53 protein-coding genes (2 of these 53 running past the window's edge) are annotated in these 57,671 nt (G+C 33.1%); 28 read left to right on the forward strand and 25 right to left on the reverse strand.

Translation table 11 applies throughout. The features are described from left to right. Nucleotides 1-657: the 5' end (the start) of a hypothetical protein gene (locus QLQ94_RS01115; protein WP_482498882.1), read on the reverse strand. Its footprint begins 1,512 nt before the window's first position; only the first 657 of its 2,169 coding nucleotides appear in the window; its start codon is at nucleotides 655-657; its stop codon lies off the left edge, out of view. A gap of 352 nt (nucleotides 658-1,009) precedes the next feature. Then, nucleotides 1,010-1,399, reverse strand: a complete 390-nt coding sequence (locus QLQ94_RS01120; RefSeq protein WP_271337446.1) for a RidA family protein — start codon at nucleotides 1,397-1,399, stop codon at nucleotides 1,010-1,012. A 153-nt stretch (nucleotides 1,400-1,552) separates the two neighbouring features. Here QLQ94_RS01120 and QLQ94_RS01125 point away from each other — a divergent pair, with 153 nt between their 5' ends. The 7 genes from QLQ94_RS01125 to QLQ94_RS01155 all read left to right on the forward strand — a co-directional run bounded on the left by QLQ94_RS01125 (nucleotide 1,553) and on the right by QLQ94_RS01155 (nucleotide 8,044). Next, on the forward strand, nucleotides 1,553-2,431 hold the full coding sequence (locus QLQ94_RS01125) for a helix-turn-helix domain-containing protein (protein ID WP_271337445.1): 879 nt from the start codon (nucleotides 1,553-1,555) through the stop codon (nucleotides 2,429-2,431). Nucleotides 2,432-2,740: 309 nt separating this feature from the next. Next, the gene (locus tag QLQ94_RS01130) at nucleotides 2,741-3,508 is read left to right on the forward strand and encodes a ParA family protein (RefSeq protein WP_213306802.1); all 768 of its coding nucleotides are present in this window, start codon (nucleotides 2,741-2,743) and stop codon (nucleotides 3,506-3,508) included. A 5-nt stretch (nucleotides 3,509-3,513) separates the two neighbouring features. Next, entirely contained in the window at nucleotides 3,514-4,416 is a 903-nt protein-coding gene (locus QLQ94_RS01135) for a ParB/RepB/Spo0J family partition protein (protein ID WP_271337444.1), read from the forward strand. Further along, the gene (locus QLQ94_RS01140) at nucleotides 4,416-4,976 is read left to right on the forward strand and encodes a DUF5683 domain-containing protein (RefSeq protein ID WP_271337443.1); all 561 of its coding nucleotides are present in this window, start codon (nucleotides 4,416-4,418) and stop codon (nucleotides 4,974-4,976) included. The genes QLQ94_RS01135 and QLQ94_RS01140 overlap by 1 nt, the downstream gene beginning before the upstream one ends. 36 nt (nucleotides 4,977-5,012) lie before the next feature. Then, nucleotides 5,013-5,714 (forward strand): 4-hydroxy-tetrahydrodipicolinate reductase, encoded by a 702-nt coding sequence (gene dapB / locus QLQ94_RS01145; RefSeq protein WP_271337442.1) that lies wholly within the window; start codon nucleotides 5,013-5,015, stop codon nucleotides 5,712-5,714. A gap of 63 nt (nucleotides 5,715-5,777) precedes the next feature. Next, complete coding sequence (lepB, locus tag QLQ94_RS01150; protein ID WP_271337441.1) at nucleotides 5,778-7,334, forward strand: signal peptidase I; 1,557 nt, start codon at nucleotides 5,778-5,780, stop codon at nucleotides 7,332-7,334. 95 nt (nucleotides 7,335-7,429) lie between these two features. After that, complete coding sequence (locus QLQ94_RS01155) at nucleotides 7,430-8,044, forward strand: WbqC family protein (RefSeq protein ID WP_271337440.1); 615 nt, start codon at nucleotides 7,430-7,432, stop codon at nucleotides 8,042-8,044. Between the two features lie 34 nt (nucleotides 8,045-8,078). On the opposite strand, the gene QLQ94_RS01160 is transcribed toward QLQ94_RS01155, so the two are convergent. The 6 genes from QLQ94_RS01160 to QLQ94_RS01185 form a co-directional block, all read right to left on the reverse strand. Next, nucleotides 8,079-9,125: an endonuclease/exonuclease/phosphatase family protein gene (locus QLQ94_RS01160; RefSeq protein ID WP_427402750.1), complete on the reverse strand. Its 1,047-nt coding sequence runs from the start codon at nucleotides 9,123-9,125 to the stop codon at nucleotides 8,079-8,081. Nucleotides 9,126-9,143: 18 nt separating this feature from the next. Then, entirely contained in the window at nucleotides 9,144-10,007 is an 864-nt protein-coding gene (locus tag QLQ94_RS01165; protein ID WP_271337439.1) for a rhomboid family intramembrane serine protease, read from the reverse strand. A 44-nt stretch (nucleotides 10,008-10,051) separates the two neighbouring features. After that, on the reverse strand, nucleotides 10,052-10,801 hold the full coding sequence (locus QLQ94_RS01170) for a rhomboid family intramembrane serine protease (RefSeq protein WP_427402751.1): 750 nt from the start codon (nucleotides 10,799-10,801) through the stop codon (nucleotides 10,052-10,054). Continuing rightward, nucleotides 10,798-12,720: a DNA mismatch repair endonuclease MutL gene (mutL, locus tag QLQ94_RS01175; protein WP_482498887.1), complete on the reverse strand. Its 1,923-nt coding sequence runs from the start codon at nucleotides 12,718-12,720 to the stop codon at nucleotides 10,798-10,800. Before mutL ends, QLQ94_RS01170 begins: the two co-directional genes overlap by 4 nt. A 164-nt stretch (nucleotides 12,721-12,884) precedes the next feature. Beyond that, the gene (gene ribH, locus QLQ94_RS01180) at nucleotides 12,885-13,457 is read right to left on the reverse strand and encodes a 6,7-dimethyl-8-ribityllumazine synthase (RefSeq protein WP_271337436.1); all 573 of its coding nucleotides are present in this window, start codon (nucleotides 13,455-13,457) and stop codon (nucleotides 12,885-12,887) included. A gap of 88 nt (nucleotides 13,458-13,545) precedes the next feature. After that, on the reverse strand, nucleotides 13,546-14,331 hold the full coding sequence (locus QLQ94_RS01185; protein ID WP_271337435.1) for a tetratricopeptide repeat protein: 786 nt from the start codon (nucleotides 14,329-14,331) through the stop codon (nucleotides 13,546-13,548). A 390-nt stretch (nucleotides 14,332-14,721) separates the two neighbouring features. Between QLQ94_RS01185 and recF the strand changes: the two genes are divergently transcribed. From recF to QLQ94_RS01235, 10 genes are all read left to right on the forward strand, one after another. Beyond that, nucleotides 14,722-15,804, forward strand: a complete 1,083-nt coding sequence (gene recF / locus QLQ94_RS01190) for a DNA replication/repair protein RecF (RefSeq protein ID WP_271337434.1) — start codon at nucleotides 14,722-14,724, stop codon at nucleotides 15,802-15,804. A 515-nt stretch (nucleotides 15,805-16,319) separates the two neighbouring features. Next, nucleotides 16,320-17,018 carry a thioredoxin domain-containing protein gene (locus QLQ94_RS01195; RefSeq protein WP_482498890.1) on the forward strand — a complete coding sequence of 233 codons (699 nt, stop codon included), beginning with the start codon at nucleotides 16,320-16,322 and terminating at the stop codon, nucleotides 17,016-17,018. 10 nt (nucleotides 17,019-17,028) lie between these two features. Next, on the forward strand, nucleotides 17,029-17,706 hold the full coding sequence (locus QLQ94_RS01200) for a DUF2461 domain-containing protein (RefSeq protein ID WP_482498892.1): 678 nt from the start codon (nucleotides 17,029-17,031) through the stop codon (nucleotides 17,704-17,706). Between the two features lie 252 nt (nucleotides 17,707-17,958). Beyond that, complete coding sequence (gene murB / locus QLQ94_RS01205; RefSeq protein WP_482498893.1) at nucleotides 17,959-18,972, forward strand: UDP-N-acetylmuramate dehydrogenase; 1,014 nt, start codon at nucleotides 17,959-17,961, stop codon at nucleotides 18,970-18,972. Between the two features lie 146 nt (nucleotides 18,973-19,118). Further along, nucleotides 19,119-19,586 (forward strand): GNAT family N-acetyltransferase, encoded by a 468-nt coding sequence (locus QLQ94_RS01210; protein WP_482498895.1) that lies wholly within the window; start codon nucleotides 19,119-19,121, stop codon nucleotides 19,584-19,586. Between the two features lie 2 nt (nucleotides 19,587-19,588). Then, complete coding sequence (locus QLQ94_RS01215) at nucleotides 19,589-20,203, forward strand: FMN-binding negative transcriptional regulator (protein WP_482498897.1); 615 nt, start codon at nucleotides 19,589-19,591, stop codon at nucleotides 20,201-20,203. Nucleotides 20,204-20,286: 83 nt separating this feature from the next. Then, nucleotides 20,287-21,393, forward strand: coding sequence for a glycosyltransferase (locus tag QLQ94_RS01220; RefSeq protein WP_482498898.1), 1,107 nt, complete (start codon nucleotides 20,287-20,289; stop codon nucleotides 21,391-21,393). Then, a complete protein-coding gene (locus tag QLQ94_RS01225; protein ID WP_271337427.1) occupies nucleotides 21,384-21,935 on the forward strand; it encodes an RNA polymerase sigma factor in 552 nt (183 codons plus the stop codon). Before QLQ94_RS01220 ends, QLQ94_RS01225 begins: the two co-directional genes overlap by 10 nt. Nucleotides 21,936-22,091: 156 nt before the next feature. Then, nucleotides 22,092-22,913 carry an energy transducer TonB gene (locus QLQ94_RS01230; protein ID WP_271337426.1) on the forward strand — a complete coding sequence of 274 codons (822 nt, stop codon included), beginning with the start codon at nucleotides 22,092-22,094 and terminating at the stop codon, nucleotides 22,911-22,913. 298 nt (nucleotides 22,914-23,211) lie between these two features. Further along, nucleotides 23,212-23,592: a PH domain-containing protein gene (locus QLQ94_RS01235; protein WP_271337425.1), complete on the forward strand. Its 381-nt coding sequence runs from the start codon at nucleotides 23,212-23,214 to the stop codon at nucleotides 23,590-23,592. A 67-nt stretch (nucleotides 23,593-23,659) separates the two neighbouring features. On the opposite strand, the gene QLQ94_RS01240 is transcribed toward QLQ94_RS01235, so the two are convergent. Together QLQ94_RS01240 and QLQ94_RS01245 are read right to left on the reverse strand one after the other, a co-directional pair. After that, nucleotides 23,660-24,541: a M48 family metalloprotease gene (locus QLQ94_RS01240; protein WP_271337424.1), complete on the reverse strand. Its 882-nt coding sequence runs from the start codon at nucleotides 24,539-24,541 to the stop codon at nucleotides 23,660-23,662. Nucleotides 24,542-24,750: 209 nt separating this feature from the next. After that, entirely contained in the window at nucleotides 24,751-25,620 is an 870-nt protein-coding gene (locus QLQ94_RS01245; RefSeq protein ID WP_427402755.1) for a M48 family metalloprotease, read from the reverse strand. 268 nt (nucleotides 25,621-25,888) lie between these two features. Between QLQ94_RS01245 and lipA the strand changes: the two genes are divergently transcribed. The 3 genes from lipA to QLQ94_RS01260 all read left to right on the forward strand — a co-directional run bounded on the left by lipA (nucleotide 25,889) and on the right by QLQ94_RS01260 (nucleotide 30,045). Continuing rightward, on the forward strand, nucleotides 25,889-26,755 hold the full coding sequence (gene lipA, locus QLQ94_RS01250) for a lipoyl synthase (protein ID WP_271337422.1): 867 nt from the start codon (nucleotides 25,889-25,891) through the stop codon (nucleotides 26,753-26,755). Nucleotides 26,756-26,846: 91 nt separating this feature from the next. After that, entirely contained in the window at nucleotides 26,847-27,845 is a 999-nt protein-coding gene (gene gap, locus QLQ94_RS01255; protein ID WP_271337421.1) for a type I glyceraldehyde-3-phosphate dehydrogenase, read from the forward strand. A 28-nt stretch (nucleotides 27,846-27,873) separates the two neighbouring features. Next, nucleotides 27,874-30,045: a tetratricopeptide repeat-containing hybrid sensor histidine kinase/response regulator gene (locus tag QLQ94_RS01260; protein ID WP_271337420.1), complete on the forward strand. Its 2,172-nt coding sequence runs from the start codon at nucleotides 27,874-27,876 to the stop codon at nucleotides 30,043-30,045. Between the two features lie 3 nt (nucleotides 30,046-30,048). On the opposite strand, the gene lpxK is transcribed toward QLQ94_RS01260, so the two are convergent. After that, complete coding sequence (lpxK, locus tag QLQ94_RS01265; RefSeq protein ID WP_271337419.1) at nucleotides 30,049-31,074, reverse strand: tetraacyldisaccharide 4'-kinase; 1,026 nt, start codon at nucleotides 31,072-31,074, stop codon at nucleotides 30,049-30,051. Nucleotides 31,075-31,118: 44 nt separating this feature from the next. Next, entirely contained in the window at nucleotides 31,119-31,943 is an 825-nt protein-coding gene (locus QLQ94_RS01270) for a KilA-N domain-containing protein (protein ID WP_349769756.1), read from the reverse strand. A gap of 168 nt (nucleotides 31,944-32,111) precedes the next feature. Between QLQ94_RS01270 and QLQ94_RS01275 the strand changes: the two genes are divergently transcribed. The 3 genes from QLQ94_RS01275 to QLQ94_RS01285 all read left to right on the forward strand — a co-directional run bounded on the left by QLQ94_RS01275 (nucleotide 32,112) and on the right by QLQ94_RS01285 (nucleotide 35,240). Beyond that, nucleotides 32,112-33,206 (forward strand): Nif3-like dinuclear metal center hexameric protein, encoded by a 1,095-nt coding sequence (locus QLQ94_RS01275; protein WP_271337418.1) that lies wholly within the window; start codon nucleotides 32,112-32,114, stop codon nucleotides 33,204-33,206. A gap of 3 nt (nucleotides 33,207-33,209) precedes the next feature. Then, nucleotides 33,210-33,989: a zinc ribbon domain-containing protein gene (locus QLQ94_RS01280; RefSeq protein ID WP_271337417.1), complete on the forward strand. Its 780-nt coding sequence runs from the start codon at nucleotides 33,210-33,212 to the stop codon at nucleotides 33,987-33,989. A 378-nt stretch (nucleotides 33,990-34,367) separates the two neighbouring features. After that, a complete protein-coding gene (locus QLQ94_RS01285; protein WP_271337416.1) occupies nucleotides 34,368-35,240 on the forward strand; it encodes an alpha/beta fold hydrolase in 873 nt (290 codons plus the stop codon). A gap of 156 nt (nucleotides 35,241-35,396) precedes the next feature. On the opposite strand, the gene QLQ94_RS01290 is transcribed toward QLQ94_RS01285, so the two are convergent. Next, a complete protein-coding gene (locus QLQ94_RS01290) occupies nucleotides 35,397-36,077 on the reverse strand; it encodes an ArsR/SmtB family transcription factor (RefSeq protein ID WP_271337415.1) in 681 nt (226 codons plus the stop codon). Between the two features lie 74 nt (nucleotides 36,078-36,151). On the opposite strand from QLQ94_RS01290, the gene QLQ94_RS01295 reads away from it, so the two are divergent. The 3 genes from QLQ94_RS01295 (at nucleotide 36,152) to rluF (ending at nucleotide 38,672) form a co-directional block, all read left to right on the forward strand. After that, nucleotides 36,152-37,300 carry a cytochrome P450 gene (locus QLQ94_RS01295; protein ID WP_271337414.1) on the forward strand — a complete coding sequence of 383 codons (1,149 nt, stop codon included), beginning with the start codon at nucleotides 36,152-36,154 and terminating at the stop codon, nucleotides 37,298-37,300. Between the two features lie 10 nt (nucleotides 37,301-37,310). Continuing rightward, nucleotides 37,311-37,655 (forward strand): antibiotic biosynthesis monooxygenase family protein, encoded by a 345-nt coding sequence (locus tag QLQ94_RS01300; protein WP_271337413.1) that lies wholly within the window; start codon nucleotides 37,311-37,313, stop codon nucleotides 37,653-37,655. A gap of 165 nt (nucleotides 37,656-37,820) precedes the next feature. Beyond that, nucleotides 37,821-38,672: a 23S rRNA pseudouridine(2604) synthase RluF gene (rluF, locus tag QLQ94_RS01305; RefSeq protein WP_271337412.1), complete on the forward strand. Its 852-nt coding sequence runs from the start codon at nucleotides 37,821-37,823 to the stop codon at nucleotides 38,670-38,672. 240 nt (nucleotides 38,673-38,912) lie between these two features. Here rluF and QLQ94_RS01310 read toward each other — a convergent pair whose 3' ends face one another. The 11 genes from QLQ94_RS01310 to QLQ94_RS01360 form a co-directional block, all read right to left on the reverse strand. Beyond that, entirely contained in the window at nucleotides 38,913-39,839 is a 927-nt protein-coding gene (locus tag QLQ94_RS01310; RefSeq protein ID WP_271337411.1) for a magnesium transporter CorA family protein, read from the reverse strand. A gap of 211 nt (nucleotides 39,840-40,050) precedes the next feature. Continuing rightward, nucleotides 40,051-41,436: a DUF4153 domain-containing protein gene (locus tag QLQ94_RS01315; protein WP_271337410.1), complete on the reverse strand. Its 1,386-nt coding sequence runs from the start codon at nucleotides 41,434-41,436 to the stop codon at nucleotides 40,051-40,053. Nucleotides 41,437-41,495: 59 nt separating this feature from the next. Then, entirely contained in the window at nucleotides 41,496-41,786 is a 291-nt protein-coding gene (locus tag QLQ94_RS01320) for a winged helix-turn-helix domain-containing protein (RefSeq protein ID WP_055093284.1), read from the reverse strand. Nucleotides 41,787-41,795: 9 nt separating this feature from the next. Continuing rightward, complete coding sequence (locus QLQ94_RS01325) at nucleotides 41,796-42,410, reverse strand: hypothetical protein (RefSeq protein WP_271337409.1); 615 nt, start codon at nucleotides 42,408-42,410, stop codon at nucleotides 41,796-41,798. A 1,088-nt stretch (nucleotides 42,411-43,498) separates the two neighbouring features. Beyond that, nucleotides 43,499-44,383 (reverse strand): bifunctional 5,10-methylenetetrahydrofolate dehydrogenase/5,10-methenyltetrahydrofolate cyclohydrolase, encoded by an 885-nt coding sequence (locus QLQ94_RS01330; protein ID WP_271337408.1) that lies wholly within the window; start codon nucleotides 44,381-44,383, stop codon nucleotides 43,499-43,501. A gap of 145 nt (nucleotides 44,384-44,528) precedes the next feature. Next, nucleotides 44,529-45,881 carry a signal recognition particle protein gene (gene ffh / locus QLQ94_RS01335; protein ID WP_271337407.1) on the reverse strand — a complete coding sequence of 451 codons (1,353 nt, stop codon included), beginning with the start codon at nucleotides 45,879-45,881 and terminating at the stop codon, nucleotides 44,529-44,531. 187 nt (nucleotides 45,882-46,068) lie between these two features. Next, nucleotides 46,069-47,754 carry an MBOAT family O-acyltransferase gene (locus tag QLQ94_RS01340; RefSeq protein WP_271337406.1) on the reverse strand — a complete coding sequence of 562 codons (1,686 nt, stop codon included), beginning with the start codon at nucleotides 47,752-47,754 and terminating at the stop codon, nucleotides 46,069-46,071. A gap of 1 nt (nucleotide 47,755) precedes the next feature. Further along, on the reverse strand, nucleotides 47,756-49,177 hold the full coding sequence (locus QLQ94_RS01345) for a GDSL-type esterase/lipase family protein (RefSeq protein WP_271337405.1): 1,422 nt from the start codon (nucleotides 49,175-49,177) through the stop codon (nucleotides 47,756-47,758). Then, nucleotides 49,170-50,654 (reverse strand): SGNH/GDSL hydrolase family protein, encoded by a 1,485-nt coding sequence (locus QLQ94_RS01350; protein ID WP_482498907.1) that lies wholly within the window; start codon nucleotides 50,652-50,654, stop codon nucleotides 49,170-49,172. The genes QLQ94_RS01345 and QLQ94_RS01350 overlap by 8 nt, the downstream gene beginning before the upstream one ends. A gap of 277 nt (nucleotides 50,655-50,931) precedes the next feature. Then, nucleotides 50,932-52,023: an HmuY family protein gene (locus tag QLQ94_RS01355; RefSeq protein WP_482498909.1), complete on the reverse strand. Its 1,092-nt coding sequence runs from the start codon at nucleotides 52,021-52,023 to the stop codon at nucleotides 50,932-50,934. Nucleotides 52,024-52,040: 17 nt separating this feature from the next. Further along, nucleotides 52,041-54,152: a TonB-dependent receptor plug domain-containing protein gene (locus QLQ94_RS01360; protein WP_482498911.1), complete on the reverse strand. Its 2,112-nt coding sequence runs from the start codon at nucleotides 54,150-54,152 to the stop codon at nucleotides 52,041-52,043. A 104-nt stretch (nucleotides 54,153-54,256) separates the two neighbouring features. Between QLQ94_RS01360 and QLQ94_RS01365 the strand changes: the two genes are divergently transcribed. Next, a complete protein-coding gene (locus QLQ94_RS01365; protein WP_427402761.1) occupies nucleotides 54,257-55,159 on the forward strand; it encodes a DUF6607 family protein in 903 nt (300 codons plus the stop codon). 155 nt (nucleotides 55,160-55,314) lie between these two features. After that, a complete protein-coding gene (locus tag QLQ94_RS01370) occupies nucleotides 55,315-56,763 on the forward strand; it encodes an IS1182 family transposase (RefSeq protein ID WP_482498913.1) in 1,449 nt (482 codons plus the stop codon). A 284-nt stretch (nucleotides 56,764-57,047) separates the two neighbouring features. Here the strand turns inward: QLQ94_RS01370 and QLQ94_RS01375 are convergent, their stop codons facing one another. Then, nucleotides 57,048-57,671 carry the 3' portion of a hypothetical protein gene (locus QLQ94_RS01375; protein WP_271334686.1) on the reverse strand. The gene runs 87 nt beyond the window's last position, so the window shows 624 of its 711 coding nt (coding positions 88-711); its start codon lies off the right edge, out of view; its stop codon occupies nucleotides 57,048-57,050.

Here is a 57,671-nt window from a genome sequence, read left to right on the forward strand (position 1 = left end):
CGAAAGGTGAGGCCTTGTAAATATAGAACCCAACTTTACATCTGATGGCACTTTGCCTAAACCTCCAATATGAGAATAGAATCCTAATTCTATTGAATTAGCAGTCGCCGATGATGCGGAACCCGATCCACCAGAATCATACGTTTGACCTTTAATATTAGCTTTAAAATAATAGGCCTGACGTTTTGTAGTAAACTCACCATTTGATCCGCCGAGACCAATAGCACCAAACTGCGAATTAATTTCGTTTCGGGCAGTTTCTGCTTTTTCATATTTTCTATCGTAGAAATACATATTGTCACCAAAAATTTGATTCTCCAACGAAATTATTAAGGCTATATCATTGCGGGTAACTTTATAATAGTTCTCATATTTATCTGCGTTTGGCTTATTGTCTGTAAATGTCAATTTTGAAGTCGAGCCAAGAGCAATAAAATCTGATGCCAAACGACTGCCTGCTTTTGTAATTACATAATTTCCTGAAGTACCAAATGCCGGCCATGATAATACTACGTTATGTTTCTTCTTGTTGTAAACAATCTTGCCTTGTATCTTATTGTCTTGTTTTTTTTCATCTGATAAATTTGATGTTATAAAACTGCATAGAATCAACATAAACGCAAATGCTGTAAATATTGAGATTAACTTTTTAATCATAAATAATCTTTTTGGGTTTGATAATAGTATCGTTTTAAGAATCCCAAAATAGCAATAATCTTTGACCTATCTGTCCGTTTTTATTCTCAATTTTCTCATCAAAAACTATACAAAGCCTCAATTTATCTTGTAATAGCAATGCTAAAAGTTAAAAACGAAATGATAAGAGATTTGTAATTGTAAAAATTACAGACGGAGACTTTTATTAAAGAAGAGAAATTGATTTAAGAAAAGAGCATTTCATTCAGATCAATTAACATTCAAAGAAATACCATTGCACTTAAACAAGAAGAGCCGCAGGTAAAAATCCTGCGGCTCAACAATATTATTTTGAAAAGACTTTTTGTTAATTTCACAACATTGCAACAGCTTCTATTTCAACAAAAACATCGTTTCTAAACAATCCTTTAACCTCTACAAGTGTACTTGTTGGCGGCATATCAAGATTAATAAACTGGTCTCTTGCCTCTCTGTATCCTGCGATTTGCGAAATATCGGTTATAAAAATTCCCAGTTTTACAATATCATTGAGAGTAGCTCCGCATGTTTCTAAAATGCTTTTGATATTTTCAAAAATTTGAATTGATTGTGTCGCTACATCATTACCAACTAATTCGCCTTGCTTGTTAAGTGGAATTTGCCCGGAAAGGATAATCATTTTCTGGTTTTCAAATGGAATTACAACTGCCTGAGATAATCCTTTAATCTCAAATACTTTTTCTGAATTTTTAAATTTTGACATTTTTTATAAATTAGTTTTTACAAAGATCTATTACATTCTTTATTTCGATTTTTCTTAAAACGCCTTACTACATGACTATTCGTGTCAATCTAAGTTATTTGTATTTACAAAAATTAATAGTAAGAATATTTATACATTCACAAAAAAAATATTATGAACGTTATAAAACAAACAGGAGACCAAGATTCATATCCGGGAACACATATTATTATAACATCAGATAAAATTGGTAAAACAGAAATTTGTCGACAACAGCATAAGACACCATTTCATAAACAGAATTTATTGAAAGATCATTTTTTGTTATTTGCAATAGAAGGATCAAATGAATTGCAGATTGGCAATCAACTTTATTCAGTGAAAAAAGGTGAAATGTTACTAATAAAAAAGGCCACTTATGTTGAAATTCTAAAAACTGGAGATGCATTAAATGATTTCATGTACGAAAGTGTGTCTTTTTCCTTAAAGAAAGATATCATTATTGATTTTATTAAATTGATAGAAATGGATCATTATTCAGAATTAGAAAATTATGACAAAGCAATAATTCATCCGTATGGAGAACGTTTAAAATCATTCCTGACTTCATTGAAACCCTATTTTGATGACAACGAAACTATAAAAACAGGATTGTTTAAACTAAAAATTTTAGAATTACTTTATGATCTTTCACAAGCTAATCCAACGTTTTTAAATCAGTTAATAAATATCGATCGCAATGAAACCAGAGATTTGTTAAAAACGATAGAACAACATTATCTACAGCCTTATTCTCTACAGGAACTGGCCTACATATCCGGAAGAAGCTTATCAACTTTTCGTCGGGAATTTGAGTCTTTGTTTCATATAACTCCTGCAAAATGGATTCAGGAAAAACGATTACATAAAGCAAAGGAACTATTTCTTACTACGCAATTGACAATTGCAGATGTATGTTACGAAGTGGGTTACGAGAACGTTTCTCATTTTTCTCGTTTGTATAAAAGTCATTTTGGATATAATCCTAGTGAAACTAAAAAACAGAGAAGTTAAAAAACATTTCAAAAAATAATAGATTGAAAACTAGACAATTTCGCAAAAATCCAAAAAATCAATAAGTAAATCAAAATTTAACACCAAAAAATTTATTTTTTGAACCTAAACGTCATATCAACCCTTTTAAATGAAAAACAATAATAAAACAGAAAGAAATTTCGGCACTAATTTTCGTAACAAGAAGAAATAAAATTCAACAAAACACGTACCATACCACGATTAATCGAAGTTTCTTAAATGTTAACAAAATAGATTTTCAGAAACCATAAATAATTGTATTTTTACGGTTCAAAATTCAGAAAATAAATGGGCAAAATCATTGCGATTGCTAATCAAAAAGGAGGCGTTGGAAAAACTACTACATCAGTAAATCTTGCGGCCTCATTGGGTGTTTTAGAAAAAAAAGTATTATTGATTGATGCTGATCCTCAAGCCAATGCTACATCTGGCCTTGGGATTGATGTAGAATCTGTTGAGATTGGTACCTACCAGATACTTGAACACAGCAACACCCCAAAAGAAACCATTATAAAATGTTCAGCTGTAAATGTTGATGTGATCCCGGCTCACATTGATCTTGTTGCCATCGAAATCGAATTGGTTGACAAAGAAAACAGAGAATATATGCTTAAAAAAGCGTTAGAAAGTGTAAAAGACGAATATGATTATATCATTATCGACTGTGCACCTTCATTGGGTTTACTAACTTTGAATGCCTTAACAGCAGCTGACTCAGTAGTAATTCCAATTCAATGTGAATATTTTGCACTTGAAGGATTAGGAAAATTATTGAATACCATAAAAAGTATTCAAAAAATACACAACCCGGACCTTGATATCGAAGGATTGTTACTAACCATGTACGATTCAAGATTACGTTTATCAAATCAGGTTGTAGAAGAGGTTCAAAAACACTTCAACGATATGGTTTTTGATACCGTTATCCAGCGAAATGTAAAATTAAGCGAGGCTCCAAGTTTTGGCGAAAGCATCATAAACTATGACGCAACAAGCAAAGGAGCGGTTAATTATATTAATTTAGCGCAAGAAATTATAAAGAAAAACAGCAAATAGTTTTTATGACAAAAGCAATTAAAAAACAAGCCTTAGGACGAGGATTATCAGCATTATTAAAAGATCCGGAAAACGACATTACATCAGTAGAAGACAAAAATGCTGACAAAGTTGTTGGAAACATCATTGAGCTTGAAATAAGTGCTATCGAAATAAATCCTTTTCAGCCAAGAAGTAATTTTAATGAAGAGTCGTTACGAGAATTAGCGACTTCTATTAAAGAACTTGGTGTGATTCAACCTATTACTGTTCGAAAATTAGACTTCAACAAATACCAATTAATTTCTGGAGAGCGTCGTTTACGCGCTTCAACATTAGTAGGCCTGACTCATGTTCCTGCATATATTCGTATTGCAAATGACAACGAATCATTAGTTATGGCTTTGGTTGAAAATATTCAGCGCCATGACTTAGACCCAATTGAGATCGCACTTTCGTACCAACGTTTGATTGATGAAATTCAATTAACACAGGAACAAATGAGCGAGCGTGTTGGAAAAAAACGTTCTACAATTGCCAATTATTTACGTCTTTTAAAACTTGACCCAATTATTCAAACGGGTATTCGTGATGGTTTTATCAGCATGGGACACGGTAGAGCAATTATCAACATTGAAGATTTAGACATTCAGACTGATATCTATCAAAAAATAGTCAGCCAAAACTTATCTGTTCGTGAAACAGAAAGTCTGGTAAAAAATTATCATGAAAGCCTGAAACCAAAACCGGAAGGAAAAGCCAGGGCAGAATCGACTTTTGAAATTCTCGAAGAGAAAAAAAGTGTCTTTAATGATTATTTTGGTGCGAAAGTTGATGTAAAAGTTGCCGGCAACGGAAAAGGAAAAATTACAATTCCTTTTAATTCTGAAGCCGACTTTAATAGAATTATAAAATTAATAAACGGATAGTGAATAAGATTGTCCCCATAAGTCTATTGTTCTTTTTCATAGGAACCGTTTCTCTTTTTGCCCAGGTAAAAAAAGAAACGGTTTTAGCTGTTAAAGACACTAGCAAGTTACAAGAAATAGACCCGCTTACACCGGCAAAAGCAGCCTTTTACTCGGCTATATTACCCGGTTTAGGTCAGGCGTACAACAAAAAATACTGGAAAATTCCTTTAGTTTACGGAGCAATTGGTACCAGTTTATATTTTTATCTTGATAACAATAAAAAATACCACGATTATCGCGATGCCTACAAACGAAGATTAGAAGGTTATAACGACGATAACTATCAGTTTCTGGATGAAAGCAGGCTTGTTGCAGGTCAAAAATTCTATCAGCGAAACAGAGACTTATCAGCTTTATTTGTTGTAGCTTTTTATGCCTTAAACATTATAGATGCCAATGTTGATGCTGCTCTGATTCAGTTCAACGTAAGCGAGCGACTATCAATGACTCCGGAGGTATACCCCAACGATATAACTTTCAGACCAAACGTTGGATTAACTTTTAATTACCACTTTTAAATAGCTTGTGTTATTTAAACTCAAAAAATATATAAAATGAAAATTGCGCTTTTAGGATACGGAAAAATGGGTAAAGTAATCGAACGAATTGCTTTAGAAAGAGGTCATGAAATTGTTTTAAAGAAAGATGAATTCAACACATACGACGGACTTTCTTTGGCTGACGTTGCAATCGACTTTAGTGTTCCAACTGCTGCAGTAAGCAACATCTCAAGCTGTTTTAACAACAATGTACCTGTGGTTTCAGGAACGACAGGGTGGTTAGAGCATTTTGACGAAATGACTGCACTTTGCAATGAAAAACAAGGTGGTTTTATATCAAGTTCAAATTTTAGTTTAGGAGTTAATATTTTCTTTGAACTAAATGAATATCTGGCTAAAATCATGTCACAATTTGATTCTTATAAAGTGACTATGGAAGAAATTCATCATACTCAAAAATTAGATGCCCCAAGCGGAACAGCTATTTCTTTGGCAAAAGGTGTTATCGAAAATAGTAACTATGCAAATTGGACTTTAGACCAGGCTCAAGCAAATGAAATTCATATCGAAGCTAAAAGAATTGGTGATGTTCCGGGAACTCACACCGTAACTTATGACTCAATTGTAGACAGCATCGAATTAAAACATACTGCACATAACCGCGAAGGTTTTGCTCTGGGCGCTGTAATTGCCGCTGAATGGCTTGCCGGTAAAAAAGGTATCTACAGCATGAAAGATGTATTAAACTTAAAATAACAGATTGAAATTTTAAGGCCGAAACTAAAAAGCCTTAAAACTCGAAACTTTAAACAAAATATTATGACTCTATATCTTTGGTTTGTATTTTTCTTAGCTGTACAGGTAATTCACTTTCTGGGAACCTGGAAATTATATCAGGCAGCCGGAAGAAAAAGTTGGGAAGCTGCGATTCCGGTTTACAACTCCATAATTTTAATGAAAATAATCAGTCGACCAACCTGGTGGACTATATTACTTTTTATTCCTATTATTAACTTGATTATGTTTCCTGTAATTTGGGTAGAAACATTAAGAACCTTTGGCAAAAAATCTACGTTAGATACATTATTAGGAATTTTTACTTTTGGTTTTTATATCTATTATGTCAATTATACCCAAAAATTAGAGTATAATGCCAATAGAGAATTAAGACCTCAAAACAAAACTGCAGATACTATAAGTTCATTACTTTTTGCTATTATCGTAGCAACATTAGTACACACGTATGTAGTACAACCTTATACAATTCCGACTTCATCATTAGAAAAATCATTATTAGTTGGTGACTTTTTGTTTGTAAGCAAAGTCAATTATGGTCCTCGTGTACCTATGACTACCGTAGCATTACCTATGGTTCACGACACAATACCATTCTTAAAAAGAAAATCATACTTAAGCTGGCCACAATTACCTTATTTCAGATTACCTGCGATAGAAAAGATAAAAAGATCAGACATTGTTGTTTTTAACTGGCCAGTTGATACCGTTCATTATTTTTATGAGCCAAAGGGAAGACCGGGAATTATAAAACCTATTGATAAAAAATCAAATTACGTAAAAAGATGTGTTGGTATTCCTGGTGACAGTTTATCAATTGTAGACGGTTTTGTTTTTATCAACGGAAAAAAATTAGTTTTACCGGAACGTGCTAAACCTCAATACTCTTATATTGTTGCATTTGACGGAAAAACACCTGTTGACTTACAATCTCTAGTAAAAGAATTAGACATCACTGATGGAGGTTATTTTAAAAATGAGCAAACAAGAGATACAATTTACTTCACGGCTTTAACAGAAGCAAGTGCAGAACGCTTTAAAAACACTCCTGGTGTGAGCGGCGTAATTAGACAAATTGACAGAGGAAATGATAATGCGATATTCCCTCATATCAACAAATGGAGCCAGGATAATTTTGGACCAATTTACATCCCTCAAGCTGGAAAAACAGTTGCATTAACAAATGAATCTTTGCCATTTTACAAAGAGATCATTACAAAATACGAAGGAAACACTTTGCAGTTAGACGGTTCACATTTTTTAATAAACGGAAAACAGGCTACTACATACACCTTTAAACAAGATTATTACTGGATGATGGGAGACAACCGTCATAACTCTGAAGACAGCCGTTATTGGGGATATGTTCCTGCAGATCATATTGTAGGGAAACCAGTTTTTATCTGGATGAGCTGGGACACGAACGGAAAAGGAATAAACAAAGTTCGCTGGGACAGGGTTTTTACCACTGTTGACGGCGAAGGACAACCACAATCTTACTTTAAATACTTCCTTATTATTCTTGCCGCTTATTTTATTGGTGACTATTTCTGGAGAAAAAGAAAAGAAAACAAAGCATAAAAAAAATAGTTATTTTTGTTTCAGGTTTCAAGTTTCAGGTTCTTTGCGAACATGAAACTTGAAACCTGAAACTTTTAAAGCAAAATTAGAAAAAAATGAACTCCTTATTACTTCCTACCTATTTTCCGTCAATTAGCCACTTTGCAGTTATGGCTCAATCTGAAAATGTCACTTTTGAGATGGAAGATAATTTTCAGAAACAAACCAACAGAAACCGAACTTATATCTACAGTCCAAACGGAATTCAGCTACTGAATATCCCCGTTAAGCATTCAAAAACATTACATCAAAAAACAAAAGATGTTTTGATTGAGAATGAATTCGACTGGCAGAAACAACATTTTAAATCATTAGAAGCCGGCTATAGAAGTTCTCCATTTTTTGAGTTTTTTGAGGATGACATTCGTCCAATTTTCGAAAAACAACATAATTTTCTAATGGATTTAAATATGGAAGTTTTAGATGTCGTAACCAAATGTTTACGAATGAAACTAGAATTTTCGAAATCGACAGAATATTTTCATGAAGCGGAAAACATAACTGATTTCAGATTTTTAGCAAACGGAAAAAAAGACCCTAATACATTCGAGAAATACACTCAGGTTTTTGATGACAAACACGGATTTATTAATAACTTAAGCGTTCTGGACTTGCTTTTTAATGAAGGTAAATTTGCGATGGATTATTTAAAGACGCAAAAAATATTATAAACTAACTTTTGGAATTTGGATTTTTAAAAAAACTTTATTCCATAGAAAGCCTTGCCATTATAGGATAATGATCTGAATTTTCGAAATCCGGAAAACTTTCAAATTGCTTCACTTTCATTTTACTGTCTGTAAAAATATAGTCAATTCTTGCAGGATAGTAGCGGAACTTATAAGTCGCCCCAAAACCTTCGCCTGCTTCCTCAAAAGCATCCTTTTGCTTCCCTTTTATACTTCGATAAACGTATGAGAAAGGGCTGTTATTCATGTCTCCACAAATAATAAACGGCGTTGTGCATTTTTTAATATTTTCTTTAAAAATCTCCGCCTGTTCTTGTTGCTGCCTAAACCCCTTGCTAATTCGGGTATAAATAAGCTGTGATTTTTCCTGATTTACATTATCAATATCATTTGAGATATCACTCACATCCGGTGAGATTTTAATCGATTGCAAATGCATATTGTAAACCCTGATTACATCTTTGCCACGTTTTATATCTGCATAAACGACATTATTATCAGATTTAGGAAAAATAATATTCCCCTCATTTATAATTGGAAATTTAGAAAAAATGGCTTGTCCGGTTTTAATCTGGTTACCATCAATAAAAATATATCGATGAGGATAGACTTTCAGATCTATATGAGCTGAATTTGAATATTCCTGAATACAGAGAATGTCCGGATCTTTTTCGTCGATAAAAGCTTTTATATTAGACGGAATATCGTCCCGGTCCAACCATTTAAAAACATTAAAAAGACGCACATTATAACTCATTACAGAGAAATCTTTTTCGTCTTTGACATATTCTTTGGCAGAAAATTTATAAAACTTACTTATAAATGTTATTCCGGTCAACAGAACCAAACCAGACAATATAAGACGCTTTTTAAACTGAATCGCCCAATAAATAAAGAACAACCCATTCAGCACAAAAAAAACAGGCATAAAGAGCGTTAGCACCGATAAAAGCGGAAAACTCTTAGGCGCCAGAAAAGGTAAAATATAAATACTAAAAGTCACTACAGTTAGTACTATATTCAAAAAGAACATTATTTTATTAAACCACGAAAGGTTTTTCATATTTTTTTGCTAAAAGGATTATTTTCCAGCTTTAAATAAAAACTCTTTTTCTTCTTTTGTAAGACAATCGTAACCGGATTGGCTAATCTTGTCTAAAATTTCATCAATTTGTTGTTGCGTTTTATCTTTTGTAACAATTCTCGATGTAACTTTTTCAGTAGGTTTTTTATAATTCTTATGAACTTTTGTAAAAGGGGTCGTAGGGGATTTTTTGAATAGATTGGTAAAAAAATCTAAAGTTCTCGAAACTATTACACTTAGATCTGTACCATTTTGAAGCAATTTAATAAATACAAAACCAAAAAGAGCTCCAGCCAAATGCGATATATGTCCGCCAGTATTATCTAAACGAAACTGCATTAAATCAAGAACAAGAATTACAGCTGTAATATGCCAAAGCTTAACATTACCAATAAGTAATAAACGTACGCCCATCAAGGGCTGATAAGTTGTTACAGCAACTAAAATTGCCATTATCGCAGCCGAAGCCCCAACAATAATACCCGGCATGCCTAAAAAGTAAAAACTTAAAGAGAAGATAACACCAGAGAAAATAGCACCTAAAATATACAAACCTAAATATTGCTTCTGAGTAAAAAAGGTCAGGAATAAATTGCTTGCAAAATTCAAAACCATCATATTAAACAACAAATGAAAAAATGACGAATGAAAAAATGCGTATGTCAAAAATGTCCATGGCTTAAACATAAACACATTTGGATCTGACGATAATGCCAACCAATTTGGATAGGCAAAACCACCACCGGAATACTGATAAAAGAACACTAATGAGATCGCAAAACAGGCAACGTTCCAGTAAATAACACGCATTGCTATACCGCCTAATTTGTACTGTAGCTTTAAATCATCAAGAATATTCATAATAGTTTCTTTTGGTTTTTATTTTTGGATATTAAAATTAAAAATTAATTCCAACGATTACTATTAAACTGATTCTTTTTCCAGTACCACATAATCAAAAATCCAGTCAAAGCTCCACCAACATGTGCAAAATGAGCAATTCCGGTACCGCCGTTTCCAAATAAAGAATTCCCTTGAAATCCTAAAAACAAATCTACCGCCAAAATAGCCGGAACAAAATATTTAGCCTTAATTGGAATTGGAATAAACATTAATGCCAGCTCAGCATTAGGAAACATAAAAGCAAAGGCTGTTAACAAACCGTAAATAGCACCTGACGCACCAACAACTGTCCCGATGTAAGCACTTGTAAAACTATTAAATTGAGAAACCGAAACTAAATCCTGCCATCTCGTATCTATTTTTCCCTGACTCAATAATTTCATTATCTCGTCTTTCTGATATCCATTTGCCATCAGAGTACTTAATGTATCCTGAAAAGAATAATAATTTACAGCAGTATGTAATAATGCAGAACCCAAACCACAAGAAATATAAAAAAACAAGAATTTTTTACCTCCCCAGAAATGTTCTAATGCTGATCCAAAAGAAACCATTGCAAACATATTGAAAGCAATATGCATAATACCACCATGCATAAACATATGCGTGATTGGCTGCCATGCCCTGAAACTTGGATTTTCAGGAAAAAACATAGCAAAATACTCATACGATACTGGCACTAATTGCGAACCAATAAAAAAGATGATATTGATTATCAATAATTGTTTTACAACGGGAGTCATATTCATCATAAGGCAAACTTTTTATCTATATCTTCAACACGCATCGTGATGAAAGTAGGTTTTTGAAAAGGTGAAATATTTGGATCTTTACAAGCAAACAAACCGTTTACTAAATTATCTTGTTCCTTCTCGGTTAAATAAGATCCTGTTTTAACCGCTAAGCTTTTTGCCATCGATTTTGCGATAGTATCATTCTGACTGTAACTGCTTGCCGGAATTCCGTCCTGCAAATCACTTAATAATTGTTCAATTACCAGAGAAACTTCACTCTCTGTAATATTTACCGGAATTCCAGAAATAACTACGTGATCTGTTTGTGCTTTTTCAAAAACAAAACCTGTTGTTTCCAGAGACGGTTTCAATTCTTCTATTAATGTCATTTCATCAGATGAATAAAACAAATTCAACGGAAACAACAATTGTTGACTTGAAGCCTGATTCACGGTCATATTCAATAAAAACTGCTCGTACAAAATACGCTGATGCGCTCGTTGCTGATCAACGATTACCATTCCTGATTTTATAGGCGAAACAATATATTTTTTATGAATTTGATATGTTCCCTGACTCGCCTGCTCAATCTCATTATCATTGAACAATGACGAAGTTACTTCTTCATTTTCGAATGTAAAAGGCGAACTTTCTATGGTATCGGTTTCTAAACCTACATATAAACTTTCCCAGGTTGCTGTAGGTTCAACTCTCTTATTATATCCTGGATAGGAGCCTGAATCCGAACCCGATCCGGAACTAAAACCTGAGCCTCCTCCAGAACTTGACCCCGAAGACGATTTAGAATAATGCTGATTGGTTTTATCATCCGTAAACGGATTAAAAGTTCCATCAACCTGAATTGTTGGTGTTTCTCCCTCCAAATCTTTATAGTGATATGGCGTATCTAAATTAGCATCCCTGTCAAAATCAAGAACAGGAGCTACATTAAACTGCCCTAAACTGTGTTTGATAGAAGCTCTTAAAATAGCATACAAAGCCTGTTCATCATCAAACTTAATTTCAGTTTTAGTAGGATGAATATTGATATCTATCGTATTTGGCGGAACTTGCAAATACAAGAAATAGCTTGGCTGTGAACCGTCTTTCAAAAGTCCGTCATAAGCAGCCATTACTGCGTGATGCAGATAACCACTTTTTATGAAACGATCGTTTACAAAAAAGAACTGCTCTCCCCTGCTTTTCTTCGCAAATTCAGGCTTACAAACAAATCCCTGAACATTTATAATCTCAGTATCTTCGTTAACAGGCACTAATTTTTCATTGGTTTTACCGGACATAATCCCAACAATACGCTGACGGGAACCTGCCGCTGGCAAATTATACATTTCGCTGCCATTGTGATAAAACGTAAAATGAATGTTTGGATGCGCCAAAGCTACACGTTGAAATTCATCCATAACATGGCGAAATTCGACGGTATCTGATTTTAAGAAATTACGACGCGCCGGAATATTAAAAAATAGATTTTTAACGGCAAATGAAGTTCCTTTTGGCAAAACCGCCACTTCCTGCGAAATGAATTTACTTCCTTCGATTATAATATGGGTTCCCAATTCTTCCTGATCTTGCTTGGTTTTCATTTCCATGTGCGCAATTGCAGCTATAGAAGCCAATGCCTCACCACGAAAACCTTTGGTATGCAATGAAAATAAATCCTCGGCCTTACGAATTTTAGAAGTCGCATGACGTTCGAAACACAAACGAGCATCAGTTACACTCATTCCTAAACCATTGTCAATAACCTGAACTAATGATTTCCCAGCATCTTTAATAATCAATTTAATATCTGTTGCTTTAGCATCAACAGCATTTTCTAACAGTTCTTTTACGACTGAAGCAGGTCTTTGTACCACTTCTCCAGCGGCAATTTGGTTAGCAACATGATCAGGAAGTAATTGAATTATACTCGACATTAAGAAAAAATAATTAAAAGGTTAAGGTTTAAATTTTCAAACCAAGAAGCACAAATTTAATGAATTTCTCTTGGCTTTCAGAATAAGTGTCATCATAAAAAAAACAAAAAACCTATACTATTTATACACAGTATAGGTTTTAGTAGTTTTAAAACAAATGTGTTTTATTCTTTATCAATTTTTATTGGAGTTTCTTCGATTTGAATCGCTCCCGAAGACAACAAAGGCTGATTAAAAGGATGCGACATCGAAGCTTGCTGACGGATATACGCCATTTTGATAGCAGCGATTGCAGCTTCAGTTCCTTTGTTTCCGTGAATTCCTCCACTTCTGTCAATTGACTGTTGTATATTATTATCTGTCAGAACGCAAAAAATAACCGGGATGTCAGTTTGAACATTCAAATCCTTAATTCCCTGCGTTACGCCTTCGCACACAAAATCAAAATGTTTGGTTTGTCCCTGAATTACACAGCCAATTACAATTACCGCATCAACATTTTGTGTCTGCAACATTTTTTTTGCACCATAAATCAACTCAAAACTCCCAGGAACATTCCAACGGATAATTTGTTGAGCAGGAACTTCATTATCAATTAAGGCATCAAAAGCCCCATTATAAAGTCCTTCAGTTATAGTTTCGTTCCACTCAGAAACAACAATCCCAAATCGAAAATCTTTCGCATTTGGGATCGTGTTTTTATCGTATTCTGATAAATTTTTATTTTCGGTAGCCATCTTTATATTTTAGATTTTTAAATTTCAGATTCTGAAATACAAATCTACAATCTTAAATCTAAAATTTTAAATCTAAAATCAAATATTTTTATTGTGCTAATCCAATCAATACATCTACAGAAGCAGCTTCTGGTGTTGCATCGTAGTTTTCTTTGATATCTGTTAAATATTTCAACGCATCTTCTTTTTGACCTAGAGCCAATGCTGTTTTACCAGCTTTTAATAAGAAACGAGGAGTTGTAAAATCATTTTTATTAGATTCAGCAGCTTTTACATAGTAGTCTAAAGCTTCTTTTTGTTGATTTTTTTGAGAATAAGCATCTCCAATTGCACCAATTGCCAAAGCATTAACGATAGCTTCTTTTGATTTGAATTTTCCTAAATATTTGATTGCATCATCAAATTTACCAATATTCAAAGAAGCAATACCAGCATAATAGTTAGCTAAATTTCCTGCATCAGTTCCAGAATATTCATCAGCAATTTTTACGAATCCAAATTTACCTTCAGAACCATTTAATGCTAATTTGTATAGTGAATCGCTTGCCACACCATTAGTCGCTTTATCAAAATTTTGTTGAGCAACAAACATTTCGCTTGCAGCTTCGTCTTGCTTAGGAGCTTCTACAAATTTTTGGTAAGCCAAATATCCAATAGTAGCAACTGCAATACCGGCAACTAAACCAATAATGATTTTTTGATTTTTAGCAACCCAATCCTCCGTTTTTGAAGCAGTCTCATCTAGTTTAGAAAAAACCTCAGCTGTTTTGCTGTTTTTTCCATCAAGAATTACTTGTTGCTCTTCATTCACAACCTCTTCTTTAACTTCCTTTTCCTTTGGTGCCTTATATCCTCTTTTATTGTAAGTAGCCATTTAAAATTTAATTTAGTGAACGGCAAAAATAAAATTTTTATTGAAACCAACGTAAAAAAAATCAATTTTATATCTATTTTAAAAAAATAATTTACTAAACGGCAACTTCTTCACTCATTTCTACAAAATAATTCATCTTGAAAGAGCCCAAAAGCCTATTATATCGATAATTTTCGATAATTTGCACCCTCAAATTTTTGTTATCCAAAACACGACTTTTCCCGGGCTAAGAACATAATTTTCGCCTAAGATTTCACGAATTCTCGCTGATTAGAGATATATTTTACAAGAAACCCTTTTAAAATCATTCAATCTGCGACATAAAAACACAATCTAACGAGAAAAGTTACATACCGGAACATCAAATTTTATCATTACAGTCCCTGAAAAATGCATTTAAACAAAATTTCTTTATTCAATTATAAAAATTTCTCTGAAGCCAGTTTTGACTTCGACCTCAAAATCAATTGTTTTGTGGGTAAAAACGGCATTGGAAAAACCAATGTGCTTGATGCAATTTATCATTTAGCTTACGGAAAAAGTTATTTTAATCCGTTAGCAGTTCAAAATATCAAACATGGAGAAGAGTTTTTTGTAATTGATGCCGAATTAGAAAAAAATGACAGAACAGAACAAATTGTCTGCAGTTTAAAAAAGGGACAAAAGAAGATTCTAAAAAGAAACGGAAAAGCCTACGATAAGTTCTCAGACCATATTGGATTTATTCCGTTAGTAATTATTTCACCCGCAGATCGTGATTTAATTGTAGAAGGAAGCGAAACACGCCGTAAATTCATGGACAGTGTAATCTCGCAATTAGACTCTACCTATTTGCATCAGCTTATACAATATCAAAAAGTAATCGTACAACGAAATGCTTTACTAAAGTATTTTGCCCTGAACCATACTTTCGACAATGACACCATATCTATATATAATGAGCAACTAAATAGTTTTGGACAATCGATTTTTGAAAAGAGAAAAGACTTTCTCGAACATTTTATACCTATATTTAATGAACACCATAAAACGATAACCGGATCTGAAGAAACGGTGCAATTAGTTTATGAAAGTCATCTGTACGAGAAAGACTTACTAACACTTTTACAGGAAAATATCGGCAAAGATCGTGCATTGCATTATACAAGCGTTGGAATCCATAAAGACGATTTATCTTTTGAGATTGACGCACATCCAATAAAAAAATTCGGATCACAAGGTCAGCAAAAATCTTTTTTGATTGCCTTGAAATTGGCTCAATTTGAGTTTTTGAAAAAACAAAGCGGTGTAAAACCTCTTTTATTATTTGATGATATTTTTGATAAACTGGACGAAACCCGTGTTTCTAAAATTATCGAAATGGTAAACAGTGAAACTTTTGGTCAGCTTTTTATTTCTGACACGCATCCGGAACGAACCGAAGCGATTGTAAAATCGACACATCAGAGTTATAAAATCTTCAATTTAGGGTAGTTTTTTTTCATCTTCAAACTTGAAAAATATTTTCATTAGCCAGCCATTATCAAAAAATAAAAATTCGTAAAATTCAATTTCAAACTAGTTAATTCGTGCTCATTCGCGAGATTCGTGGCGAACTTTTTTTCGGCCTTTTATGATACAGAACTTTGACATAAATAAATCAAAGCAAAACACGCTGTACTATTTTAAAATTCGCGCTCATTCGTGAAATTCGTGGCAAACTTTTTTCAGCCTTTTACTATACAGAACTTTGACATAAAAACTCATCAAAGCAAAACACGATGCACTATTTTAAAATTCTCATTCGTGAAATTCGCAGCAAACTTTTTTCAGCCTTTTATGATAAAGAACTTTGACACAAAAATTAATCAAAGCAAAACACGATGTCCTATTTAAAAATTCGTGCTCATTCGTGAAATTCGTGGCAAACTTTTTTATTTCACTTTCTGTTAAGATTTAAAAATTGAAAAATCATTACTTTAGCATTATTATTTTTAAAATTAAGCCTAATGAAATTCCCAAAAATCTTATTACTAATAGTTTCAGTTCTACTAATTTCCTGTAATGAAAAGAAAACCAATTCTTTTGAACCACTTCATCCAAAAGAATTTGCAGAAAAGATTAAAACCACCGAAAATCCTCAAATCCTGGACGTTCGAACTCCTGATGAATTTGAATCCGACCATATCGATAATGCTAAAAATGTAAATTGGAATAGCGATGATTTTGCTGCAAAAGCAGAATCTTTTGACAAATCTAAACCAGTTTTTGTTTATTGCCTAAGCGGAGGAAGAAGCAAAAAAGCAGCCACAAAACTAAAAGAATTAGGCTTTAGTACTGTCTATGAATTAGAAGGCGGCTTCCTGAATTGGAATGAAGAAGGATTTGGCAAACCTTCGACCGGACAAGTTGGAATGACAATGAATAATTTTAATGATTTACTAAATACAGATAAAAAAGTTTTAATTGATTTTTACGCAGAATGGTGCGGGCCTTGCAAACAAATGGAACCCTATCTTTTGAAAATGCAAAAAGAAATGAGCGATAAAGTAGTTATCATTCGTATTGATGTTGACAAGAACAAAACATTAGCTACTCAAATGAAGATTGACCAGCTCCCAACGATTCTTTTATACAACAATAAGGCTGTACAATGGAAAAACACAGGCTTTATCAGCGAAAAAGACTTAAAAAAACAACTGCAATAACACAAAGAATATGCTAACGAAAGAATCATTGCAATTTTTAGACGATTTAAAAAAGAACAACAATAGAGATTGGTTTCAGGACAATAAAAAACGATACGAGATTTTCAAGAAAAACTACCAGCAATTAGTAAGTGATTTTCTGGATGTAATGAAACCCCTTGATCCATCATTAGAATTATTAGAAGTTAAAAACTGTACCTTCAGAATCAATCGCGATATTCGATTCTCTAAGGACAAATCGCCATATAAAGCACATTTAGGCGTTTGGATGTCGGGAGGAACCAAAGGTCTAAACCGTTCAGGATATTATGTACATATAGAAAAAGGCGCCAGTTTTATTGCTGGCGGATTTTACTCTCCCGAATCTGATGATTTGAAAAAAGTCCGAAAAGAAATTGCTTTTTTTCACGATGACCTGGAAGCTATTATTGCGGGTAAAAACTTCAAGAAAGAATTTGGAAGTTTAGATGTAAACGAAACCAATTCACTTAAAAACCCGCCAAGAGGCTATGAAAAAGATCATCCTGCAATTGAGTTCTTAAAACTAAAAAGTTTCACAGCTACTCAAAAATATGATATTTCTGAAGTGACCCAAAAAGACTTTGTTGCTAAAATGAGCAAAAAACTCATCGCTTTAAAACCTTTGAACGAGTTTATTAATCGAGCTTTAGACACTGATGAATTTTAGCATGCTTGTTTCGCCAAAACCCGAGCGATAACGAAAAGGCAAAGCAAATTCACGACGAAAGAGACAAACATTATAATTGCAACTTTTTAATAAGGCTTTTTTTTCACAAAAAGCCACTCTCTCATTTTGACACTTATTTTCAATCTTTTTATTAATTGTTATTTTCCGGAAAACCTACTCAAATAAATTATAATCGTTACTTTTGACCTCAGAATTATCCCGACATTTTGGGATTCAAAAAGCCTTTTATTTATGGAAATCCAATCCAATTTTTCTTTAAAAAAACATAATACTTTTGGCATCGAAGCAAAAGCCAAACAATTTGTTGCCGTTCATTCAGTTAATGAATTAAAAACCATTTTAGAAGAATACAAAAGCGAGAAAAAATTCATTTTAGGAGGCGGAAGCAATATGTTATTAACGAAAGACATTGAGGCATTGGTAATACATATTGACTTAAAAGGAAAAAAAATCATTAAAGAAGACGATGATTTTGTCTGGGTCGAAAGTCAGGCCGGCGAAACCTGGCACGAATTTGTACTGTGGACAATTGACAACAATTTTGGCGGTTTAGAAAACATGTCTTTAATTCCAGGCAATGTCGGCACAACTCCGGTTCAGAACATTGGAGCTTACGGAACGGAGATCAAAGACACTTTTGTTTCCTGCGAAGCCATGAATATTGAAACTCAGAAAATAAAAACTTTTATAAATGCTGAATGTAACTTTGGATACAGAGAAAGCATCTTCAAAAATGAAGCAAAAGATCAATATATCATTACATCGGTAGTGTACAAACTAACGAAACGCAATCACAAAATCAATATTTCATACGGAGACATTTCAGCTGAATTGGCTAAAAACAATATTACAAATCCAACGTTGAAGGACGTTAGTAATGCTGTAATCTCAATCAGACAAAGTAAATTACCGGATCCTAAAGAATTGGGAAATAGCGGAAGTTTCTTTAAAAATCCGATTCTCTTGAAATCTAATTTCGAAAAAATCCATCAGAAGTTTCCGGAAATGAAATACTACGACGTGTCCGAAACTGAAGTAAAAGTTCCCGCGGGCTGGCTAATTGAACAAGCCGGTTTTAAAGGAAAACGTTTTGGTGATGCTGGAGTTCATAAAAATCAGGCTTTGGTTTTAGTAAATTACGGAAACGCAACAGGGCAAGAAATTCTGGCAGTTTCGAGAGAGGTTCAAAAAACTGTTTTCGAAAAATTCGGAATTCATATTGAAGCTGAAGTGAATGTGATTTAAAAATACAAATTTTACTAATTTTTACTAATTACCGCTATTGTCAGACTGAGCAGAGTTGAAGCCTTTTAAAACACTAAAACACCTCTCTCGAAGTTTCGGAACCCGATGTATCAAAACCCGAGAACAATTATTTTTTTTTAAGCGTAATGATCGAAACTCCCTCTATAAAAATCGCAAATCCTGATGATGAAAAAGTTCTGGCAATTACAGAAGAATTGTCCGAAAATCTTTATCTTCGTTTTGGAAGTGACGGAAAGAATTCTTTTCAGGATTGGCAAAACGACAATTCAAAATTCGTATTTGTTATAGCCGAAATTGAGAATGAGATTGTGGGTTGCGGTGCTATTAGACCAATCGATCAAAATACCGGAGAAGTAAAAAGAATGTATTCGAAATACCCGGAAAAGAAAATTGGACAAACGATTTTAACCTTTTTAGAAGACAAAGCCATAACACTGGATTATACAGATTTGGTTTTAGAAACACGGGTAAAAAATGGGAATGCTATTGAATTTTATCAAAAACAAGGTTATAAAGTAATTCCGAATTACGGAAAATATACAGATCGACCAGAGGCTATTTGTCTGGGAAAATCTTTAAATCAAAATTCATAAAAATGTATACTCCAAAAATATACAAAGACGAAGACCCGGAATCAATCAGAACTTTTTTGAAAGAAAACAGTTTTGGAATCCTGATCAATCAAACTCACGGAAAATTATGTGCAACGCATATTCCAATAGAACTAGAAGTTAATGCAGACGGAAAAGAAATTCTGCAAGGGCATCTTTCAAAACTGAATCCACAAGCAGAAGGTTTTGCAGAAAACGATCAGATATTGGCAGTATTTACTGGTCCGCATAGTTATATTTCATCTTCCTGGTACGATCACGAAAATGTACCAACCTGGAATTACATAGCCGTACACGTTTATGGGCGAATAAAAATTGTTGATGAAGCCACTTCAATTGAACAACTTAAAAAATTAGTTGATAAGTACGAGGCCAGTTCAGCAAACCCTGTTCGCGTCGAAGATTTGTCTACAAAAACGATGCGCGAAGCCAGAGGGATTTTTGGCTTTGAAATTGAAATTGATGAAATTCAGGCTACTAAAAAACTATCGCAAAACCGGGACGAAAATAATTACAAAAACATTATTTCGGAATTAGAAAAAACCGAAAACCCTCAGGCTATTGCTGTTGCGAAAGAAATGATGAAATGCCAAAAGTAAATCAGCTTTATCCATTGAAATTTAGGATTTCATAAGTACATTTGCACTCGCAAGATTCAAAAATTAAAAGACATTAAAATCAGATGCTTACATTCATTTTTTACTTTTTTATTGCTATTGTTGTCGTACAACTTTCTTATTATCTAGGTGTTTTTGGAAAGTTTGCTTTTAGCAAACCTCAAAATATTACTCCAAAGAGAATTCCGGTATCAGTAATAGTTTGTGCAAAAAACGAAGAAGAAAATGTAAAAAAATATATTCCAATATTAGCAGAACAAAATTATCCTGATTTTGAAATTGTCCTGATTGATGATGCTTCAAGCGACGAAACATTAGAGGTTTTTGAGCAATTTGAACAACAATACCCAAACATTCGTTTGGTAAAAGTAAAAAACAATGAGGCTTTCTGGGGTAATAAAAAATATGCTTTAACACTAGGAATCAAAGCATCAAAAAAAGACTATCTACTATTTACAGACGCAAATTGCTATCCAACATCAAAAGAATGGATCACATCAATGACTTCTCAATTTACAATGAATAAAACAATTGTTCTGGGATATAGTGGCTACGAGAAAATAGAGCGTTCTTTATTGAATAAAATTATTCGTTTTGAAACTGTTTTAACAGCTGTACAATATTTCTCGTGGACAAAACTAGGATTTCCGTACATGGGAGTTGGACGAAATTTGGCATACAAAAAAGAAGAGTTTTTCAATGTAAACGGATTTATTGAACATATCCAGATTCGCTCGGGCGACGATGATTTGTTTATCAATCAGGCTGCAAACAAAAACAATACGACAATATCATATACACCGGAAAGTTTCACGTACTCTAAACCAAAAGAAACCTACAAAGAATGGTTTACGCAAAAAAGAAGACGTGTTTCTACTACACAATATTATAAATCATTCGATAAGATACAATTAGGTTTATTCTTTATTTCACAATTATTTTTCTTCATATTAGTAATCCTTTTACTGGCATTCCAATTTCAATGGATTGCTGTACTGGCAATTTTAGCAACACGCTATACAGTTGTCTGGACTGTAATTGGGTGTTCTGCAGGAAAATTAAAAGAAAATGATCTTAAAATTTGGTTTCCTATTGTAGAGATAGCGCTTATATTCACGCAAATTAATATCTTTATAACTAATATCTTTTCAAAACCTGTATATTGGAAATAAATTCTAAAATAGAAAAAGCAAAAAAAGGCGATCAAATTGCCTTTACTTTTTTATTAGATTATTTCTGGAATGAAGTGTATGGCTTTATGTTAAAGCGTACCGAAAATGAAACTACTGCCGAAGATATTACCATTGAAACTTTCTCAAAAGCTTTTGATAAAATAGCATCTTACAACCCTGAATTCCAATTCAACACCTGGTTAATTGCTATTGCAAAAAACGTATATATTGATTTATTACGTAAAAAGAAAACCAATCTTTTTATAGAAATTACTGATTCTGAAGATCAGCAGGCTTACAACATTGCCGACCCTACTCCATCTGCAGAAGATGCCTTGATTAAAGAGCAAAATCTTTCACGCTTACTGCAATGCATCAAAGAACTAAAACCACATTATCAGGAAGTAATTCAGCTGCGTTATTTTCAGGAAATGACGTATCAGGAAATCGCACTTAAAATCGATGAACCTTTGAGCAATGTAAAAGTAAAACTACTTAGGGCTAAAAAATTATTAGCAGAAATTATCGAACGTAATAGATAATTTATTATCTTTAGTTAAAGAATAAAATATTATTCGATTTATTCTTAAAAAGATAAATTATCCACACCTTAAAACTACAACAATCCTGTTGTTAGCTAAACCCAAAACCTTACTGCGTATGATTTAAATGTTACTTAACCTTAAAATCCATAAACTATGTCTAAATCAAGTATCTACGAAGCAAGCTGGACCAATCTTGTTTTCGAAAACAAAAATCAGGAGTACGGCGCGTATCAATTACGCCAGGAGAATTCAAAAACCACCATTACTGCTCTATTTATGGGTTTGCTATTATTAGCAGCTTTGGGAAGTGTATCAATTTTAATCAACAAATTTAGGACGGTAGTTCCCGTAGAGGTACCAACTGTTTTTACAGATCCAATGACACCTGTTATTATCGACCGAACTATTGTTCAGCCACAACAAACAGAGCCAATTGCTCCCCCACAACAAAGTACTCCTGCAGCTCCTGTAGTTGGTGTTCAGTTGTCACATCCTATTGTTGCTGCGGTAGATCAGGCAGCTCCTGAAATTGCGACTAACACAAACAATGTCGCCGTAGTAGAAAATCCAGGAGCAGGAACAGGACCTGTTACTAATGCAATACCATCTACTGGCGGAACTGGCGGTGAAGCTGTTACACCTTCAACAAATGAACCTTTAATTCCAGCACTTTTAGACAAAATGCCTGAATTCCCAGGAGGAATGGCAAAGTTTTATACTTATGTAGGAAACAATTTTAACAGACCAGAACTTGATGCCGACAGAACATTAAAAGTATACGTTTCATTCGTAATCGAAAGAGATGGTTCTATCACTGATATTATGGTAAAAAATGATCCTGGTTACGGACTTGGAAAAGAAGCAATAAGAGTACTAAAATCATTAAAAACAAAATGGATTCCGGGAGTATTAGACGGGAAACCGGTTAGAACTGCATACAACCTTCCGATTACAATAAAAACGGAAGCACAATAATAAATATTAAAAAAGCAGAATTTAGGTTCTGCTTTTTTTATGCCTTAACTGCAATGAATAAGAGATTAAGAAAATCAGAAAGCTTTTTTGATCTAGTCAATTAATTTCATGCAAAAGAGCAAACTTTAAAACTTAAAAAAAGAAAACTTTGCGACTTCTCTTAATTTGTTTTTCAGAAAGGAAACTCTTAATCTTTTTATCTCTTAATGCTTTAGAAAATCGATATTATTTTTTATTTTAATTACTTTTGCAACACCTTAAAAAGGGAAATAAAAGCTATTAAACTAAAAACTCAAACATGGGAATATTTTCAGCTATTCTAGGCAACGCTGGTTCAGTAAGTCAGGACGATTTACTTAAAAAATACGGACAACTTTTAACGGATAATGAAGAAATCGAAATGGGTTTTAAACTAATCCGCGATACCTTTATCTTTACTAACAAAAGATTAATTCTGGTTGACGTACAAGGAATCACAGGCAGTAAAACCGAGTACAAATCAATTGCATACAAAAGCATTACTCGTTTTAGTGTGGAAACTGCCGGAACTTTTGATCTTGATGCCGAATTGAAAATTTGGGTTTCCAGCGAATTACATCCTAGTATTGTTAAGCAATTCAACAAATCTGTAAATGTGTACGACGTACAAAAAGTATTGGCTTTTCACGTTTTAGGTTAATCTTAAAATAAAAATTCCGATGAATTTCTAAGAAACTCATCGGAATTTATTTTTCTAACAGAAATTATTATTTCTTCTTAGCAGTTGTTTTTTTCGTAGCCGTCGCTTTTTTAGTTGTTGTAGCTTTAGTCGCAACCGGCGCAGTATTTACAATTTTTTGCTGTACATAAGGCTTATACAAACCGTCTTTCTCAGCTCTTTTCTTAGCATCTTCAGCTCTTTGTTTTGAATCCGGGTGCGAGCTCATCATCTGATCAATAAATGATGCTTCGGTTCCTTCACTCATCTTAGCCAAAATTCGGAAAGCAGATTCTTCGGCATTCACATCATAACCATTCTTTTTTAGAAAATTATACGAATACAAATCTGCCTCAGCTTCTTGTTTACGGCTAAATTTACTATCAATAATAGAACTTCCTATTTTCCCTAATTGACTATCTGTAACTGCAGCTAACTTTGTAGATTGTGAAGCCGCCGCATCCATTAAAGCTTCTTTTTTATAAGCCGCTTTTATAGCATCTCTCGAATCATTATTAGCAACGTGACCAATTTCGTGACCAATTACTGCAAGTAACTCATTATCATCCATGATATCCATTAACCCTGAATATACACGTACACTTCCGTCTGCAGTTGCAAAAGCATTTACTTCTTTTAATTTATAAACTTTATAATTTAAAGTATATCCGTCACCAGCAGTATATTTTCCAAATACCCTGTTTAATCTTATAGCATAAGGATCTGTTGCTGCTGCAACTTCGTGCTCAGCATCCATTTTATCCACTGCAGCTTTAGACAATGCTGCCGCATCAGCATTACTAAATGTAAAACCGGTTACACCCTTCTGAACAGCTCCAATAGCTTTATCTCCAAAATTAATCTGCGCATTCATTTTAGTAAAACCAAAAGTGGCAAACAAAACTCCCAATACAATAAATTTCTTTTTCATGTTTTATATTATTACAATTTAACAACAAATGTATTACAATGTTAGTGTATTTCTATTTCAATTAAATCTGTTTTTTAACAAATAAAGGTATAAATTTTAAATGAGCTGTATAACGATATGTAACTATTATTAATAGCACTTGCCAGTACAACAAAAAAAAACGACAAATTCTTTGGAGAATCTGCCGTTTTTTTTACTTTATTTAAAAATTACTTCTTTTTTGCGGTTGCTTTTTTAGCGGTTGTTTTTGTTGCTGTTTTCGCTTTTACAGGTGCAGTATTATCAATTTTCTGCTGTACATAAGCTTTATACAAACCCTCTTTTGTTGCTCTTTTTTTAGCATCATCTGCTCTTTTACCAGAATCTGGATGTGAGCTCATCATTTTAGTCATAAAAGAAGATTCAGCTCCTTCACTTAAATTTTGAAGAATCCTAAAAGCTGATTCCACTGCATTCACATCATAACCATTTTTTTTCATAAAATCATACGAAAACGTATCAGCTTGCGACTCTTGTTTTCTACTGTGCTTGCTGTCGATCATTGCGCTTCCTATTTTTCCTAATTGAGATCCTGTTAGAGTCTCTATATTTCCTGATTGTGACGAAGCAGCATCTAATAAAGCCTCTTTTTTGTAAGCTGCTTTAATAGCATCTCTGGTATCGTGATTGACTACATGCCCAATTTCATGTCCAATAACTGCAAGTAATTCGTTATCATCCATAATATTCATTAAACCTGCAAATACACGCACACTTCCATCTGCACAAGCAAAAGCATTGATGTCTTTTACTACGTAAACTTTATAATTTAAATTAACCCCTTCACTAGAAATATGTTTTCCAAATAAACGATTTAATCGAATTGAATAACCATCCTCAGGTCCGGCGACAGGGTTGTTTGCATCCAATTCAGCAACCGATTCCTTAGCCAAAGCTGCAGCATCTGCATCGCTAAAAGTAAACCCTGAAACACCTTTGCCTAAAGCTCCCATAGTTTTATATGAAAGTTTTTGCGCATTCATTTCACTAAAACTAAAAACTGTCAATAAAATCCCCAATACAATAAATCTTTTTCTCATATTTCTTAAACTTAAAATTAACAGCAAAAATACTACGCAATAAATTTTTAATTGCCTTAAGACGATAAATTTATAACAGAATAAGACAGAAATTAAAATGTCTAAATCTTAAAAAAGAATAAGAAAACAAACCATATAGCGTATATAAATTTAAATAATTAATATTTCAACTTCATAATTTTAAAAAATAAGATTAAAAGAAACGAAAATTAAATTAGCATCTCCAAATAAACTACATTCCGTATCTTTGTACTTTGAATTTTGATATATGGAAACAGTCATTGAAAATATACCAACCGGAAAACCTAAATGGTTAAAGGTTAAATTACCTATTGGACAAAAATATACTGAACTGCGTGGTTTAGTCGATAAATATAGCCTAAACACTATTTGTACCTCAGGAAGTTGCCCAAATATGGGTGAGTGCTGGGGCGAAGGAACGGCGACTTTTATGATTTTAGGAAATGTTTGTACGCGTTCATGCGGATTTTGCGGTGTAAAAACCGGAAGACCTGAAACGGTAGATTGGGATGAACCTGAAAAAGTAGCACGTTCTATAAAAATCATGAACATTAAACACGCTGTAATTACAAGTGTTGACAGAGATGATTTGAAGGATGGCGGATCTATTATCTGGATTGAAACTGTAAAGGCAATCCGAAGAATGAATCCTAATACTACTCTTGAAACCTTAATCCCTGATTTTCAAGGAATAGAAAGAAATCTTGACCGAATTATAGAAGCGAATCCTGAAGTAGTGTCACACAATGTAGAGACGGTTCGCCGTTTAACTCGTGAAGTACGTATTCAGGCTAAATATGATCGTAGCTTAGAAGTGTTGCGTTACCTGAAAGAAAAGGGAATCAATAGAACAAAATCGGGAATCATGTTAGGACTTGGCGAAACTGAAGAGGAAGTTTTTCAGACTATGACAGATTTACGCAATGCAAATGTTGATGTTGTTACTATTGGCCAATACCTGCAGCCAAGTAAAAAACATTTACCTGTAAAAGAGTTCATAACGCCTGATCAATTTGCTATATATGAAAAATTTGGTCTTGAGTTAGGGTTCCGTCATGTCGAAAGCGGACCATTGGTTCGTTCTTCATACAAAGCACAAAAACATATTTTATAAAAAAGTTATTCGTTCAATCGTTTGTTTGTTTAGCCGCCAATGCGATTAAACAAACAAACGATTGAACAATTTAAACAAATAAATAAAGCACTTGAAAACAAGAATTGCTATTAATGGTTTTGGAAGAATTGGGAGAAATTTATTCCGTTTACTTTTAAACCATCCTGACATTGAAGTTGTTGCCATCAACGACATCGCCGATAACAAAACCATGGCGCATTTGATAAAATACGATAGCATCCATGGTGTCCTGCCCTTTATCGTAAGTCATGACGAGAAAGGAATAATTGTGAATGAGCAGCATTATCTGTTTTTTCACGAAAAAAGCATTTCAAAATTAGACTGGAAAAGCCATAATATAGATTTTGTTATAGAATCTACAGGAAAATATAAAACGCACGAAGAACTTAACGCGCATATTGAAGCCGGAGCAAAAAAAGTAATCCTCTCGGCGCCATCAGAAGTTGATAGTATTAAAACGGTAGTTTTAGGCGTTAACGAAAATATTCTGGATGGCAGCGAAGATATAGTTTCCAATGCAAGTTGCACGACAAATAATGCTGCTCCGATGATAAAAATCATCGACGAATTGTGCGGAATTGAGCAAGCATACATCACAACGATACATTCTTACACTACTGACCAAAGCCTTCACGACCAGCCACATAAGGACTTGCGACGTGCCAGAGGCGCAAGTCAGTCAATTGTTCCAACAACTACAGGCGCAGCTAAGGCATTAACAAAAATTTTTCCTAAATTGCATGAAAAAATCGGGGGTTGCGGAATTCGCGTTCCTGTTCCTGATGGTTCACTGACAGATATCACGTTTAATGTAAAACGTGCTGTTACAATTGAAGAAATAAACAAAGCATTTCAAAAAGCCTCAAAAACAAATTTAAAAGGAATATTAGATTATACAGAAGATCCTATTGTTTCTGTTGATGTAATTGGCAATACACATTCGTGTTTATTTGATGCACAATTAACTTCCGTTATTGATAAAATGGTAAAAGTTGTGGGTTGGTATGACAACGAAATTGGCTATTCATCAAGATTAATCGATTTGATTTTACTTATAAGAAAAACATAAAAAATTCATTGTAAAAGCGCTGCAATACATGAAATACCACTATTTTATTCTTTTTTGTTTTTTAAATTCATTTTTGTATTCTCAAACTAAAAAGAATACGGATAGTGTTATCTATTACAATAAGCTGGTAAAAAGTAATCTTAACAATAAAAAATACGATCAGGCAGTATTTTACACTAAAAAATCAATCAACTTTTGCGAAGCAAACCAAAAATCCGAAAGCTTGGCCAATCAAACCTTCAAGCTTGGTAAAATCTATTACAACAAACAAAAGTATGATGAGGCATTAAAAAACTTTCACAAAAGTGTTTCTTTGTTTGAAACCTTAAAGCCAACTTGCACCAAAGTTTTAGCATTGCATTATATAGGCGTAACGAATACCGCTAAAGGCGATTATAAAACTGCTGAGATTTACTACAAGAAAGCAGATGATCTTTTGAAACAGTTAAAAATCGTTGATCAGGCTGAAGTTCTTAAATACCAGAAAGCAGTGGCTTTAAAAACAAATAAAAATTTACCTCTTGCTGCCTACACCTTTCGTGAAATAACAAAAAAGCCGGATAATCCTGCGATTTTAAAAACAAAAACTAATTCTTACTACCAACTTGGGTTAATTGAAACTCAGCTTAAGCGAAATGATTCTGCCATCATTTATTTTGACAATGCTTTAGACTACAACGAAAAAAGCAATGACTTAAAGCAAAAATCAAAAATTATATTAGCAATAAGTAAGTATTACAAGCAAAATAAAAATTTTGATCTCGCCTACTCTTATCTGGACGAACATTATCAGATCGAAAATTACATCCTGAAATTAAAGAATGCCAAGCTAGATCTAAATGAATTTGAAAAATTTAAAAAAAATCAATCTTTAAACAATACAATTAAAAGAGAAAGCGAAGAGAAAATTCAATTAAAAACCTATCGATACTCTAAGTTGGTAAGCATTCTTGCTATTGCCCTTATTTCAATTTTATCGCTTTTGAGCCTGGCATTGTATAAAAATAATATTATTCGAAATCAAAATAATTTACTTCTAAGAGAAAAGAACAAAGAACTTATTTTAGCCAAAAATAAAGCCGAAAAAGCATCAAAAGCCAGATCAGAGTTTCTCTCTACTGTAAGTCATGAACTTCGAACTCCATTAAACGCTATTAACGGAATTACTCATTTATTACTGGAAGACAATCCCAAGAAAACACAATTAAAATACTTAGAATCTTTAAAATTCTCAGGAAACTATCTTACTACTTTCATTAACGAGATTCTTGAAATCAATAAAATTGACTCCACTAAAGTAGAAATAGAGAACATTACCTTTAACTTAAAAGAGTTATTATTCAACATTCAAAGTTCTTTAAAGGAACTTGCTACGGCCAATAAAAATTATTTTAACCTTGAAATCGACGAAGCAATTCCGGATAATTTAATTGGAGACCCTACTAAAATATCGCAGATCATCCTTAATTTAATCAATAACGCCTTAAAATTTACACAAAACGGAAACGTAAATGTGATTGCAAAACTATATGGAATAACTGAAGAGCAGGCGACAGTTTATTTTGAAATCGTAGACACAGGAATTGGCATCCCGGAAGATAAACTGCAAACTGTTTTTGAAAGCTTTTCTCAAGGGTCAATAGAAGTAAACCGAAAATATGGCGGAACAGGCTTAGGACTTACAATTGTAAAAAAATTAATTGAACTTTTAGGTGGAGAAATAAAACTAAAAAGCGAAGTTGGTAAAGGATCTACTTTTACCTTTAAATTAGATTTTAAAATTAACAAAGAACCTCTTGAAGCAGTGGAAGAAAAAAAACCATACAATGACAATCAACTAAAGAATAAATCAATTTTATTGATTGAAGACAATAAAATCAATCAAATGATTACTCGAAAGATGCTTGAAAACAAGGCAATTTCCTGCGAAATCATAGATAATGGAGAAGATGCTGTTGAGCTTTTAAAAATAAAACGCTTTGATATGATTTTAATGGATGTTCATTTACCTGGAATTAATGGAACCACTGCTACAAAATTAATCAGGGAATTCGATAAAACAACTCCAATTATTGCGTTAACAGCTATTTCGCTTGACGAAAACAGAGATATGCTTTTATCTTATGGAATGAACGATGTGATTACAAAACCATTTGTTCCGGAGGAATTTTACAGTACCATTGCGAAATTTTTTGATTAGGTCCTAAGATCCTAATTTAACTTTGACATACTCCAAAATTGTTGCATCAAAATTTTGCTGGTAATTGATAAACGTACTTTTTATTGGCAAATAATACAATTGCGAAATAAGTTTAGAATCCTTTAAACGTACATAATCTTTCTCTGTTGTAATAATCTTTTTACCTTGTGCTTTATTTAGGATTGCTTCTAAATCTGAATCAGAAAAATGGTGGTGATCCGGAAAAGTCAGGCATTCGTCATTTTCATTTTTTAAATAATCAAAAAACGGCGTTGGTTTTGCAATCCCTGCCAAAAGCAATTTCGATTCATTTTTAATTTCATTCACAGCGATTTTTTCCTCTTTGCTATTACATATAAAATCATCATAATCTATAAAAGTAAAATAGATTTGCTGTGAGCAGATAAGTTTTAATTTCAGGCGAATTTGTTCTTGTTCTTCATCTGATAAATCCTTTGGACATTTAGTTACAATCACAATATTTGCACGATTGGCACCGCTTCTGCTTTCACGAAGATTTCCTGTTGGCAGCATAAAATCATCTGCATACAAGTCACCATAAGAACTTAACAAAATATAAAATCCTGCTTTTACTTTTCGGTGTTGATAAGCGTCATCTAATAAAACAACTTGCGGTTTTTCATTCTGAGAAAGCAACTGTGTAATTCCGTTTGTTCGATTAGCATCGACTGCAACCTGAATATTTGGGAATTTTTGATAAAACTGAAAAGGCTCGTCTCCTAAAATCTCAGCATTTGAACTTGCACTGGCTAAAACAAAACCTTCCGATTTTCGTTTATAACCACGACTTAAAGTTGCTACTTTATAACGATTAGATAATAACCGAATAAGATATTCTATTTGAGGCGTTTTTCCAGTTCCGCCAACGCTTAAATTTCCGACTGCAATAACCGGAATATCAAATGAAGTTGATTTTAAAATTCCTTTATCAAAAAGAAAATTACGAATGCTTGTAATGAATCCGTATAAAACGGCGAAAGGGAAAAGTATTTTTCGAAGTAAGTTCATTTTACGAAAGTATAATATTTAATTTTCTGCGACAAAATTATTAGTTACTTCAATTTATCAAATGTTTTATTATTTATAAGCGATTTCATTTGAATAATAGCAATTTCATTCAATTTAAATAATCTATCAGCTTGGTCTATTTCTTGTTGTATCAACATAGCATTAATACTCTCAAGATTTGACAATACAACTAATTGCTCTATTGATGCAATATCCCTGATATTACCTTTTTGATTTGGATTTTCAATGCGCCATTGTTTTGCAGTTCTTCCAAATAGCGCAAGATTTAACGTATCAGCTTCATCTGCATAAATAAAATTCTTTTGATTTCCTGCTAAGATTACCGGAATTAAATTTTCCTTTATTGCATCAGTATGTATTTTGTAATTAATTTTAGAAATTGTCCTTTGTAAATTCCAATCTAAATTTTTAGTTTTATTCTCATCCTCTTTTAAACGCTGAAACTCTTTAATAATATAGAGTTTAAACTCAATGGAAATCCAAGAAGCAAATTCGAATGCGATATCTTTATGTGCATAAGTTCCTCCATATCTTCCCGCTTTTGATATTATACCGATGGCATTAGTTGCTTCGATCCATTTTTTAGCAGTCATAGTAAAACTATTTAAACCAGCTTGTTTTTTAAACCCGTCGAATTCGACGGGGTTAAAATCAGGATTATTTAAAACTTCCCAAAAGCCTAAAAGTTCAATCGTGTTTCTGTTTCGCAGCCAATTTTTTATAATATCATCTATATGATCAGGATCTTTATAACGTGCAATATCAGTTATACAAATATAATCTTGCTCTAAGTTCGAGAGCAATGAAATTGAATTACCATTCACCTCCATTTTATTCAATTTTGCCATAAATTATATTTCTATTTTAAAAAACAATACCTCCAATATTTCTACAACACAAAAACAAGAAAAAACTCACGAAGCATATTCATTTTACGAAAGTATAATATTTTTCGTTAATTTGTTCAAAGTTTTTAAACCACAATTTAAACTTGAAACCTGAAACAAAAAGCAATAATGAAAATCAAAGAAATATTAGTAATTCTTGAGGAAATGGCACCTTTGGCATACGCCGAAGATTTTGACAATGTTGGACTATTAGTTGGCAATAGCGAAACTGAAAGTACGGGAGTTTTAGTTTGTCATGATGCTTTGGAAACCGTAATCGACGAAGCCATTACTAAAAACTGCAATCTGGTAGTTTGCTTCCACCCTATTTTATTCTCCGGAATTAAAAAAATAACTGGTAAAAATTATGTAGAGCGTGCGATTTTGAAAGCCATTAAAAACGACATCGCTATTTATGCTGTTCATACGGCGTTAGACAATCATTCAGCAGGCGTGAACAAGATATTTTGTGATGCTTTGGGCTTAACCAATACTAAGGTTTTGATTCCGAAACAAAATTTCATTCAAAAATTAGTAACTTATACTACTGCTGACAATTCAGAAAAAGTTAGAAATGCCATGTTTCAGGCTGGCGCAGGAACAATTGGAAATTACGACAATTGCAGTTTTAACACCGAAGGTTTTTTTACTTTTCAGGGAAATGAAGACAGTAATCCTGTAATTGGAGAACGAGGGAAACTACATACCGGAACCGAAATAAAGATTGAGGTTGTTTTCGAAAAACACTTGCAATCAAAAATTCTAAAAGCACTTTTTGCCAATCATATTTATGAAGAAGTCGCTTATGAAGTTTATAATCTTGAGAATTCACATCAGAATATTGGCTTGGGAATGATTGGGGAATTTGAAACTGAAATGGATGAAAAAGATTTTTTACATTTTGTTAAAGATAAAATGATTGCCGATGGAATTCGTCATTCTTCGTTTTTAGGCAAAAAAATAAAGAAAGTTGCTGTTTTGGGCGGATCAGGAAGTTTTGCGATAAAAAATGCAATCATGTCCGGAGCCGATGCTTTTTTGACAGCCGATTTAAAATATCATCAATTTTACGAAGCAGAAAACCGACTACTTTTAGCCGATATTGGTCATTTTGAGAGCGAACGCTATACAAAAAACTATATTGTTGATTATCTTCGAAAAAAAATCCTTAATTTTGCCATCATTTTATCAGAAGAAAATACAAATCCAGTTAAGTACTTATAGAATATGGCGAATACGAAAGAATTAAGTGTTGAGGACAAGTTAAGAGCAATATACGATTTACAGCTTATTGACTCTAGAATTGACGAAATCAGAAACGTGAGAGGTGAACTTCCTTTAGAAGTGGAAGATCTTGAAGATGAAGTTGCAGGTTTAAGCACGCGTTCAGAGAAACTGAAAAGTGAACTTGAGGTTATTGAAGATCTTATCAAATCGAAGAAAAATGCGATTGATGAGCATAAAGAGGTTATCAAAAAATACACAAAACAACAAGAATCAGTTCGTAATAACAGAGAATTTAATTCTTTGACTAAAGAGGTTGAATTTCAGGAATTAGAAATTCAATTGGCTGAAAAGCAAATCAAAGAAATGAAAGCTTCTATCGAGCATAAGAAAGAAGTTACTTCTAATCTAAAAGAAAAACTTGACGCTAAAAGTTCGCACTTAAAACATAAAAAATCTGAACTTGACGCTATCATGGCTGAAACTCAAAAAGAAGAAATCTTCTTATCTGAGAAATCAGCTGAGTTTTCAGGTCAAATTGAAGAAAGACTATTAGCTGCTTATACTAGAATCAGAACTAGTGTTCGTAATGGTTTAGCTGTTGTATCTATCGAAAGAGGAGCATCTGCAGGATCATTCTTCACTATTCCCCCACAAACTCAGGTAGAGATTGCTTCTAGAAAGAAGATCATTACTGATGAGCACTCTGGAAGAATTTTAGTTGACAGCGCATTAGCTGAAGAAGAAAAAGAAAAAATGGAACAATTGTTCTCGAAATTCTAAATATTTAAAATCCCGATTAAATCGGGATTTTTTTTTGTACTTAATTTTTTTTGTCACAGATTAAGATCAACGCTAAATGTTGTGGAGAATTTTACCGCAAAAAACACAAAGATTTTTATCTAAGAATGCTTTTGAAAGCACAAAGTTCGCAAAGCTAAATCAATACAAAGCTTTGCGAACTTTCCCTTTTTATAAAGCTAAGAATAAAAAAACTTAGCGTTCTCTGCGATAATTTTTTTTCTCTTTCCATAGGTGTTAGAATTGATCAATTAAAAGATTAATAGGATTTTCAATCTGTGCTAATCTTTTTAATCTGTGGCAAAACTTTTTTTCAGTAAGTTTAAAATCATATTTTTACCTTTATAAAAAATTTAAGTTTTGGGAATTAAAAAAGGAATCCGTTTCATTACATTAAAATCGGTTGGATCATATATTAACTTTCTAAGTTATGTTCGTCCGCAAAAAGCTGTTGAACTTTCTTACGCACTTTTCAGCCAACCCAGAATTGGAAGATTACAAAAAGAAAGTTTACCCAAAATATTAAAAAATACCGAAACTGAAACGTTTCATCATAACGAACATCATTTTCAGACTTATATCTGGAAAGGCAATGAAACTAAAATTCTGCTTGTTCACGGGTGGGAAAGTAATGCCGCCCGCTGGAAAAAAACCTTACCGCATCTTCAAAAATCAGGAAGCACTATTATTGCTATTGATGCTCCGGCTCACGGACAAAGCAGTGGTAAAGAATTTAATGTTCCGCTATATGCTGAATTTATCAATAAAGCGGTTGAAAAATATCAGCCTACAATAATTATTGGTCACTCTATTGGCGGTGCAGCCTGTGTTTATCATCAATATTTATTCCCAAACACCAGCATTAATAAAATGGTGATTCTTGGCGCTCCATCAGATTTAAAAACGCTGATCAATAATTACGTTTCGATGCTGAGTTTAAATACTAAAGTATATTCTCTTTTAGAAAGTCGATTTTTAACGCATTTCAATTTTAAGCTGGACGATTTTTCCGGACAAAAATTTGCATCTGAATTTAATGTTGCGGGGCTAATCGCACATGATACCTCAGATAAAATTGTAGCTTTTGCAGAAGGTGAAAAAATTGCCAGCAATTGGAAAAATAGTCAGTTTATTGAAACCAAAGGTCTAGGTCACGGAATGCACGATGATGAATTGTATGATAAAGTGATTGAGTTTTTGTTTTCGGAAGGTTCTGATGTTTTGAGGTTCTGAGCCACTAAGTCGCTAAGGCACTAAGTTTTTTCTCTTAGAAATCTACTTTTCTTTGTCATCCTGAGCGAAGTCGAAGGAAAGCAGCTCGACAAAGATTGACGACTTTCTGGATATTCCTTCGACTTCGCTCAGGATGACAAGATTGTGCTTAAAAATCTAAACAACTATTTTAAAAGACTTCAACATTTCTTTTTCTCCTTTTCCTGTAATTATTATTGCTCTTGAATTGGCCGTTCTTCTGATCCAGTCCTGCTCCAGCATTTTATTCAATAACAAAGTTCCTATAGAGCCCGAAATATGATATCGTCTTTCGCTCCAGTCCAGGCAAGGTTTTAAGAATATTCGTTTTTGCTTTTGGGCTTCTTCTAAATTAATTCCAAAATCAGAAAACCATTTTTCTCCTTCAGTACTAATTTCGAAAGTATTACCATTTTCGATTATTATTTTTTGTTTTAATAAACTGTCGGCTAAAGCAACACCAATTTTTCCTGCCAAATGATCATAACAAGTCCTGCAATATTTTACGGGAGGATAATTTTCGTTTTTCTTTTGCGAAAAAATCTCAGGCTTGGGAATTAGGTTCGCCATTGCCTCAACAACGTAAGCCACTTCTCTACTTGAAAATCTATAATATTTATGACGGCCTTGTTTCTCTACACAAAGCAAATTTGCTTCAAGAAGTTTGGCCAAATGCATGCTGATGTTTTGCGGAGATGTATTTGCAGCAATCGAAAGTTCAGTGGCTGTAAAAGCTCTTCCGTCTAATAGAGTCCACATTATTGCTGCGCGAGTTGCGTCTCCTATTAATCCTGCTGCTTTTATAAATTGATCTTCCATTTAGGCTTTCATAGTTAAATATAGAATGAAGTATTCTTTTGTAAAGTTAAATAACTTTGCTAAAAACAATCTACATGACTACTTTATTCTTTCAGTCTGATGTGCAAGATCCTTATTCAATCTATCAATTGATGTTGGGCAAAAACCCAATATACTGGGATGAAGAAAACAAAATCTGGGTAATTTACTCCTATGAATCTTGTATTGAAATTCTAAAAAATCCAGATGCTCTAATTCCCGTTATAAACCTAAATAACGAACAGAAGCTAAACGAACATGCTTTGGATATTTTGAACAATTTGGCTAGATTGTCTAATGAAATTCAACATACCATAAATCGTGAAATTGCCAATTTGCTATTTTCGAACTTAAAATCTGTCGACATCAATACAATCCTTTATAAATTGATAAAAGATGATTTAATCGAAAATGAAGTTGATTGGGTAAATTCGGTTTGCAAAAAATTACCGCTTTTGGTTGTTTTAAAAAGTTTTGGTTTTACAGCAAATGATTGTGCTTTTATTTTAGATAAAATTGAAATTTTGGTTAAAATAATGCTTCCGAATAAAAGTAAAGAAGAAGTAAAATTGATCAATCAAGTTTCTGAGAGAATATTTTCTATTGTCGAAAAACAACTTTTGTTATTCGATTTCTATAAACCTTTATTAAACAAAATATCAGAATTAGAAGTTCTTCCGCTTGACGAAATTAAAAAAATAACTATTAGTAATTTAATAGGTCTATTGATTCAGAGTTATGATGCAGGTCGCGGAATTTTGAGTAATTCGTTATTACAAATTATCAAACACAAAACTTTTTCGAACAAAGCCACAATACAAAAATCAGTTATAGAGACTTTGCGTTTTGATCCGCCAATTCATAATACGAGACGAATTGCAAATGCTGATATAACTTTGGGAAAAACAACAATTAAAAAAGGCGAAAAAATAATGGTAGTTCTTGCTGCAGCCAATCGCGATTTGCAAAAATTCGAAAATGAATCCAATTTCGATATCGAACGTTTTAATAATAATGAGAATTTGACTTTTGGGATTGGTGGTCATATGTGCTTAGCCAAACATTTTTCGATTAACCTCGCAACTGAAGTTTTATGGTTTTTATTTAATGAACATAAAATAATTACACTTTTAGAGAATAATATAGAATATGAACCCTTGATTAATACCCGATTGCCTAAAACTATCTGGATTTCGATAAAATAAAAAATATAATATGATAGCAGTAATTTTTGAAGTCATACCTAACGAAGGAAAAAAAGAAGAATATCTGAATATTGCTGCAAGCCTGCGACCAGAATTAGACCATATCGAAGGTTTTATTTCGATAGAACGTTTTCAGAGTTTTAGTGATCCTGAAAAAGTTTTGTCATTGTCGTTCTGGAAAGATGAAGAAAGTATCCAGCAATGGCGAAATCTGGAAATGCACCGTCACGCACAAGCAAAAGGAAAAAATGAAGTTTTTAAAGATTATCATTTAAGAATCGCAACAGTTGTTCGCGATTATGGAATGTTTGAGCGGAAAGAAACCCCGGAAGACAGCTCTTCTTATCATGAATAAAGGTTCAAAGGGATAAAGGTTTTTTCTAGCTTCTGAGGTTCTGAGTTGCTAAGTTGCTAAGTTTTTTTTTAGTGAAGTACTTGTCGCATTCAAAATGATCCAACGATCTAAGAAGTCTAACAATCTAAAGATCTAACAAATCTAAATTTTGCTTACTTTTGCACTATGGAAGAGAATTTAAAACGTCTGAATAAATTTATTGGTGAAACAGGATATTGTTCCCGCCGTGAAGCTGATAAACTTATTGAAGAAGGACGCGTGACAATAAATGGTGTTGTACCTGAAATGGGAACTAAAGTTTCACAAAACGATGAAGTACGTATTGACGGAAAATTGATTGTTGAGAAGCACGAAAAATTAGTATACCTGGCTTTCAACAAGCCTGTTGGAATTGAATGCACAACGAATCTTGAAGTTCGAAATAATATTGTCGATTATATTAATTACCCAAAACGTATTTTCCCAATTGGGCGATTGGATAAAGCGAGTGAAGGATTAATTTTCATGACCAATGATGGTGATATCGTAAACAAAATTTTACGCGCCAGAAACAATCACGAAAAAGAATATACCGTTACGGTAAACAAACCTATCACAGAACGTTTTATACAACGTATGGGAAATGGAATTCCGATTTTAGATACTGTGACCAAAAAATGTAAAGTAGAACAGATTAGTCAATTTACTTTTAAAATCATTTTAACACAGGGTTTAAATCGCCAAATTCGTAGAATGACAGAATACCTGGGTTATGACGTTACAGCGCTTAAACGCATCAGAATCATCAATATTTCACTAGATATTCCGGTTGGACGCTATCGCGATTTGACTGATGACGAAATTAAAGAATTAAATCATTTAATTGAACCATCAAGCAAAACCGAAGAAGCAAGCTTACCAAAACCTGAAGCTCCCAGACGAAGAACGGATTTTCTATCGAAAGACGATGTTCCTAAACGAAGAACCGATTTTATCTCAAAGGATGATCCGAGATTTAAGAAAAAAGGAGACTATTAAATAAATTGATCTTATAAAAATACCCTTTCGCTAAAAACGAAAGGGTATTTTGTTATTCATTCCAGTCAATAATTAAAACTATCCGATTAGTGCCGTTAGGCACTAATCGGATAGTTATCATTTTGTTGCGTACCTACGGCACGCCAAGATATCTCGAATCTATAATAACTACCAATATTTAGTCCCTAACGGCACATTTCAATTCTTGATTTGTATTATTCATTTGATATTTATATTTCATCAAAACCATCTTCTTCTTTTAAATAAAAATGCGCCAAAAGAAGACAATATAACGGATACAAAAAGAAGAATCCAAAAACCATATTTACTTTCTTCTAAACCATTTGGGACATTCATTCCGTACAAACTGGCAATCAAAGTGGGAATCATTAAAATAATAGAAATAGAAGTCATTTGCTTCATTATATTATTCATATTATTAGAAATTACAGAAGCATACGCATCCATCATTCCGGTCAAAATATTACTGTAAATATTAGCCGTATCCTGTGCCTGACCTAATTCGATATCAACATCTTCTAACAAATCCGGATCAAAATGTTCTCGGTGGGCTTTTAAATTCTTAATTCTGTGAAACAAAACATGATTTGCTTTTAACGATGTAATAAAAAATACCAAACATTTCTCTATTTGTAAAAGCGCCTGTAATTCTTCATTTTTAATCGATTTCTCTAAATTATCCTCTGCTAATTTTATTTTTTGATTCACTTGTTTCAGATACTTCAAATACCAAACACTTGATGACAAGAGCAATCTCAAAACCCAATCAAAATTATCCTTAACTACAATATTTTTACGTCGCGAATACAACATAAAATCATGTATGATTTCTGTTCTGTAAAAAGTGATTGTAACACAGATATCATCCTTAAAAATTACACCAAGCGGAATAGTCTGAAAAGGGAGCTTTATATCATTACTTTTTATAGGAACACGCATGATAATAAGTGTCCATCCATCTTCCAATTCTACACGAGGTCTTTCGTCAATATCTTCAATATCATTATAAAAAGCTTCAGGAATCTGAAGTTCTTCAAGTAAATATTTCTTTTCTGTTTCTGACGGAGATTCAATATTGATCCAGCAATTTGGAGTCCATTCTTTTGTCTCGATTAATCCGTTGTTGTTATTGTAAAAAGCTTTCATTTTAAAATTGCAGGGTTTTATCTAGCAATTTGAAAAATTCAAAAAGCTATTTTAATTTAATACTAACGAATAATAATCGTCCATTGAAGAAGTAGTTTTTTTTAAGTGCTGCAAAAGTATCCTTATATTTTTAAAACCCAAAACTTTAAAGCAATATTTAGACATTAAAAAAACCGTCTAAACAATCAGAGTAAGACGGTTTTTAAGATTATTATTTTTTTTTTAGAAACTCATAATACAAAGCTTTTGATAAAAATGTTTTATTTTGATATTTATCAATTTGTTCTTCTTTATTAATTTCATTTTTTTGCCCTTCTAAATGAAGCTTGGAAAAATACTCTCTTCGGGCGTCATCATTAAAATTCAAACCACTCAAAAACATAGGCTCTACACATTTATTGACTGAGATATTATAGTTCGTTATTAGATTTCCCCAATTGAAAAAACTGCACAATAAAACGGTTCCATAAAAATACCACACCATTTGGTTGGCCAGATAAGCATTTGTTTTTTGCTTTGTAATTTTAAAAAACACAAAGACCAAACCGATAATAGCTAAGATCAAAAAAGCATAAACTCCTAATCGTTTATAGGTTAATCCGAAAACTGAAATATATTCTGAATTTTTGATGACTGTACTTACGATCAACAAACCATTTAAGATAATCCAAATTTTAGCCAGTTTCTTTAGACAAACTGCTTTTTTATCAAAATTGAAACCGCCTTTAAAATAAAACATAATTACTCCCACCGCCATGATTATAGAAAAGATTACTGAATTAACTCTCTCATGTGTATCAGCACTCAGGTTTGATTTTTCTATCACTTCAAAAAACTGCTCGTAATTGTAAGTAATAATAAAAATCAAAAGCATAAAATTCAGCAATAGTAAAGTTATCTCACCACTTTTTCGCTCGAAGTCAATATCTAAAAACGAAAATGTATTCTGATTTTTAATTTCGGGTATATTTTTAAAATCATTGTCCAGTAATTCATTCTTCTCATAGCAAACTTCCGGTACCCAATAATTCCAGAAACTGAATGAAATATAAAATCCTAAAACTCCAATTAAGATTACTTCAACAATATCGAGATCTAAAGTATAATCTGTAAGTAAGGAAGAGAAATGAGTACTTCCGAAAGAATAGGCTGTAAAAAAGACTATTAAAAAAATCGCAGGAATAACGAAATAAGCGACCAATTTGTTGGCGAAGTTATTATGAATTTTTCTTTCAGGCAGCCATTGGCTAAACATAAAAATACGACCTATCGAAGCAAATGCATTTAGAAATACAAGCGGTAAAACTAGTATTATTTTAAGTTTTGAATCCTGGGTTTTAAATTGCAAAAACAAAATTGATAGTGCCAAAGCCAGAAAAGAAACAAAGTCGCCGTACCAGGCAAAAGCCAAACAAGATAAAACGGAAGTAACAACCAAAATTAAATGTGATCTGTTTGTGAACCGATCCTGAAAGAAATAACAGATGGAACCGGTTAATAATAGTCCAAAAATAGCGAGGTTTACTCCTATTGACTCGTTGTAAAAAAGCAGTGTAAATACTATACTGCAAGCTAGGATAATTTGGTGTTTCTTCATGATTTTAAATTTTAAAAGTACTTTGCATTTCAAAGTATTTAGGTAAAAAAATATAGTTATTACGATTTCATTAATTTTTCAAGGTAAGAAAGGTGTTCCTTAAAGGCCGCACGTCCTCTGGGAGTAACCTGATAAGAGGTTTTAGGCTTTTTGCCCACGAACTCTTTTTTGACTTCGATATATTCTGATTTTTCAAGTGCTGAGGAATGACTGGCAAGATTGCCATCTGTAATATTCAGAAGATTTTTCATCTCAGTAAAATCAACCCATTCATTGACCATCAGAACGGACATAATACCCAATCTGACGCGGCTTTCAAAATCTTTATTTAGTTTATCAATGATTCCCATTGCGTGGATTTATTTATATTTTTTGAACATTATTAGCCCGTACAAGATATGCAAAATACCAAATCCAATGATCCAAAAAACTAAACCATATCCAATAAAAAAAAGAGAAACAAACCCTAAAACTAACTCACAGAAACCTAAGTATTTAATATCTGAAAACGTATATTTCTCAGCGTTAATAAGTGCTAAACCGTAAAAAATCAAAGTTGCCGGAGCAATTAAACCATAAATTTCATGATGTAAAAGTGCCAGACAAAATATACCTCCCGCCACTAGGGGAACAGCCAAATTGAATAGCATATTTTTTGTTGCAGAAGTCCAAATTGGTAAATCATATTTTTTGCTCTTCCTGATGGTAAAAGTAAGTCCAAATACAAAAGCAAAAGCCAAAATGATCAAACCAGTATAAAACAATTGAGATACTAAACTAAAAGGAATAATAATTTGTTGTCCGCCAAAATATTCAATTCCGTTTGCTTTAAACAACTGGTAAACATACAATCCACCAATTAATGCTGACAGACCTGCAAAAACTCCTGAGAGCCCGCTTAAGGATATAAATCGTGAAGAGCGCTCCATCATGGAACGAATGTGTGCTAAATCTTCTTGGTGCTTCTGACTCATAAATAAAGTACTTTGTAGTGCAAAGTTATATTTTATTTTGAATTGACAAGTAGAAAAACTGATTTTTTTTATGATGATTATTTTTCATACGTATAAATTGATTCTGCTTTGTCTGAATCTGTAATCCCTACGGGCAATGTCATTAAGTTAAGCTTTTTTAAGGCAATTGTGACCAACCAATTTTCAAACAAAGAGTCACCAAATTTTTAAGTGTTTAATTTATTGACTAGCCACCAGCTGAAGCTGGTGGTGTTGAATACGCGTAATTAAGATGGCTTTAGCCGAATCACGCATTTTTGGCTAAAGCCATTTAGATTGATCTTATGTAAACTCCAGCTAAAGCTGGAGCCAATTCAAAAAAGCTTAACTTAATGAAATTGCCCTACGGGATATTCCATTGGTTGGCTGTATATTTTTTCTACCGATCTGTAACTCCTAACGGAGTAGTTACTAGAGACTAAATATTGGCAGAAAAAAATTATCGATATTCTTTTTGTCCCGTAAGGCAATGTCATTAATTTAAAGAATGTGTAAATAGACAGAGAAGTAACCACATAGTTTGTTATCTCGAAACGAGAGATCTCACTATTATGTCCGTTAAGATATTCGCCAATCTTTGTCGAGTTTCTTGTGTGACCTACTTCGTCTGTTCGCTATCGCTCGGGTCTCCTTCGTCGAGATGAACTGTGTTTAAACTTTGCGGAGAATGGATTAATCCCGATAGCTATCGGGACATCCCTACAATATATTTTGTTCCTCCGGAACTCTTTCTAAAATTCAAGAGGAATGCGTTATGTTGTAGCAACAGATTAAAATCCGTTGAAAAAGACAAAAAATTTGGTTATATCATAGAAATCGAAATGACAAGATTGTGCTGAAAACTGAGACTGAGAATGAAAACTGTTTTGCTCGCGTGAGGGATAGGAATAAGCTACCGAAGTAGCATAGATAGCCCGACCGTATTTGCGAAAGGCGCACATAAAAGGCGAGTTAAATAGCGCCTTTTGTAAATACGGTCACGCCCAAAGTATATAAAACAACAAAGCCTACTCGATTGAATAGGCTTTGTTTATTATTTGATGCAAAAATTATTTTTTCGCGCTTCTCATTTTTCTTGCTAAAAGTGTATTTTTAAGCAGCATTGCAATTGTCATTGGTCCTACTCCACCAGGAACCGGAGTTATGAATGATGACTTTTTGCTTACTTCGTTAAAATCAACATCACCTTTTATAACGTAGCCTTTTGGGTTTGAAGCATCGTCAACTCTTGTGATTCCAACGTCGATTACTACTACTCCGTCTTTTACCATATCTGCTTTTAAAAATTCAGGAACACCTAAAGCTGTAATTATAATATCAGCATTTTTAGTAAATTCAGCTAAATTTTTAGTTCGGCTATGTGTCAAAGTAACGGTTGAATCCCCAGGATTTCCTTTACGGCTCATTAAAATACTCATTGGTCGGCCAACGATATTGCTTCTGCCAATAACAACGGTATGTTTTCCGGCAGTTTCAACTTTATAACGCTCTAACAATTGCATGATTCCAAATGGTGTCGCAGGAATGAAGCTTTCCATCTCTAAAGCCATTTTTCCGAAGTTTGTTGGATGAAAACCATCAACATCTTTATCAGGATCAATTGCCAATAAAATCTTTTGTTCGTCGATATGCTTTGGTAAAGGCAACTGAACAATATAACCGTCAAGATCATCATCTTCGTTTAGCTCTTTAATTTTGGCTAATAACTCATCTTCGGTAATATCTTCCGGTAAACTTACTAAAGTAGAATCGAAGCCAATTTGCTGGCAAGATTTCACTTTACTCCCTACGTAAGTTAAACTTGCCCCGTTTGTACCAACGATTACGGCTGCCAAATGAGGTACTTTTCCTCCGGCATCTTTTATCGATTGAACTTCGGCTGCAATTTCGTTTTTAATGTCTTCAGCTGTTTTTTTACCGTCTAGTAGTTGCATTGTTTTTTGTTTCAGGTTTATTTTTTTATTTCAAGTTTCAGGTTCACGTTAAAACGAAACTTATTAAATTTATTATAATGAAAAAAGTTTCAAATTTCAGTCTCAAAACCTGAAACCTGAAACTTGAAACTTTTTTCTTATTTTATTATCTCGGCATTCCGCCTGGCATTCCTTTCATGCCTCCCATCATTTTCATCAGGTTTTTTCCGCCCGGACCTTGCATCATCTTCATCATTTTGCTCATTTGATCGAATTGCTTCATTAACTGATTTACTTGCTCGACTTTCGTTCCGGAACCTTTAGCGATTCTGGCTTTTCTTTTTACGTCGATAATGGCAGGTTTGCTTCTTTCGATTGGTGTCATCGAGTGAATGATTGCTTCTATATGTTTGAAAGCATCATCTTCTATTTCTACATCTTTCATGGCTTTTGAAGCACCAGGTATCATTCCGACTAAGTCTTTCATGTTACCCATTTTCTTTACTTGCTGAATTTGCGTTAAGAAGTCATCAAAACCGAATTCGTTTTTAGCAATTTTCTTTTGAAGTTTTCTTGCTTCTTCTTCATCAAATTGCTCTTGTGCTCTCTCTACAAGCGACACAACGTCACCCATACCTAAGATACGCTCCGCCATACGATCTGGATAGAAAACATCAATTGCTTCCATCTTCTCGCCTGTACCTACAAATTTGATTGGTTTGTTTACAACTGTTTTAATCGAAATTGCAGCTCCACCACGAGTATCTCCATCTAATTTGGTTAAGATAACTCCATCAAAATTTAAAATATCGTTGAAGGCTTTTGCTGTATTTACAGCATCTTGTCCTGTCATTGCATCTACAACGAACAAAGTTTCCTGTGGCTGAATTGCTTTATGAACACGAGCAATTTCGTCCATCATTTCTTTGTCTACTGCTAAACGACCGGCAGTATCAACAATAACAACATTGAAACCGTTTTCTTTTGCGTATTTGATTGCGTTTTGAGCAATCTCAACGGGGTTCTTATTTTCCGGCTCTGAGTATACCTCAACACCTATTTGGTCCCCAACAACATGCAACTGATTGATCGCCGCAGGACGGTAGATATCACACGCTACAAGAAGTGGTTTTTTATTTTTCTTTGTTTTTAAAAAATTGGCTAGTTTACCAGAGAAAGTTGTTTTACCAGAACCCTGAAGTCCTGACATCAAAATAATACTTGGATTACCTGAAAGATTAATTCCTGCAACATCGCCACCCATCAACTCGGTTAGTTCATCTTTTACTAACTTCACCAATAATTGTCCTGGCTGAAGTGTTGTTAAAACGTCCTGACCAATTGCTTTTTCTTTTACTTTGGTTGTAAAATCTTTAGCAATCTTAAAGTTAACATCGGCGTCTAATAAGGCACGACGAACTTCTTTTAAGGTATCGGCAACGTTTACTTCTGTAATTTTACCGTGCCCTTTTAATATATGGAAGGCTTTATCTAACTTATCACTTAAATTATCAAACATAATTTTTTCTTTATTTGAAGTGCAAAGATAATCTAATTAGACATTTCAGGCAATTTTTATTTAAGGGCATTTTTTTGCCACGAAGACGCAAAGACACGAAGTTTTTTATTTTTATTCTGGCAATATTTCAAAAAAAAGGCACAAAGAATAAAATCTTTGCGCCTTTGTGCCTTTGTGGCAATATTTTTTAAAACTGGAAATAAATAAAAGGCTGTGAACCTGCAACTGCTGTTGCGTAAACAATCCAATAAACAAAACCAAGAATTATTGCTTTTCCTATTAGTGGCGTATTATCGAAAACAAATTTCATTTTAGAGGTAATAACTTCTGGTAAAAAGTGCCAAACGTATCCAAAAAGCATTAGTAAAAATACGTTTTTATATCCCAATACGATTGTTTTCCAATTTTCAGGTTCGAAAGTCAACTGACCAATATTGTTGATCACCTGTAAGGCTGTTTCGAAATCTCTGGCGCGGAAAAAGATCCAACAGAAAACTACAAAATGAAAAGTTATAAGGATCGAGAAGAATTTCCATAAGAAACCTGAATCATTACCTTCTTTTTTGGAAGGAAAAAATTCCATGAACATCTTATGAACTGCTAATGCTAATCCGTGTAATGCTCCCCAAACAATAAACTGTGCTCCCGCTCCATGCCATAATCCTCCTAAAAGCATTGTGGTAAATAAGTTGAAATTGGTTACAAGCGTTTGGTGTCTCTTTTTTGAAAGTAAAAATGTCAGACTAAAAAGAACAATTGCGCCAAAAGCAATGGCTAACGGAATAAAACTTTCGTTTACGTTCGAAATTCCCCAAAGCAACAATCCGAAGAAAAATAAACTTGGAAATAAAAACCCTGCGAATGTTCCTTCTCTATTTCCTCCTATAGAAATATACAAGAAATCTTTTAACCAGGTTGATAACGAAATATGCCATCTTCTCCAGAAATCAGTAATTGATGTTGATTTATATGGCGTTCTAAAATTGGCCGGTAATTTGAATCCTAATAGCAAAGCGATTCCGATTGCCATATCTGAATATCCTGAGAAATCACAATAGATCTGAATTGCATATCCGTATGACGCCATTAAATTTTCGAAGGACGTGTAATTCATTGGTGTGTCAAAAACACGGTCAACAAAATTTATAGAGATATAATTTGAGATTACTGTTTTCTTGATTAATCCGCCAATGATCAAAAACAAAGCATTGTTTACGTCTTGCTTGGTCAGGTTTAACTTTTGATAAATCTGTGGTAAGAAATCTTTTGCCCTAACAATTGGCCCTGCAACTAACTGTGGAAAAAACGAAACGAAAAATAAATATTCGATGTAGTTTTTTGTTGGCTTAATTTCCTCACGATAAATCTCAATGATATAACTCATCGACTGAAACGTGTAGAACGAAATTCCAACAGGCAGAAAAATATCATGAAGCTGGTAATTACCATGAAACATATCATTGAATGTCACAATCATGAAATTCATATACTTGAAATAGCCCAGCAATCCTAAATTCAGAATGACACTAATAATCAAATAGATTTTCTTTCGGCTGACTTTTGCTTCTCTGTAAATTATCTGACTTAAACCGTAATCTACGACTGAAGAGAGTAATAACAGTAAAAAATAAATTCCGCTTGACTTATAATAAAAGAAAAGAGAAAAGAGAATAACGTATGTTAATCTCAAATAAAATGTTTTGCGTAAAAAAGCGTACACAAAATAAAAAACAAGAAATAATCCTAAGAATAATCCCGTGTTAAATAATAGTTTTTCTTCGGGATTGTATACAAACCAACTTTTTGCCTGTTCTAAAGTAACCTCGCCAAAGTTCTGAACAAACCAATTATTTATGCTATCAATTGTAGTCAACTTAATTTTTTAATTTAAAATTATCGTATGTTTTTAAAAATGCCTCTGTAAACAAATTCCCTTGTTTTTCGTATCCTGTTTTTGAATAATGAACCCAATCCGGACCAATTAACCCTGTGGACTTTAAATTTTGAATTCCATCCATTCCTCCAAATTCGTCATATAAATCCCAAACTGCAAATCCATCTGTTTTTGCTGCTTCAATAATACTTTTTGCATAATCACGAATATAAACATTAGGTCTTCTTGCTTTAAGCAGTGAAGGCGGCGGTGTCATAACAATTATAGGAGCATCGATATTCTGATCTTTTATATTCTTTATAAACAGTCGCAATTCCGCTATATAAGCACCGGCTTCCATATGGTCGTAACTTTCATTTGTTCCTAATGCAAAAATCAACAAATCAGGATGCAATGCTTTTAACTGGACAAAGAATAATGGGTATTTATTATAATCTGAAAATTTAGCTCCGTTTACTCCAATATTGCTATAAATTAAGCCTGAACTGTCTTTTTCTAAAACTAATCCGTTCAATTCGTATTTCGAAGCCTCTTTATTAGGAACTAAAAATATTTTACTCAACTCTTTTTCAGAATGATAGTAATGAGAAAATGAATCGGCTTCAAGATCAAGAGCAATAAATTCTGAACTTGTAATATTTTTAGGCCTTGTTTCATTCGTCAGAATTTTCAATATTCTTCCGGCACGAATATTATTAGACTTTAAATGATTTTCTCTTTTGATATCAGCGATTGAAATTTTGTATTTATCTGCAATAGTCGAAATCGCTTCTCCCTTTTTTATTTTATGTGTGATTATTTTTCGCTCTGTCGACTGAATCGTCTTTGTTTGGGAAGATATTGCCAAATCAAACATATTCTGATTTTGCGGTGTAATAATCTTTATTGAATTGAATTTATATGCTGGTTCTTTTATATTCAGTTCAATCGCAAAACCACCAGTATCCCGCCAAAGTGCTATTCCGCTTAAACCAACAGGATGACTTTTGAAAGGATTAATGTTTCGATAACTTTCCCAACCTCTGTTGGAATAAAAACGTTCGTTATAAGAACCATTTGTTTTTGCCAATTGATAAGGAAAGACCAATCCCCGACCGGCATTTCCGAATTTTTGCTGAAGATTCTTTCTGATTTCATTGGTCATTAAATCGCTTTGAATATGAGAATCACCAATGTGCACAATGTTTATCTTCTGATTACTATGACTTTCGTTTTCCTTTAATTTCAGAAAAAAATGTTCTAAGACTTTTGCATTATAGATTTTATCCTCAGGGAAAGAATCGATTGCTGCTTTCTCGACTTTATGAATCATGTTTTTTGTTATTGGCGGTGAATCTGTTTCTTTTGTTGTATCATTTGTTGTAAAAAAAAGACAACAAAAGAAAATAATAAGTCTACTCATCTACACTATCTTTTGTTACAGATACGGAATCTGTATTTGTTTTCCTGACTGTCTTCCGTTTATTGACATCAGTTGATCTCTTTTCGCGTAATACTTTGTACTCTTCGTATCCTTTATTTAATTGATCGTATAATAACTTACCTATAGTTTTTGCACCACGTTGGTTAAAATGTGTATAATCTTTATTGGCTTTTGCCGGAGACTCATCTACCCATTTTACCATTGATCCGTCGCCGCCCATTAAGGTATATAAATTTACAAATCCGGATTCAGTATCCAAAGCATATCTTTTTTGTGATTTCATTAAAGGAACTACGGCCGAATCACTTTTCATTTCCATATTATATTTCGTCGACTTATCTGCTGTTGAAATAATCAAGACAGAAACTCCGGGAAAAGATTCCTTAATTTTATTAACCACTTTTGTCATTCCTCTTTCGTACCACGAATAATTTTTAGTTCCGTAGTTTAAAACGTTGGTTCCGTAATGCAGAATAACTAAATCGTATTTCAAATTACTATTAAATCCCTGCATTACATTTGCGTTAAACATAGAGATTGGCAGTCCTGAATTTCCTCTTTGAGAGAAATTATCAACATGAACTCCACTTCCGTTATCAAAATTAAAGCCATAAATTGGAATTGAATCTGAATTTATGAAATTTGCCTTAAATGCTTTGATGTTTCCCGAAGTCACTTTTAAAGTATTAACGAGGTTACCGGGAACAAGACTTTTACGTAATGTATCTTTTCCAATAATAAAATTTACGTTTCCTTTTCTTGTTGACTTTCCATAAAACAAGGTAGGGTTGTCTAATGTGGTCGCATATTTATTTAGTCCTGCTTCATATTGAACCCAGGTTGTGTTGGCATTATTATTTGCAAAAAACACATGGCCATTTACCCCAAAAGGACTCGCCGGGCTTTTTATATTTAAATAGGACTGTGTTTTCCAGTTTTTAGAATAAGTAGATTTCACTGATGCTCTTGATGCAGCAGACTCTGAGGTAATAGAAACAAAACCAACACCGCTACCGCCAAATCGTTCCTGATAATTAGAACGAACATCCTGTACGATTAAATCGCCATCTGTCATTGAATCTCCGTAATAAGCAATCCTTACTTTGGCTTGTGGATTCTTCTCTAACTGATATAATTTTTCATAAAAAGAAATCAGATATTGATATCCTGTATAGTTCTCAAAAGTTTCAGATGGAAATTCAATTCCTTCTGAAGCTCCAAAAGTAATTTTCTCTCCCGCTTCCTTTTTTTCACTTTCAGAAATGCTATCTCCTTTTAGCGCCAAAGAATCGTTTGCTACTGATTCTAAAAGCAAACTATCAATAAGTACGTTTTTAGAATCTACTTTGCTATCCGGAAAAATTTTATCAGGTAAGATTTGTTTAAATCCAATGAAAGCTACGAATGCTAAGGCTACAATTGCAAAAGACTGAAAAAAATAAGATTTTGTGTTCACTAGTAATTATAAATTTGAAGAAAGGTTTAGTTAAAATTTTTATTCAAAATTCCTATTAATTCCTTATAAAAAGTTGCGCAAAGATAGAACTAAACATTAATTTATGAATTGTTTTTAACATTAAAAATAAAACAAAAAAAGAGGTTAGATAAATCTAACCTCTTTATCAAAAAAAAATAAAAAAACAAAGCTAATGATTAACTGAATTTTAATCGGATATATTTATAATCAATAAAGGAATAATCTTTTTTTAATTAGATTATTCCTTTATTATTGTTTATTTCAAGATCGCATATTCTATAACAATATTTCCTCTTTCGCCTGCGTCATTTGTCATTGCAAGAAATTTTACTTTATAGTAATTTCCAGCCGCATCTTTTATTACATAAAAACGGTCTGTTTTAATACTTGGCAATGAACCATTTTGTCCGCCACCATTTCTCCAGTTTGCCCCTATAATTCTTTGATCGTTTGTAGAAACGCTAAAATTAGATTCCTCAACTTTAGCTTTTGTAAAATCGGCATAAGATCCTCCTGAAGCGACTAAAACTTGATAAACTTGTGTTCCTCCGTTTATATTAGAAGTAACAAAATCTGAATATCCGTAAGTAACTTCTCCTTTTTCACCTGGAATGTAATTTGTGAAAGTAGTGAAATTCAAATCCCATTTTATTTTTGCTGGTTCCACTGAGACAGCAGTACCAGAAGTTAAACTAAAAAATGTAAAATTAAATGCTGCATCTTTCGTAATCACTTTTTCTGTAAAAGTTGATGAAGCTAAATCTGCGTATTGAATTTTATATCCATTTCCACTTCTTAAAATTCTAACTTTTTTCCAACCTCTTGCTTCACCATCAACCGCCACTGATCCAATGTTTGCTTTTGCAGTTCCAACAGCTAATCCTAAATTCACTAAATATACTTTATTATCTGCATCAGTAGCTGAAATCTCAGCAACTGCAGTTCCGATTCCCGCTCCGGCACCAGCCAAAACACCTGTTGGATTATCAACATATCCGTTTGATGAGAGATTTTCACCACCAGCAGCTAAAACACTTATATCAATTGTTTGAGGTAAAGTAATATCAGAAGTTGCTAATTTTTTTGCAGCCATTTTAAGAGAACCATTCAGGATTACTCTAAACTCTGAATTTGAAGAAAATCCAAAATCCCAAGAAGCTCTGTTTACAGATTTAGATTCTGCAGCACTTAAATCAAGATAGACCTGATTTGGCTGATTTGGCCCACCTACTGTTTCTTTTAATGTTGCCCCAACAGTTGGAACTTCAGGTGCAGGCGTATTATCGTCATTACTTGAGCATGCTGCTAGTGATAATAAGGCTATTGATAAAAATAATAGTTTTTTCATTGTATTTCTATTTTATATTAAAGATTAAGATTATATGTTAATTTTAAAAAGTAGGAACGCCCGTAAGCAAGCATTACATCCCCTGAAGAAGCATGTGCAGCATTTGGATTTGTTCCTGTTTGATTTACGCTTTTTATATCAAGAATATTTCTTGCCCCAATGGTAACTTCAAAATGATCTTTGAAAAAGTTTTGTCGAACAGTAGCATCAAGCCAATTACTTGGATCAATTGTCGATAAGACATAAGATGAAGCTCCTTCTATAAATTGCTGTGTTCTGCCATTGTATTTGTAATAACCTGAAAGAATAGTTTTCCATTTTGGAAGTTTGTATGAAACACTAGCATTTAAATTGAAAGAATAAAGAAACTTATCATCTGAAGCAAATACCTCATTTTTTATTTCCTGAGAAACTCCAATTAATGCTGCACCAAAGTTAAAAGTTAGATTATCTTTTCTGAATTGGTTCATTGTAGAGAAATTCCACATTCTGTATTTACTGATGTTCACATATTGATACTCCGGATTTCCTGTATCCGGATTAAATCTTACAAGTGCCATATCAATCCTATCATTAACATCTAAGTAACTTGCGGCAAATGTGTTCGAAAGCTGTGCTCCCGAAGAAAATGTAGTCGCTTTTTTAAGACTGGCTTCATAAGACGTACTGGTTTCAGGAATAAGATTTTCATTACCTGTAAAAAAGTGTCCGTCAAATATTTGTTTTGAATACAATTCCTCAAAAGTTGGTGTTCTAAAAGAGTTCCCATAAGAACCCCGAAGTTCAATTCCTTTATCAAACAAATATCTTAAACCAAGAGATGATGCATATTGATTGTCAAACTGAGACTGAGCAGAAAATCGAATTCCTGGTCGGATAGACAATCTCTCGCTCGCCATAATTTCTGAAGAAGCAAAAAAATCATAGTTTTCAAGTATTTTACGAACAGGTACCATGATATTATTAGCTTCCTGAACTAATGCATATCCTCGATTATTAACGAACTCATAACCTAATTGCAAATCAACAATTTTACTTGAGAAAAAGTTATTTAAAGTCCCTGTAGAATAAAGCACTTCCATAGACTGATCTTTAACAGTAACATTGTTCGCTTCAGTTTTAGTAGATAGATAATATCTAAAATCTTCTACATCTCTCGCCTGCTTCTGGTGCGAAAGAGAAATATTATAATTTAACTGAGAGAATAGTTTTCCAGTAGCATTTAAGTTATGAAAATACCTGCTGGTTAAATATCTTTTGTCACTTGCATAGCGGTACGACCCTAAAACATCATTAAATCCTGATTGTACTGTACTATTATAATAATCTACGTTTTCATCTAAATATTCGAATTTATAGAAAAAACGAAAATTATCCTTGTGATACGCTATTAAAGCCGTGCCGTTTAACTGGTCTTTTGGTAACCATCGATAACCACGTGTACCATCATTTTCAGCATAATCGACCCCATTTTTATCACTTAAATATCCCTGAAAATCATTGCGATTGGCTCCAATTGAAACAAACCAATTTTTATTGAATGTATGAGAAACTTTTAACGACTGAATATGGCGTCCCTGATCAAAAAGTGAATATTCATTATTCACTGTTTCTTCCTGAACTGATGCCGTAATACCCCATTTATATTGCGAAGATTTTTTTGTAATTATATTCAGAACACCACTAACCGCATTTGCACCATAACTAACTCCCATTGAACCTTCGACAATTTCGATGTGATCAACGTCATTAAGATTAATTTGTGACAGATCTGTATTATTACCAAAGCCTGCTTCATTAACTAAAGGGACATTGTCTACCAAAATTTTGAAATACTGAGCATCCAATCCAAATAAGGAAACTGTAGATCGCCCACTTGTTCCACTTGGTCGAACTGTAATATTTAAGTATTGATTTAAAACATCGGACAAATTATTTGCCGCTAAATTTTGAATGTCCTCGCTTGAGATCACACGAACATTAAAAACAGATTTCTTAATAGATTGTGGCTCAAACTGTCCCGTCACAACCACTTCAGAAAGCTTATTTACAGCAGTAGTATCCTTTACTTGTGCAAAAGAAATTTGACAAAAAAGAAAAGCTGCAAAAAGGATAAATTTTATTTTCATTATTTTTATTAAGTCTTAATAATGGCGCAAATATATAAACTATTTTTATTTGTTCTAAATAAAATTATATATTTGCAAAAAAATTTAAAACAAAATAATAAATTATGATTTCGAAAAGCCTCTATTTTTCAGCCGTTATGGCTTTGACTTGTAGCCTTGGTTTCAGTCAGGATAAAAAGCAACAAGACATTAAATCAATCAAATCAATGTGTGGTTGCTATGAAGTGAAGTTTAATTTTGCTGAAACTTTTCAGTATCCTAAAGATTCTCTTACTTACAAACCTTCTGAAACTAAACACGAATCTGCATTAGAATGGGTAGAGTTACTAGAAGACACTCCTAACAAAATTGTAATGCAACACTTATTAATAGTAAGTGACGATATGATCATCAAACACTGGAGACAAGATTGGCTATACGAAAACACTGATTTGTATTCATTTGACAAAGGGTCTTCATGGAAATATAAAAAATTAGACAAAAAAGCCGTAAAAGGACAATGGACCCAAAAAGTATATCAGGTAGATGATAGTCCAAGATACGAAGGATCATCAACCTGGGTACATGTAGACGGACAAGATTACTGGGCAAACATTGCTGATGCTCCTCTACCAAGAAGAGAGCAAACTAAACGTAATGACTACAATGTTTTGAAAAGAAGAAACATTCACGAAATTACTGCTACAGGATGGAATCATGAACAAGACAATGACAAATTGATTCGTGACGAAAGCGGAAAAGATGTATTATTAGCTCAGGAAAAAGGTATGGATATTTATACTAAAGTTGCAGACATTAAATGTATCGCCGGGCAAAAATGGTGGAAAGAAAACAATGCTCTTTGGAAAAATGTTCGTGACAAATGGCAAACATTGTTCGACAGACACAAAGATTTAAACCTGGAAGCTAAAGTAGACAGAAAAGCGCTTTATTCTCTTTTATTTGATTTAAAACCAACTGCTACAAAAGCAGAATCAGATGCAATTATAGACAAATTTGTAAAATAAAAATATTTGTGTTAGTTATTAAAAAAGCCGATAGTTCTGGAAGAGGGCACTGAAAAAGTCCTTTTCAGGAATAATTTTTAATTAAAGGAGTAGAAGCTAAAAGTTTTCTACTCTTTTTTTTTGTATCTTTTGGGTGTAATCATAAGGCTTTTTAGATGTTAATTCAACAGCAACAAATTCAGTTTAGTCCCTATTCTTCATTATATGATTTAATCGTTCCAAAGGATAATCTGCTAAGGAAAATCAACGAACTAATAGATTTTTCATTTATCTACGATGAGTTATTAGATAAATACTGTTCCAATAACGGTCGCACAGCAGAGAGCCCAGTGCGCATGTTTAAGTATTTGCTTCTAAAAACAATCTATGACGTTTCTGATGTTGATGTAGTAGAGCGTTCGCGTTTTGATATGTCTTTTAAATATTTCTTAGAAATGGCTCCGGAGGAAGGCGTCATAAATCCAAGCTCCTTGACAAAGTTTAGGAAATTGCGTCTAAAGGACACCGACTTATTAAATCTACTCATTGGCAAAACAGTATCTATAGCTATTGAAAAAGGAATCATTAAGTCCAGATCTATTATAGTTGATGCCACACATACTTTATCGAGATCCAATCCATTTTCAGCAATTGATGTATTGAGAGAGCGATCTAAACTGCTACGAAAAACGGTATATTTATTTGATGACCAATTCAAAGAGCAGATGCCCAAGAAAAATGACACCAATGTATTAGAAAAAGAATTAGCCTATTGCAAAGAACTGGAACAGCGCATAGAAAAAGAAGAATCTTTGAGTTCTATACCAGCTGTGAAAGAAAAGCTAAATCTTCTTAAAGAAACGATAGAAGATACTCAGGGAAATTTTATTATATCAAAAGATACAGATGCTAAAACAGGTCATAAATCTGCTGATAGCTCTTTCTTTGGATACAAGACTCATTTAGCGATGACAGAAGAGCGTATCATTACAGCAGCTGTAGTAACTTCAGGAGAAAAAGGAGATGGTCCGCAATTACCGAAACTTTTAGAGATTAGTCAAAAAAATGGAATTGATGTAAACACTATTATTGGCGATGGAGCTTATACAGGAACAGAAAATATCAAGCAAGCGAGCGATCAAAATATTAAAGTGGTAGCCAAACTAAATATTACAATAGCGCAAGGAGCTAGAAAAGAGGAAGATAAATTTGATTACAATAAAGATGCCGATAGATTTGTTTGTCCTGCAGGGCATATAGCTATACGAAAAGCCAAACAGGGCAAAAAAAATGTCGGAAAAAATCAAGCAGAAACCCATTATTTTGATGTCGAAAAATGTAAGTCTTGTCCATTAAAAGAAGGATGTTACAAAGACGGATCAAAGACAAAAATATATTCTGTAACAGTAAAATCTAATTTACATCAAAAACAAATTGCCTTTCAGGAAACCGACTTCTACAAAGACAAAGCAAAACACCGATACAAAATAGAAGCCAAAAACAGTGAACTAAAAAATGTACATGGGTATGACAGAGCAACATCTTATGGGATAGATAGTATGCAAATGCAAGGTGCAATGGCTATTTTTACGGTCAATTTAAAAAGAATACTGAAATTGATATAAGAAATTACAACCCAAAACATGATTACTCAAAACACCTCTCTATAAGTCAAAAACAGACTCATGTAACCGCAAATAAAAAACAGTTATAAAGCGAAAACGCTTATAACGGATATTTTTAAATCCTGTTATAAGCGTTTTTTATTGTCTAAAAAATAAACCTGATCAAAAATAAGGGATGTTTTTCAGTGCCCTCTTCTGGAACTATCGGCTTTTTTTGTTTGCTATATTAAGCTGAAAATCTATTAAAGAATATCAGGATCAAATATAGACTATCTTGTTACGTATTAACTTGGATCTACACACTCAGAATAAGCAACAATATGTTTTGTTAAATCTGTCCATTTAGGCTCAGGATTTCCAGAAATTACTTTTTCACAGCTTCCCCATAATGGAGCAAACTCTTTTTTGTAATCTTTTTTCTTTAACAAGAATGCCGGTGAATCTTTTTTAGCTACGTAGTAAGATTTTGCATCTCCACCAATAAATTTAACGCCACCAACTCCTAATGAAGTAGTTTCTTTTGCATAAGGATCACAATAAACTTTAAAATCTTTACTGAATGAAGGATTAAGCAATTGCATTAATAATTTGCTGTTTTTCTTTTTGATTTTTACATCAGCTGTTTCGAAATAAGCATAACCTTGATTTAAAAAATCCTGGTTTAACTTAGTGTCATTCCATTTTTTAAAGTCTTCAAGGAAATTAAGTTTCTTACCTAAGTTGTCAAGTCCACTTGGAGGTAAGTACATAAATTTAATATCTTCTGGTTTTAGTTTGTGTTTTTTTCCAGCTCCGTCTTGTAATTTAATGTACTCAATTAATCCTTTGTCTCTATCAATATCTTTGATAGTTCCGTTGATTTCAGTTCCGTCAGCTAAAGTAATGTAAGCCGTTTTACTATGAGAAAA

The sequence above is a fragment of the Flavobacterium sp. B114r genome (assembly GCF_056824125.1).

Excerpts from the sequence above, each read along its gene's own strand:
- QLQ94_RS01120 (WP_271337446.1), bottom strand. The coding sequence starts at position 1,399 with ATGTCAAAATTTAAAAATTCAGAAAAAGTATTTGAGATTAAAGGATTA.
- QLQ94_RS01125 (WP_271337445.1), top strand. The coding sequence starts at position 1,553 with ATGAACGTTATAAAACAAACAGGAGACCAAGATTCATATCCGGGAACA.
- QLQ94_RS01130 (WP_213306802.1), top strand. The coding sequence starts at position 2,741 with ATGGGCAAAATCATTGCGATTGCTAATCAAAAAGGAGGCGTTGGAAAA.
- QLQ94_RS01135 (WP_271337444.1), top strand. The coding sequence starts at position 3,514 with ATGACAAAAGCAATTAAAAAACAAGCCTTAGGACGAGGATTATCAGCA.
- dapB (WP_271337442.1), top strand. The coding sequence starts at position 5,013 with ATGAAAATTGCGCTTTTAGGATACGGAAAAATGGGTAAAGTAATCGAA.
- lepB (WP_271337441.1), top strand. The coding sequence starts at position 5,778 with ATGACTCTATATCTTTGGTTTGTATTTTTCTTAGCTGTACAGGTAATT.
- QLQ94_RS01155 (WP_271337440.1), top strand. The coding sequence starts at position 7,430 with ATGAACTCCTTATTACTTCCTACCTATTTTCCGTCAATTAGCCACTTT.
- QLQ94_RS01160 (WP_427402750.1), bottom strand. The coding sequence starts at position 9,125 with ATGAAAAACCTTTCGTGGTTTAATAAAATAATGTTCTTTTTGAATATA.
- QLQ94_RS01165 (WP_271337439.1), bottom strand. The coding sequence starts at position 10,007 with ATGAATATTCTTGATGATTTAAAGCTACAGTACAAATTAGGCGGTATA.
- QLQ94_RS01170 (WP_427402751.1), bottom strand. The coding sequence starts at position 10,801 with ATGATGAATATGACTCCCGTTGTAAAACAATTATTGATAATCAATATC.
- mutL (WP_482498887.1), bottom strand. The coding sequence starts at position 12,720 with ATGTCGAGTATAATTCAATTACTTCCTGATCATGTTGCTAACCAAATT.
- ribH (WP_271337436.1), bottom strand. The coding sequence starts at position 13,457 with ATGGCTACCGAAAATAAAAATTTATCAGAATACGATAAAAACACGATC.
- QLQ94_RS01185 (WP_271337435.1), bottom strand. The coding sequence starts at position 14,331 with ATGGCTACTTACAATAAAAGAGGATATAAGGCACCAAAGGAAAAGGAA.
- recF (WP_271337434.1), top strand. The coding sequence starts at position 14,722 with ATGCATTTAAACAAAATTTCTTTATTCAATTATAAAAATTTCTCTGAA.
- QLQ94_RS01195 (WP_482498890.1), top strand. The coding sequence starts at position 16,320 with ATGAAATTCCCAAAAATCTTATTACTAATAGTTTCAGTTCTACTAATT.
- QLQ94_RS01200 (WP_482498892.1), top strand. The coding sequence starts at position 17,029 with ATGCTAACGAAAGAATCATTGCAATTTTTAGACGATTTAAAAAAGAAC.
- murB (WP_482498893.1), top strand. The coding sequence starts at position 17,959 with ATGGAAATCCAATCCAATTTTTCTTTAAAAAAACATAATACTTTTGGC.
- QLQ94_RS01210 (WP_482498895.1), top strand. The coding sequence starts at position 19,119 with ATGATCGAAACTCCCTCTATAAAAATCGCAAATCCTGATGATGAAAAA.
- QLQ94_RS01215 (WP_482498897.1), top strand. The coding sequence starts at position 19,589 with ATGTATACTCCAAAAATATACAAAGACGAAGACCCGGAATCAATCAGA.
- QLQ94_RS01220 (WP_482498898.1), top strand. The coding sequence starts at position 20,287 with ATGCTTACATTCATTTTTTACTTTTTTATTGCTATTGTTGTCGTACAA.
- QLQ94_RS01230 (WP_271337426.1), top strand. The coding sequence starts at position 22,092 with ATGTCTAAATCAAGTATCTACGAAGCAAGCTGGACCAATCTTGTTTTC.
- QLQ94_RS01235 (WP_271337425.1), top strand. The coding sequence starts at position 23,212 with ATGGGAATATTTTCAGCTATTCTAGGCAACGCTGGTTCAGTAAGTCAG.
- QLQ94_RS01240 (WP_271337424.1), bottom strand. The coding sequence starts at position 24,541 with ATGAAAAAGAAATTTATTGTATTGGGAGTTTTGTTTGCCACTTTTGGT.
- QLQ94_RS01245 (WP_427402755.1), bottom strand. The coding sequence starts at position 25,620 with ATGAGAAAAAGATTTATTGTATTGGGGATTTTATTGACAGTTTTTAGT.
- lipA (WP_271337422.1), top strand. The coding sequence starts at position 25,889 with ATGGAAACAGTCATTGAAAATATACCAACCGGAAAACCTAAATGGTTA.
- QLQ94_RS01260 (WP_271337420.1), top strand. The coding sequence starts at position 27,874 with ATGAAATACCACTATTTTATTCTTTTTTGTTTTTTAAATTCATTTTTG.
- lpxK (WP_271337419.1), bottom strand. The coding sequence starts at position 31,074 with ATGAACTTACTTCGAAAAATACTTTTCCCTTTCGCCGTTTTATACGGA.
- QLQ94_RS01270 (WP_349769756.1), bottom strand. The coding sequence starts at position 31,943 with ATGGCAAAATTGAATAAAATGGAGGTGAATGGTAATTCAATTTCATTG.
- QLQ94_RS01275 (WP_271337418.1), top strand. The coding sequence starts at position 32,112 with ATGAAAATCAAAGAAATATTAGTAATTCTTGAGGAAATGGCACCTTTG.
- QLQ94_RS01280 (WP_271337417.1), top strand. The coding sequence starts at position 33,210 with ATGGCGAATACGAAAGAATTAAGTGTTGAGGACAAGTTAAGAGCAATA.
- QLQ94_RS01290 (WP_271337415.1), bottom strand. The coding sequence starts at position 36,077 with ATGGAAGATCAATTTATAAAAGCAGCAGGATTAATAGGAGACGCAACT.
- QLQ94_RS01295 (WP_271337414.1), top strand. The coding sequence starts at position 36,152 with ATGACTACTTTATTCTTTCAGTCTGATGTGCAAGATCCTTATTCAATC.
- QLQ94_RS01300 (WP_271337413.1), top strand. The coding sequence starts at position 37,311 with ATGATAGCAGTAATTTTTGAAGTCATACCTAACGAAGGAAAAAAAGAA.
- rluF (WP_271337412.1), top strand. The coding sequence starts at position 37,821 with ATGGAAGAGAATTTAAAACGTCTGAATAAATTTATTGGTGAAACAGGA.
- QLQ94_RS01310 (WP_271337411.1), bottom strand. The coding sequence starts at position 39,839 with ATGAAAGCTTTTTACAATAACAACAACGGATTAATCGAGACAAAAGAA.
- QLQ94_RS01315 (WP_271337410.1), bottom strand. The coding sequence starts at position 41,436 with ATGAAGAAACACCAAATTATCCTAGCTTGCAGTATAGTATTTACACTG.
- QLQ94_RS01320 (WP_055093284.1), bottom strand. The coding sequence starts at position 41,786 with ATGGGAATCATTGATAAACTAAATAAAGATTTTGAAAGCCGCGTCAGA.
- QLQ94_RS01325 (WP_271337409.1), bottom strand. The coding sequence starts at position 42,410 with ATGAGTCAGAAGCACCAAGAAGATTTAGCACACATTCGTTCCATGATG.
- QLQ94_RS01330 (WP_271337408.1), bottom strand. The coding sequence starts at position 44,383 with ATGCAACTACTAGACGGTAAAAAAACAGCTGAAGACATTAAAAACGAA.
- ffh (WP_271337407.1), bottom strand. The coding sequence starts at position 45,881 with ATGTTTGATAATTTAAGTGATAAGTTAGATAAAGCCTTCCATATATTA.
- QLQ94_RS01345 (WP_271337405.1), bottom strand. The coding sequence starts at position 49,177 with ATGAGTAGACTTATTATTTTCTTTTGTTGTCTTTTTTTTACAACAAAT.
- QLQ94_RS01355 (WP_482498909.1), bottom strand. The coding sequence starts at position 52,023 with ATGAAAAAACTATTATTTTTATCAATAGCCTTATTATCACTAGCAGCA.
- QLQ94_RS01360 (WP_482498911.1), bottom strand. The coding sequence starts at position 54,152 with ATGAAAATAAAATTTATCCTTTTTGCAGCTTTTCTTTTTTGTCAAATT.
- QLQ94_RS01365 (WP_427402761.1), top strand. The coding sequence starts at position 54,257 with ATGATTTCGAAAAGCCTCTATTTTTCAGCCGTTATGGCTTTGACTTGT.
- QLQ94_RS01370 (WP_482498913.1), top strand. The coding sequence starts at position 55,315 with ATGTTAATTCAACAGCAACAAATTCAGTTTAGTCCCTATTCTTCATTA.